Source organism: Syntrophobacter fumaroxidans MPOB (assembly GCF_000014965.1).
Classification (GTDB): domain Bacteria; phylum Desulfobacterota; class Syntrophobacteria; order Syntrophobacterales; family Syntrophobacteraceae; genus Syntrophobacter; species Syntrophobacter fumaroxidans.
The window spans coordinates 4,768,593-4,826,263 of sequence record NC_008554.1 but is presented as its reverse complement, the minus strand read 5'-3'; the positions used below and the strand labels follow the sequence as shown (position 1 = coordinate 4,826,263).

General features: G+C 61.1%; 49 protein-coding genes (2 of these 49 cut by a window edge). 27 read left to right on the top strand and 22 right to left on the bottom strand.

Going from position 1 to position 57,671, the window contains the following annotated elements; genetic code table 11:
- The 3 genes in view from SFUM_RS20465 to SFUM_RS20455 are tightly spaced (at most 18 nt apart) and all read left to right on the top strand, a layout consistent with a single transcriptional unit that may run on beyond the window.
- Positions 1 to 1,096 carry the 3' portion of a DUF885 family protein gene (locus tag SFUM_RS20465; protein WP_011700754.1) on the top strand. Its footprint begins 539 nt before the window's first position, so 1,096 of the gene's 1,635 nt are visible here — the last part of the coding sequence; its start codon lies off the left edge, out of view; its stop codon occupies positions 1,094 to 1,096.
- Between the two features lie 18 nt (positions 1,097 to 1,114).
- Positions 1,115 to 2,506: a hypothetical protein gene (locus tag SFUM_RS20460; protein WP_011700753.1), complete on the top strand. Its 1,392-nt coding sequence runs from the start codon at positions 1,115 to 1,117 to the stop codon at positions 2,504 to 2,506.
- A complete protein-coding gene (locus SFUM_RS20455) occupies positions 2,503 to 3,282 on the top strand; it encodes a class I SAM-dependent methyltransferase (RefSeq protein WP_011700752.1) in 780 nt (259 codons plus the stop codon). Before SFUM_RS20460 ends, SFUM_RS20455 begins: the two co-directional genes overlap by 4 nt.
- 96 nt (positions 3,283 to 3,378) lie before the next feature.
- Here the strand turns inward: SFUM_RS20455 and SFUM_RS20450 are convergent, their stop codons facing one another.
- Complete coding sequence (locus SFUM_RS20450; RefSeq protein ID WP_011700751.1) at positions 3,379 to 3,999, bottom strand: DUF4126 domain-containing protein; 621 nt, start codon at positions 3,997 to 3,999, stop codon at positions 3,379 to 3,381.
- A gap of 702 nt (positions 4,000 to 4,701) precedes the next feature.
- Between SFUM_RS20450 and SFUM_RS20440 the strand changes: the two genes are divergently transcribed.
- Positions 4,702 to 6,162, top strand: coding sequence for a fibronectin type III domain-containing protein (locus tag SFUM_RS20440; protein ID WP_011700749.1), 1,461 nt, complete (start codon positions 4,702 to 4,704; stop codon positions 6,160 to 6,162).
- A 301-nt stretch (positions 6,163 to 6,463) separates the two neighbouring features.
- Here the strand turns inward: SFUM_RS20440 and SFUM_RS20435 are convergent, their stop codons facing one another.
- The 3 genes from SFUM_RS20435 to SFUM_RS23050 all read right to left on the bottom strand — a co-directional run bounded on the left by SFUM_RS20435 (position 6,464) and on the right by SFUM_RS23050 (position 8,759).
- Positions 6,464 to 6,763, bottom strand: a complete 300-nt coding sequence (locus SFUM_RS20435; protein WP_011700748.1) for a PEP-CTERM sorting domain-containing protein — start codon at positions 6,761 to 6,763, stop codon at positions 6,464 to 6,466.
- A gap of 218 nt (positions 6,764 to 6,981) precedes the next feature.
- Positions 6,982 to 7,917: a glucose-1-phosphate thymidylyltransferase RfbA gene (gene rfbA / locus SFUM_RS20430; RefSeq protein ID WP_011700747.1), complete on the bottom strand. Its 936-nt coding sequence runs from the start codon at positions 7,915 to 7,917 to the stop codon at positions 6,982 to 6,984.
- A 554-nt stretch (positions 7,918 to 8,471) separates the two neighbouring features.
- Positions 8,472 to 8,759, bottom strand: a complete 288-nt coding sequence (locus SFUM_RS23050) for a hypothetical protein (protein WP_150109588.1) — start codon at positions 8,757 to 8,759, stop codon at positions 8,472 to 8,474.
- 610 nt (positions 8,760 to 9,369) lie between these two features.
- On the opposite strand from SFUM_RS23050, the gene SFUM_RS24040 reads away from it, so the two are divergent.
- From SFUM_RS24040 to SFUM_RS20380, 7 genes are all read left to right on the top strand, one after another.
- Positions 9,370 to 10,854 (top strand): 4Fe-4S dicluster domain-containing protein, encoded by a 1,485-nt coding sequence (locus tag SFUM_RS24040; RefSeq protein ID WP_083764164.1) that lies wholly within the window; start codon positions 9,370 to 9,372, stop codon positions 10,852 to 10,854.
- A gap of 26 nt (positions 10,855 to 10,880) precedes the next feature.
- Positions 10,881 to 13,931: an FAD-dependent oxidoreductase gene (locus SFUM_RS20405; RefSeq protein WP_150109587.1), complete on the top strand. Its 3,051-nt coding sequence runs from the start codon at positions 10,881 to 10,883 to the stop codon at positions 13,929 to 13,931.
- Between the two features lie 12 nt (positions 13,932 to 13,943).
- Positions 13,944 to 14,375, top strand: coding sequence for a hydrogenase iron-sulfur subunit (locus SFUM_RS23860; RefSeq protein WP_150109586.1), 432 nt, complete (start codon positions 13,944 to 13,946; stop codon positions 14,373 to 14,375).
- 12 nt (positions 14,376 to 14,387) lie between these two features.
- Entirely contained in the window at positions 14,388 to 15,317 is a 930-nt protein-coding gene (locus SFUM_RS20395; protein ID WP_011700739.1) for an NADH-quinone oxidoreductase subunit B family protein, read from the top strand.
- A gap of 12 nt (positions 15,318 to 15,329) precedes the next feature.
- Positions 15,330 to 16,778 carry a Ni/Fe hydrogenase subunit alpha gene (locus SFUM_RS20390; RefSeq protein WP_083764161.1) on the top strand — a complete coding sequence of 483 codons (1,449 nt, stop codon included), beginning with the start codon at positions 15,330 to 15,332 and terminating at the stop codon, positions 16,776 to 16,778.
- Between the two features lie 228 nt (positions 16,779 to 17,006).
- Positions 17,007 to 17,261 carry a hypothetical protein gene (locus SFUM_RS20385; RefSeq protein WP_011700737.1) on the top strand — a complete coding sequence of 85 codons (255 nt, stop codon included), beginning with the start codon at positions 17,007 to 17,009 and terminating at the stop codon, positions 17,259 to 17,261.
- 37 nt (positions 17,262 to 17,298) lie between these two features.
- Positions 17,299 to 17,991: a CBS domain-containing protein gene (locus SFUM_RS20380; protein ID WP_011700736.1), complete on the top strand. Its 693-nt coding sequence runs from the start codon at positions 17,299 to 17,301 to the stop codon at positions 17,989 to 17,991.
- Between the two features lie 412 nt (positions 17,992 to 18,403).
- On the opposite strand, the gene SFUM_RS20375 is transcribed toward SFUM_RS20380, so the two are convergent.
- The 11 genes from SFUM_RS20375 to saoT all read right to left on the bottom strand — a co-directional run bounded on the left by SFUM_RS20375 (position 18,404) and on the right by saoT (position 26,900).
- The gene (locus SFUM_RS20375; RefSeq protein ID WP_011700735.1) at positions 18,404 to 19,069 is read right to left on the bottom strand and encodes an amino acid ABC transporter permease; all 666 of its coding nucleotides are present in this window, start codon (positions 19,067 to 19,069) and stop codon (positions 18,404 to 18,406) included.
- 16 nt (positions 19,070 to 19,085) lie between these two features.
- Positions 19,086 to 19,862 (bottom strand): ABC transporter substrate-binding protein, encoded by a 777-nt coding sequence (locus tag SFUM_RS20370; protein WP_011700734.1) that lies wholly within the window; start codon positions 19,860 to 19,862, stop codon positions 19,086 to 19,088.
- Between the two features lie 20 nt (positions 19,863 to 19,882).
- Positions 19,883 to 20,410, bottom strand: a complete 528-nt coding sequence (locus SFUM_RS20365; protein WP_011700733.1) for a CD3072 family TudS-related putative desulfidase — start codon at positions 20,408 to 20,410, stop codon at positions 19,883 to 19,885.
- Positions 20,411 to 20,628: 218 nt separating this feature from the next.
- Positions 20,629 to 21,285 carry a MerB-like organometallic lyase SaoL gene (saoL, locus tag SFUM_RS20360; RefSeq protein ID WP_238493467.1) on the bottom strand — a complete coding sequence of 219 codons (657 nt, stop codon included), beginning with the start codon at positions 21,283 to 21,285 and terminating at the stop codon, positions 20,629 to 20,631.
- Positions 21,286 to 21,404: 119 nt separating this feature from the next.
- Positions 21,405 to 22,193 (bottom strand): ABC transporter ATP-binding protein SaoA, encoded by a 789-nt coding sequence (saoA, locus tag SFUM_RS20355; protein WP_011700731.1) that lies wholly within the window; start codon positions 22,191 to 22,193, stop codon positions 21,405 to 21,407.
- Positions 22,194 to 22,229: 36 nt separating this feature from the next.
- Complete coding sequence (gene saoP / locus SFUM_RS20345; RefSeq protein ID WP_239591053.1) at positions 22,230 to 23,054, bottom strand: ABC transporter permease subunit SaoP; 825 nt, start codon at positions 23,052 to 23,054, stop codon at positions 22,230 to 22,232.
- Complete coding sequence (gene saoB / locus SFUM_RS20340; protein WP_011700728.1) at positions 23,003 to 23,815, bottom strand: ABC transporter substrate-binding (seleno)protein SaoB; 813 nt, start codon at positions 23,813 to 23,815, stop codon at positions 23,003 to 23,005. The genes saoP and saoB overlap by 52 nt, the downstream gene beginning before the upstream one ends.
- The gene (saoX, locus tag SFUM_RS20335) at positions 23,815 to 24,975 is read right to left on the bottom strand and encodes an ABC transporter substrate-binding subunit SaoX (RefSeq protein ID WP_041441130.1); all 1,161 of its coding nucleotides are present in this window, start codon (positions 24,973 to 24,975) and stop codon (positions 23,815 to 23,817) included. Before saoX ends, saoB begins: the two co-directional genes overlap by 1 nt.
- A gap of 100 nt (positions 24,976 to 25,075) precedes the next feature.
- Entirely contained in the window at positions 25,076 to 25,552 is a 477-nt protein-coding gene (gene saoC, locus SFUM_RS20330; RefSeq protein ID WP_049766440.1) for a Cys-Cys-COOH (seleno)protein SaoC, read from the bottom strand.
- Positions 25,549 to 26,640, bottom strand: a complete 1,092-nt coding sequence (gene saoE / locus SFUM_RS20325; RefSeq protein ID WP_011700725.1) for an efflux transporter SaoE — start codon at positions 26,638 to 26,640, stop codon at positions 25,549 to 25,551. Before saoE ends, saoC begins: the two co-directional genes overlap by 4 nt.
- Positions 26,637 to 26,900 carry a thioredoxin-like (seleno)protein SaoT gene (gene saoT, locus SFUM_RS20320; RefSeq protein WP_011700724.1) on the bottom strand — a complete coding sequence of 88 codons (264 nt, stop codon included), beginning with the start codon at positions 26,898 to 26,900 and terminating at the stop codon, positions 26,637 to 26,639. The genes saoE and saoT overlap by 4 nt, the downstream gene beginning before the upstream one ends.
- A gap of 956 nt (positions 26,901 to 27,856) precedes the next feature.
- On the opposite strand from saoT, the gene SFUM_RS20315 reads away from it, so the two are divergent.
- Both SFUM_RS20315 and SFUM_RS20310 read left to right on the top strand, forming a co-directional pair.
- Complete coding sequence (locus SFUM_RS20315; RefSeq protein WP_011700722.1) at positions 27,857 to 29,815, top strand: monovalent cation:proton antiporter family protein; 1,959 nt, start codon at positions 27,857 to 27,859, stop codon at positions 29,813 to 29,815.
- A 14-nt stretch (positions 29,816 to 29,829) separates the two neighbouring features.
- Positions 29,830 to 30,333 (top strand): DUF3124 domain-containing protein, encoded by a 504-nt coding sequence (locus SFUM_RS20310; protein WP_167321384.1) that lies wholly within the window; start codon positions 29,830 to 29,832, stop codon positions 30,331 to 30,333.
- A 217-nt stretch (positions 30,334 to 30,550) separates the two neighbouring features.
- Here SFUM_RS20310 and SFUM_RS20305 read toward each other — a convergent pair whose 3' ends face one another.
- A complete protein-coding gene (locus tag SFUM_RS20305; RefSeq protein WP_011700720.1) occupies positions 30,551 to 30,958 on the bottom strand; it encodes an HIRAN domain-containing protein in 408 nt (135 codons plus the stop codon).
- A gap of 442 nt (positions 30,959 to 31,400) precedes the next feature.
- Here SFUM_RS20305 and SFUM_RS20295 point away from each other — a divergent pair, with 442 nt between their 5' ends.
- The 10 genes from SFUM_RS20295 (at position 31,401) to SFUM_RS20250 (ending at position 43,602) form a co-directional block, all read left to right on the top strand.
- Positions 31,401 to 32,906 carry a sigma-54 interaction domain-containing protein gene (locus tag SFUM_RS20295; RefSeq protein ID WP_011700718.1) on the top strand — a complete coding sequence of 502 codons (1,506 nt, stop codon included), beginning with the start codon at positions 31,401 to 31,403 and terminating at the stop codon, positions 32,904 to 32,906.
- Between the two features lie 399 nt (positions 32,907 to 33,305).
- On the top strand, positions 33,306 to 34,886 hold the full coding sequence (locus SFUM_RS20290) for an acyl CoA:acetate/3-ketoacid CoA transferase (protein ID WP_011698027.1): 1,581 nt from the start codon (positions 33,306 to 33,308) through the stop codon (positions 34,884 to 34,886).
- Between the two features lie 65 nt (positions 34,887 to 34,951).
- A complete protein-coding gene (locus tag SFUM_RS20285; RefSeq protein ID WP_011700717.1) occupies positions 34,952 to 36,415 on the top strand; it encodes a 4-hydroxyphenylacetate 3-hydroxylase N-terminal domain-containing protein in 1,464 nt (487 codons plus the stop codon).
- A gap of 144 nt (positions 36,416 to 36,559) precedes the next feature.
- A complete protein-coding gene (locus SFUM_RS20280; RefSeq protein ID WP_041441125.1) occupies positions 36,560 to 37,699 on the top strand; it encodes an acyl-CoA dehydrogenase in 1,140 nt (379 codons plus the stop codon).
- A gap of 21 nt (positions 37,700 to 37,720) precedes the next feature.
- Positions 37,721 to 38,494, top strand: a complete 774-nt coding sequence (locus SFUM_RS20275) for an electron transfer flavoprotein subunit beta/FixA family protein (protein WP_011700715.1) — start codon at positions 37,721 to 37,723, stop codon at positions 38,492 to 38,494.
- Between the two features lie 15 nt (positions 38,495 to 38,509).
- A complete protein-coding gene (locus SFUM_RS20270) occupies positions 38,510 to 39,469 on the top strand; it encodes an electron transfer flavoprotein subunit alpha/FixB family protein (RefSeq protein WP_011700714.1) in 960 nt (319 codons plus the stop codon).
- A gap of 10 nt (positions 39,470 to 39,479) precedes the next feature.
- Complete coding sequence (locus SFUM_RS20265; RefSeq protein WP_011700713.1) at positions 39,480 to 40,481, top strand: adenine nucleotide alpha hydrolase family protein; 1,002 nt, start codon at positions 39,480 to 39,482, stop codon at positions 40,479 to 40,481.
- Positions 40,482 to 40,498: 17 nt separating this feature from the next.
- A complete protein-coding gene (locus SFUM_RS20260) occupies positions 40,499 to 41,794 on the top strand; it encodes an FAD-dependent oxidoreductase (protein WP_011700712.1) in 1,296 nt (431 codons plus the stop codon).
- On the top strand, positions 41,791 to 42,078 hold the full coding sequence (locus SFUM_RS20255; protein WP_011700711.1) for a ferredoxin family protein: 288 nt from the start codon (positions 41,791 to 41,793) through the stop codon (positions 42,076 to 42,078). Before SFUM_RS20260 ends, SFUM_RS20255 begins: the two co-directional genes overlap by 4 nt.
- Before the next feature lie 186 nt (positions 42,079 to 42,264).
- Complete coding sequence (locus SFUM_RS20250; protein ID WP_011700710.1) at positions 42,265 to 43,602, top strand: MFS transporter; 1,338 nt, start codon at positions 42,265 to 42,267, stop codon at positions 43,600 to 43,602.
- Between the two features lie 183 nt (positions 43,603 to 43,785).
- Here the strand turns inward: SFUM_RS20250 and SFUM_RS20245 are convergent, their stop codons facing one another.
- Positions 43,786 to 44,553, bottom strand: a complete 768-nt coding sequence (locus tag SFUM_RS20245; protein WP_011700709.1) for a sulfite exporter TauE/SafE family protein — start codon at positions 44,551 to 44,553, stop codon at positions 43,786 to 43,788.
- Positions 44,554 to 45,138: 585 nt separating this feature from the next.
- Between SFUM_RS20245 and SFUM_RS20240 the strand changes: the two genes are divergently transcribed.
- Positions 45,139 to 46,848, top strand: coding sequence for an efflux transporter outer membrane subunit (locus SFUM_RS20240; protein ID WP_011700708.1), 1,710 nt, complete (start codon positions 45,139 to 45,141; stop codon positions 46,846 to 46,848).
- Positions 46,849 to 46,861: 13 nt separating this feature from the next.
- On the opposite strand, the gene SFUM_RS20235 is transcribed toward SFUM_RS20240, so the two are convergent.
- Together SFUM_RS20235 and SFUM_RS20230 are read right to left on the bottom strand one after the other, a co-directional pair.
- Positions 46,862 to 50,020, bottom strand: a complete 3,159-nt coding sequence (locus SFUM_RS20235; RefSeq protein ID WP_011700707.1) for an efflux RND transporter permease subunit — start codon at positions 50,018 to 50,020, stop codon at positions 46,862 to 46,864.
- An 18-nt stretch (positions 50,021 to 50,038) separates the two neighbouring features.
- Positions 50,039 to 51,250, bottom strand: coding sequence for an efflux RND transporter periplasmic adaptor subunit (locus tag SFUM_RS20230; protein WP_167321383.1), 1,212 nt, complete (start codon positions 51,248 to 51,250; stop codon positions 50,039 to 50,041).
- A gap of 772 nt (positions 51,251 to 52,022) precedes the next feature.
- On the opposite strand from SFUM_RS20230, the gene SFUM_RS20225 reads away from it, so the two are divergent.
- Entirely contained in the window at positions 52,023 to 52,757 is a 735-nt protein-coding gene (locus SFUM_RS20225) for an MBL fold metallo-hydrolase (protein WP_011700705.1), read from the top strand.
- A gap of 384 nt (positions 52,758 to 53,141) precedes the next feature.
- On the opposite strand, the gene SFUM_RS23215 is transcribed toward SFUM_RS20225, so the two are convergent.
- Positions 53,142 to 53,312, bottom strand: coding sequence for a hypothetical protein (locus SFUM_RS23215; RefSeq protein WP_153307226.1), 171 nt, complete (start codon positions 53,310 to 53,312; stop codon positions 53,142 to 53,144).
- Positions 53,313 to 53,900: 588 nt separating this feature from the next.
- Here SFUM_RS23215 and SFUM_RS23210 point away from each other — a divergent pair.
- Positions 53,901 to 54,908 carry a hypothetical protein gene (locus SFUM_RS23210; RefSeq protein ID WP_011700704.1) on the top strand — a complete coding sequence of 336 codons (1,008 nt, stop codon included), beginning with the start codon at positions 53,901 to 53,903 and terminating at the stop codon, positions 54,906 to 54,908.
- Positions 54,909 to 55,145: 237 nt separating this feature from the next.
- Positions 55,146 to 55,682: a macro domain-containing protein gene (locus tag SFUM_RS20210; RefSeq protein WP_011700703.1), complete on the top strand. Its 537-nt coding sequence runs from the start codon at positions 55,146 to 55,148 to the stop codon at positions 55,680 to 55,682.
- A 367-nt stretch (positions 55,683 to 56,049) separates the two neighbouring features.
- On the opposite strand, the gene SFUM_RS22190 is transcribed toward SFUM_RS20210, so the two are convergent.
- Both SFUM_RS22190 and SFUM_RS20200 read right to left on the bottom strand, forming a co-directional pair.
- Positions 56,050 to 56,643 carry a protein-tyrosine phosphatase family protein gene (locus tag SFUM_RS22190; RefSeq protein ID WP_011700701.1) on the bottom strand — a complete coding sequence of 198 codons (594 nt, stop codon included), beginning with the start codon at positions 56,641 to 56,643 and terminating at the stop codon, positions 56,050 to 56,052.
- A 52-nt stretch (positions 56,644 to 56,695) separates the two neighbouring features.
- On the bottom strand, positions 56,696 to 57,671 hold the 3' portion of the coding sequence (locus SFUM_RS20200) for a glycerate kinase type-2 family protein (protein ID WP_011700700.1). The gene runs 356 nt beyond the window's last position; 976 of the gene's 1,332 nt are visible here — the last part of the coding sequence; the start codon falls outside the window, past its right edge; its stop codon occupies positions 56,696 to 56,698.

Here is a 57,671-nt window from a genome sequence, read left to right as displayed (position 1 = left end):
CGATACGTATGTGCCCCAGGATTCCGGACGATTCACGGCCGCTTTGGAGAAGACCCGATCCGCCCTGGACGCGTTCGGGACATTTCTTGGCGCGGTCAGGTCCGTTCCGGACCGCGAGTTTGCCTTCCGGAGCCTGGAGGTCACTCTGCGGGACAGATTCCGATCGCATCGGAGCCTGTCCGAAGTGGATGAGATCGCCGTCGAGGAATGGCGCGAGAACCTTTGCCGCCTGGAACGCCTGCAAAGGAAGATCGACCCCGGGAAATCCTGGAGAGAGCTGTATCATGGATACTTGCCGGAAGACGCGGCCGGTCGTGACACCCTGGTGCTCTATGACCGCGAGATGAAAAGGCTGAAGCGTTTTTTCGAATCGCACGGCTTCAGCGAGGTCATGCCGGCGGGGTGGCCGGTGGTCTGTCGGACCCCCACTTACCTGCAATCCGTGCGGGGCTCGGCATCCTTCAGCGCCGCCTTTTCGAGGGACGGGACCGAAGAGGATTACTTCTACATTACGACCCAGGCCTCCGGACAGGGGCGCGACCGATCAGCGGAGCTTCTCAGGAAGCGGTTTCACCGGGAGTATAAATTCCTCGCCGCCCATGAGACCTTCCCGGGGCACTACCTGCTGGATTCCACCCGGAGAATGCTCGACAATCCAGTGCGAAGCCAGATCGAATCGGCACTTTTCTACGAGGGCTGGGCCTATTACGTGGAATCACTCCTGACCGAATACGGGTACGCCGATCATCCCCTGGACCTGCTGGTCGACTGCAAACGGAGACTCTGGAGGGCCGCGCGTTGCCGGATCGACATCGGGCTTCATTCTGGGAGACTGAGTCCCGACGACGCCCTGGGTCTGTTGACAACCGCCGGGTTCGGCATGGAGGAAGCCTGCGGACAAATCAGTCGCTTTCGGCTGAATCCCGGCTATCAACTCTGCTACAGCCTGGGTCGATTCGAGATCATGCGACTCAGAGAGACTTACGCGGGCGGAATGGGGCACGACGGGTTTCACCGACTGATGCTCGAAGGCGGTGAACCGCCGTTTCATGCGATCGAGAAGCGGCTCCGGAATGCGGTGAATGCCACCCCATAGAACGAGGAGGAGTATGGAATGACGGGTTTTGCGGGTTACCATTCGGAATGGAACCTGGGCAGTCCCGGAGGATGGGACTACCAGCGTGTCACCCAGGTCATCGGTAAGGCCGTCTGGCTGCGCCTCAACGAAATATCCCCCGTCGGCGTCGATCTGGATTTCGATCACCCGCTGCTCTATCCCGTGAACGGGTTCGTGGCCATGCTCGTCGCGGCATGCCGCGCCCGCGACGGCGGCGGGCCCGGGCTGGTCGCGGTGGTGGCCGAAGAGGAAACGCTCGATGACGTTACCGAAAACATCAACCTCGCCGAACACCTCAACCGGATCGACGGCATTCACGGAGCGCTGATGTCTCCGCAGCAGCTCGAGCTCAAGAGCGGTCGAGTATGTTGGATGGGCAGACCCGTGTCGATCGCCTTCGTGGATTTCAACACCGACGTTTTGCTGGCCCTCCATCGCAAGCACGACCTCACCCCGCTTCTGCAGGCGGTCCGGGAAGGGCGCGTCATCAATCCCCGTGGTACGGAACCCATCAACGTGAAGAGCATGTTCGAAGTCGTGGGCGGTCCCCACCGCGACCGGTTTCACTCGGAAATCGTGCAACGGACTCCCTGGACCCGCCAGTTTCGTCCGCGCCGCACCGTCGGTCCCCGGGGAGAGGCCATAGACGACCTGGTCGAGTGGACGGCCCGGCACTGGAACGATCTGGTGCTCAAACCCGAACGCGGATACTCCGGCAAGGGCGTGCGGGTCGGCGGGGTAAACCCGAACGCCCGGGAGGCGATTGACCTGGCGTTACGGGAAGGTCATTACATCGTCCAGGAAAAAATCCCGCTCCATTTGTGGGCCGAGGAAATTCCGACGTTGAACGCGGAACGGGGGTGCACGACGCTCGAACGCTATCAGACGGACTTCAGATGCCTTGTGGGCCCATCGGGGCTGATGGGGTTCCTCGGCCGCTACGGAGCGGTCCCGACGAACGTGGGAAGCGGAGGAGGAGTCCAACCGCTGGCCGTGCTCCGCTCGAAGATGAGCGTGCGGGAGGCGGTGAATCGCATCAATGATGCGATCCTGGCCATGGATTGCGGCACCCTCGGCAAGGTCGTCGAGATGCAAGAGCGCATGGCTGTGGAACACCGCTTCACGTACCTGCTTGGACCCATCAAGATCGCTCTGCGCCCGAGGCTGATATCCCCCCGGCAGATCGACGCTCTGACGGAGTACGGACGCGCCCTGTGGTCGGACTGCCTGACACTGGAAAGAATGTGGCTTTCCGGGGAGCTGAGCTCCATGATCCAGATTGAAGAAGAAGAGCTTGAAATCGCTCGCATGCAGCCCTGGCGAGGCTCCGCCGCAATCATCGCCTCGGACGGGCTGTTCGATTTCGGCGCGAGTCCGGAGCCGCCATGACCATCGAAGCCGACCCCGAATGGTGGAAAACGATGTTTGATGAGCTCTATCTCCTCACCGATGCCCGCTCGGTTTGCGATGAGGAGATCACTCGGCGGGAGGTGGATCTCATCTGCCGGTTACTCCCGATCCGCTCGGACCAACGCGTTCTGGACCTGTGCAGCGGCCACGGGCGGCACAGCCTGGAGTTTTGCGCGCGAGGCTTCAGCCGATGCATCCTGGTCGACTACTCCGAATACCTGCTCAGATGCGGCCGGTCGCGCGCACTGGAACGTAATCACTCGATGGGCTTCATCCAGGCCGACGCCAGGAGCACCGGGCTTGCCTCGGCAAGCTTCGACCACGTGCTGATTCTGGGAAACTCCTTCGGATATCTGCGCGATGCCGCGGGAGACGGCGAAATCCTGAAGGAAGCCCACCGTGTGCTCCGTCCCGCCGGCTGGCTGCTGCTCGACCTGGCCGACGGAACAGCCGTCCGGGAAAAACTGAGTCCCGAGGCATGGCACGAGATCGGCCGGGAAATAATCGTCTGTCGCCGGCGGGAAGTGGAAGGCGACACCGTATTCGTCCGTGAAATGGTCCTGAGCAAGGAAAAAGGCCTGCTCAGAGACCGCACCTACGCCATCCGATTCTACGATCCCGCCCAGATTGCAGCGTTGCTGAACCGGACCGGATTCGAAAGCGTCAGGGTCCTCACCGACTTCTCACCGCACCGCACGCCGGGCGACTACGGATTCATGAACCGTCGCATGATCGCTCTGGGGCGGAAGGTCTGAGCGTTTCCCGCGCCGCTCCGTCGTGCTCCGGCCGGCCACGGCCGCGAACCAATATGAGGGGAAAAGGGCGCGGGATCGGACGACGGAACGGCAACGTCACGTGGTGGGAGATTTCTTGCCGAACAGACGTCCGAAGAAAGCGAACACCTTCTTGATGCCCCTCCACAGCTTGGGAAGCATCCAGATGGCGATGAGAATGAAGAGGATCAGGAAACCCAGGAACACCCAGGGATAATGGAGTGCCGTCCAGATTCCGCCGACAACCATCACATCCTCCGTGACGGAGGCTGTCCAGTTGGTGACGGGCTCCGGCGAGGTGTTGATGAGCACTCTGGTACCGGCTTTCGTGGCGTGGGACACGGTGGCCAGACCACCTCCAAGCAGGCCGGCGGCCACCGCCAGCGCCGGGTCGACGGAGCCGACCGCCCCGGCGGCCAGGATCGCCCCGGCGGGAATGCGGATGAAGGTGTGCAGCGTATCCCATCCCGTATCCACACCCGGGACTTTATCAGCAAAAAATTCAACAACATACATTACAGCGGCCGCTACGATGACAATCGGGTTGGCCAGAACCGCAAGCTCCGGAGGAAGAACGATGCTGCCCGTGGCGCCAAGGATTCCAAGCGTGAGAATCGCGGCGTACAGGTTGAGGCCGCTGGCCCAGCCTACGCCCATGGTCAGGGCTAAGGTGTTGACGATCTGGTTGAGTTGGTCCATGGCCTTCCGAAAATGCAAATCCACGTGATCGAATCGATAACTTGCCGTTTATCTGAGGATCTTTGGTTAGCACCCGCCGAGGCACCTGTCAAGGACGATTTGCGACGCCTCAATCTCACGGAGAAATACTTCCGACACTGCCCGGAAGCACACAGAAGCAAGTCAAAGCGCAGGAACTCGATTCGATCCTTCAACCGCGACGTTGATCGCCGAAACGCAAGGAAGCACCGGGTCGCGGGCTCCTCCGCCCCGAATACCCGTGGAAATGAAGAACCCACGGGACATACAGGTTCATCGGGGAGGCCCTGCCCGAGTCTGGAGGGATATGCATGCAGGGGTGTACTGAATTCCCTACACTTTCCCCCCTGAAAAAAACCCGACATCCGCGACAAATCCATCATGCATCGTTTGACTTTCAGGCCTTCCAACGGACGATTTGACAAATGCATTCAGGCACATGACGGGTTGGATGTCCCGCACGGATCGTTTTTTCGTTGATGCGGCATCGATATTGCACCCTTTGGCCGCGGCATTCTCGCAAGACATCGATTTTCTCAAGAGAACGTTGCGGTTCACGGCCGGGGCCGAGTCTTCGGCCATGAACCATTTTCACGATATCGGGACTGTGCGCTATCAGTCTGCGGTGTTGGAAATGCGTTCGTTTGCCCGAATTCGGGTCACAAGAACTTACGGAGGTAGAGCATGACCGAAAGCAGAGCGTCGTTCGTCCGCACAACGAAATTCCGGCGCATCCGCCGTTTGACGACTTTCCTGGTTGCCCTCGCGGCCGTCCTCTCGATCGCCCCCGATGCCTTTCCCGCTTCAGTCACCCTCTCCTGGAATCCCGTGTCGTTCAAGAACCTTCGCGGCTACAGAATCTATTGCGGCACGTCGCACCGCAACTATTCCCGCCGCGTGACGCTGGGCAAGGCGACTTCCGGGACGGTAACGAACCTTGTGAAGGGCAGAACCTATTATTTTGCCGTAACCTCCTATGCCGCCGGGGTGGAGAGCGGATTCTCAAAAGAAGTGGTCTTCCCCCCGAATGAGGCATCGATCCACGATACGCGCCTCCAGACGGGTGATTCCGGGGATGCGTCAGACACCCCGGCATCCGAGGGCGCATTCGAGCTGCAAGTCTTGTCCAGAACCGATCCCCCGGCTCCCGGCGTCAACGATGCGGGAGGCGATTCCGTTGCGGCGCTCGACTCCGGGGGCATGCAACCCCACGAATCGGTTTACCTGGAGGCGGAAGCCGGCGCTCTGGAGGTCCCCCTGGAAACGGGCGTGACCACGTCCGCCACCGGTTTTATCCGGGTGCCCGTCGGGCTTGAGCCCGTTTCGGACCCCCTGCGGGAAGGGGGCACCGCCACCTATGCATTCACGGTGACCGCCGCCGGAGACTATACCTTCTGGGGACGCGAATACTGTCCGTACAGCACCCGCAATTCCTTTTTCGTCTCGGTCGATTCCGGCCCCTTCCTCACCTGGAACACCGCGATCGTCAACGGGTGGCTGTGGGACCAGGTGCGCGACGGGTCCTCCGGTTCCCCGTTGAAACTGCGGCTGGGAGCCGGCGACCATACGCTCAGGATCAAGCAAAAGGAGGACGGCACGCGCTTGGACAAGATCCTGATCACCAGCGCGCCGCAGCCGTTCCCCTCAACGCTCTATTGCGCCGTATCGCGCGGAGTGCCGGGCCGGTGGAGCATCACCGACCCCGACCCGCCCGGGGCGAAGGTCGTGAGCGTGTTTGACGACGAGCGGGGCGGTCCCGTCACGGAATTGTCCGGCTCCGAAACGGCCAACGCGTTTCACCTGGGCGGCCGGGACCTCGACGGTTGGCACAACACCCGTCAGTTCGTCCTGGAGTGGAGCATGAAGTTCTCCGAGGACTACGTGGTTTCGGTGCACGTGCAGACCACGGACGGCTACCGGGAAATCCGGTACAAGCCTCTTATCGGAAACGGTCCGGGAGACGACCGGACAATCGATTGCGGGCTTGGGCCCGGCACCCTGGACGGCGACTGGCACACCTTCGCCCGCCACCTGCAAAAGGACTTGTCCAGGGCACAGCCGGGGGTAAAGATCCTCGAAGTGAATGGATTCTCGGTTCGCGGCAGCGGCAGAATAGATAACGTGAGGCTCGGGGCCGGCCGTTGATGCGCTGCGGGCCGGCGCCCGGCGCCATGGGCATTAACCTGGGAAAAGACTCCGGGGTGAGTCTGTTTTCATGCCTTGTGGTGACGCCGGCGCCATGGGCAACAGGGTTCAAAACGGCAGCATTCGATGGGCGGGCATGAAGTCCGTCCCTTGTAGACGCGACTGGCAGGATCCGCAGGGTGGGCACGGCTCCTCCGTGCCCACAATACGGCGGACGGGGTTTATCCCCGTCCGCCCCTCCTTCCGTTGATCCCTTATTACGCCGATCCCCTTGTTCCGTGAGCTCGAACACCCACCGGTATCAGCCCCTGCCCTTTTTCCTCCACCGGACAAACAACGCCACGCCGGCCACCCCTGCAAGAATCGAGACGATGGTGGCGGGTTCCGGGATCTTGCTCGGTTTGGTGGGGCGCTGGTTCAATCCGCCCGTGCCGGAGTCGGAGATATTGCTCGTGCCGGGGTTCCGGTCCTTGGAGCCGGTTTCGGCTGCGATGGCGGAACTCGTGCCCCATCCGGCCGTCTGCTCCACGACTGGAAACGACAAGGCCGGCGCCAGGGCGACCAGGCAAACAAGACAGATCACTGAAATGCTACGCTTCATCGAGATTCCTCCTGTTATGTGGGAAGGCGGGATTTTCTCCCGGCAAGAACCGGGGCACAGGACGATTCCCCGAGAGTGCCGCCTTCCTGTGAAAATGGCTGACGCTCACCCCGGCGGACGCCGGCAACGACGTGTCCCCGGTTATGGCGGCAAGGGGTTGGCCGGGGGCGGTTCTCAACATGAAACCCCGGATTGGCACGCCCTTCCGGAGCGCATCGTCACAACGCCCGATTCTCCACCATTTGCAGCAGATACCGGCCATAACCGTTCTTGGAAAGAGGCTTTGCAAGACTGCGGACCTGCTCCGGCCCTATGTACCCCATCCTGTAGGCCACCTCTTCGAGGCATGCCACTTTGACGCCTCGGCGGCTTTCGGCGATTTCCACAAACGTGCATGCTTCCGCGAGCGACTCGTGGGTCCCCGCATCCATCCACGTGATCTCGCCCCCCAGCAGCTCGACCTGCAGTTCTCCAAGATGGAGGTATTCTCTGATCACGTCGATGATTTCCAATTCCCCGCGCTCGGAAGGAACGAGCCGCGCCGCGATTTCCACAACCCTGCTGTCGAAAAGATACAGGCCCGTGACGGCAAAATTCGATTTCGGAACGGACGGCTTTTCCTCGATGCCGATGACTTTACCGGAACCGTCGAATTCCACCACGCCGTATCGGTGCGGGTCGTGTACCCAATACCCGAAGACGAGGCCTCCGGTCTTGAGCCGCAGAGCCCGCCGAAGGATTGCCTCCAGGCCGTCCCCGTGGAAAATGTTGTCGCTCAGAATGAGACAGACACGGTCGTTGCCGATGAAATCCCGTCCGAGAACGAACGCATCCGGAATTCCGGCCGGGTGCGGTTGTTCGACATAGGAGAACTTCACTCCCCACTGCCTGCCGTCCTCGAGCAAAGCCTGGAACCGGGGCAGATCCATGGGGGTGGTGATGATGAGGATATCCCGGATCCCCGCCTGCATCAAAACGGACAGCGGGTAGTAGATCATGGGCTTGTCGTAGACCGGCAGCAGCGGTTTGCTCACGGCCCGGGTGGTGGGATAGAGCCGGGTGCCGGCGCCGCCGGCAAGGACGATTCCCTTCCATGTGCCGGGCGACTGCTCGGACTTGGACGAAATCGCAGTGGGATGACCGGGAAGACCCATGTCGCCCTCCTTTTCACCTGAGCTGATGACTATGGGATTACGGGATCGGCATTCGTTTTGTTATGGACAACAGATAGCAAGGAAAGTGCCACAGTGCATCATTGAGGCTGGGCGCGCTTCTATGAACTGACGAATCTACCATTGGTAGATGATTCTCCGGGTTGGACAGGTTCGCAATCGCCCGGCGGAGGGTCGCATCGAGCGGCGGTTGTCCTCTCCACGCGTCGAGAGTGCCCCCGATTGTCCGGATCGTCCCGATGCCGTCCTTGAACCGGGTGCGATCGAGACCGACCCGGGACAACCGCATCCCGATCCGTGCGACACGGGCGTAAATCGACCGTCCGGGAAATCCGCCGACCGAAAGCCCACCGCAAAGACCGAATTGTATTGCTCGTCAGACCTTTTCGTCTCCGCGTCGCGCCGGTGCGCCGCAAAGTTCCGTTGAATGTGCATTTTATGCTTGACTTCCGAAAACCTCGATCTAGAATTGCATTCACAGCACGATTGCACAGTTCGCACATTTGGCACTATCCGATCTCACCACCACAATGCAATTACCTGGAAAGTCGGTTTGAAGACGGCGCAGGGCCGATGCAGCAGGTTTTCTGGGAAAGGAGGGCGGCAGACACTTCGAAGTGCGGGTTTTTCTCACGACAGGCGATGGTTTCATGACGGCGGCCTGTCGGTTTCTTTGAAGTTTCAAGCGGATTGGTTTCACCAGCAGCATCGAGTTCCCTGCATTGTCGGCTGAGTTGCTCATTTTCCACTCCCGATCCATTTTCCTCCCAGTTTATCGCCCGGTGATCCGGCTTCTGCTTCGCAGCTTCTACGGCAGCTTTCATCTGAGGTAGTTTCCGCCGCCTGCCGGCAGGTTCGGATTCCTCCGACCGGTTGGCGGCATCGGTGGATCGTTTCGTTGTCCAGGCCGATCGGGCGGTGTTCCAACGCGGCTCGAGCACCACGGGCGACGTCACTCAAAATCGAGTCAAACGACATGATCCAGGGTCCATTCCCGAAGGAATGCGTGGTCTTGGCGTGCATCAAGCCATTACCGGAAGACGACGGCTTTGGTCCGGCCCTCGCCGCTCGGCTGCATGTCCACCCGGGAAGCCCCGGCGGCACGGTCTGCATCGAGGCGGGTACGGCCGGATTGCGGTTCAATCTCCTTTTGGTAGACGGGAACTGTCGTCGGACGGTTCGGGACATTGCAGTCGACGAAGTCGGAGAGGAACGCGGCAAAATTTCCGGAATCGACTGCTTTCTCCGGGTGAAGCCCATGGTGTTTGCCCGTCGCCGGTTTCGAAACGTGAACATGCTCAAGGCAATCCGCGCCCGGTCGGCACAGATCGTTCACATTCCCCAAACAATCCGGGGGGAAGCGTCGCGACCCCCGATTGCCGCCACCCGCCGCATCTGGCTACGGCTCCCTTGTGCTGCCGAGGGAGGGGTTTCATGATCGAGATTCGTGTGGGAGAATTTGCCGAAAAGCTCGGCGTGCATCGCAACACGGTGCGCAATTGGATCAAGAACGGCACCTTGCGCGCCACGAGCACGGTTGCCAAGAAGTATTTCATCCAGCTTGAAGACCTGCGCCGCTTCTGCCGCTTTCAGTCCATACCGGAAAGCGTTTTCACCCAGTTGGCACAATGGGATGTCGAGTCTTTACCAGTCAAGGAGGAAACCATGAATATAAACACAACGAGTGCCCCCGAATTGAGAACGATCGGGATACGCGACAATCTTCTACGGGCCGATCCCCAATGGGCCGACGTGTGCCTGACCTGCGGCAGCTGCGCCAGTGCCTGTCCCATCTCCGGCGTGGACGGTCTTGACCCGCGCAAAATCGTCCGCATGGTGGTGCTGGGACGCACCAAGGAAGTGGTTGATTCCAACTGGACCTGGAAGTGCACCTTGTGCGGCAAGTGCGAAGAAGCCTGTCCCATGAATGTGGAACTGGTCAAACTCTTTCGCCGGATCCGCGGACTGCGGGAACGCGAGAAGGTACCCGGCCCTCTGCACAAGGGGGTGCTGATGGCGCTGCGCCGCGGCAACAACCTGGGCATACCCAAATCCGAATTCGTCGACCTGCTCGTGGAAGTCGGTGAAGAGCTGGCTGAAGAATGCTGCCCCGGTTTCGCCACTCCCGTCGACGTGCAGGGCGCCAACCTTCTGGTCACCGTCAACTCCAAGGAACCTTTCGGTGAACCGGACGACATGAAGTTCTGGTGGAAGATTTTCCATGCCGCCGGGGAATCCTGGACCATTCCTTCGGAGAATTGGGAAGGGGTCAACTGGGGACTGTTCACCGGTGACGACGAGGCCATGCGGATCATGGTCGGCCGCCTGGTGGACAACATGTACCGTCTGGAGGCGAAAAAACTTGTCCTGCCCGAATGAGGCCACGCCTATTATGCCACCCGGTTCGGGTTGGAGAAATGGTACGCGGAAGACCTCAAGAAATTTGAGATCGTCACCATTTTCGACGTCCTCATGGAGTACCTCAAGTCGGGACGCATCAAGGTCGATCCTGCCCTGCATTCCGAGCTCACCACCTATCACGATCCATGCAACTACGGAAGGAAGTCGCTGAAGGCATTCGGGATCGGCTATTTCGAAGAGCCGCGATGGATCGTGCGGCAGTGCTGCCCGAACTTCACCGAAATGTATCCCAACTTTGAAGGCAACTACTGCTGCGGCGGCGGCGGCGGCGCCTGGGCCCTGCCCTTCCGCGAGGAACGCGTCTTCTATGGTCGTATCAAGCAGCGCCAGATCAGAAACACCAAGGCCAAACTGGTCGTCACATCCTGCCACAACTGCCGGGACCAGATCATGAAGAGCCTGCGCAAGGAATACGACCTTGACGTCGAAGTCAAATACATCTGGGAACTGGTGGCCGACGCCTTGATCCTGGAACCCGAAAAATCTGAAGAGGAGTAACCCTTTTTGCTTCAGGGAGACGCATCATGACCAATCCCATCAATGGATCCGTTCTTGTCGTGGGAGGAGGCATCGCGGGCATGCAAACGGCCCTGGACGCCGCCAACTCCGGCTTTTATGTCCACCTGGTCGAACGCCGGCCCGCCATCGGCGGGGCCATGGCCAAACTGGACAAAACCTTCCCCACCAATGACTGTGCCATGTGAATCATCGCACCGAAACTGGTCGAGGTCGGCCGGCATCTGAACATCGAATTGCACACCCTTTCCGAGGTGATGAGCATCACCGGCGAACCCGGTGACTTCCGCGTGGAACTGCTCCGGCATCCTCGGTTTGTGGACATGGAAAAATGCATTGCCTGCGGGCTCTGCGCCGAAAAGTGCCCGCGTAAGGTGGAAGATCAGTACAACGAAGGTCTCAACAAACGCAAAGCCGCCTACCTGCTCTATCCCCAGGCGGTGCCGCAGAAATACGCCATCGACAAGGATCACTGCATCTATTTCGAAAAAGCCGGAAAATGCCGGGCCTGTGAAAAATTCTGCCCCGCGGGCGCCATCCGGTTCGACGACCGGGAGGAAACCGTAACCCTGCAGGTGGGGTCGGTTGTGCTCGCCCCGGGCTCAGCCACCTTCGACCCCAGCAACATCCGCACCTGGGGCTACGGCATGTACCCCAACGTCATCACGGCCATGGAACTGGAGCGGCTGCTCTCGGCTTCCGGTCCCACCGAAGGTCACCTCGTGCGCCCTTCGGACCACAAAGAGGTACGCCGCATGGCGTTTCTCCAATGCATCGGTTCCCGCGATCTCAACAAGGCCTCCCACGGCTACTGCTCATCGGTCTGCTGCACCTATGCCATCAAGGAAGCCATGATCGCCAAAGACCACGTCAAGGATCTGGACGTGTCCATTTTCTTCATGGACATGCGCACCCACGGCAAGGAGTTCGAGCGCTTCTACGAAAGGGCGAAACAGCAGGGCATCCGTTTCCATCGCTGCCGCGTCCACTCCCTTGAACCCGTCACCGATTCCAACAACGTGTACTTCCGCTACATCGACGATCGAGGCCGGCAAATCGAAGATGAATTCGACATGGTGGTGCTCTCGGTAGGCCTGTGCACCTCGGCCCCCGCCGTCGAGCTGGCTCGGCGCGCCGGGATCGATCTCAACGGCAACCACTTCGTCGACGGTTCTTCCTTCAACCCAGTGGCCACGTCCAGGCCGGGGGTCTTTGCGTGCGGCACCTTCACCGGCCCCAAGGACATCCCCCAAACCGTCATGGAAGCGTCCGCGGCCGCGGCCGAGGCCACTCGCGAACTGGCACCGGCCCGCAACCTCCTGACCCGGGCCAAGACATTTCCCGATGAGCGGAATGTGACCGGTGAGGAGCCGCGCATCGGAGTCTTCATCTGCCATTGCGGCACCAACATCGCCGGGGTGGTGGACGTGGAAAGAGTGGCCGAGTTTGCCTCCACCCTTCCTCACGTGACGCACGTGGAGCGGAATCTATTCAGTTGTTCTCAGGATACCCAGGAGATCATGCGGGAGCGCATCCTGGAAAAAGGGCTCAACCGGATTGTCGTGGCCGCCTGCACTCCGCGCACCCACGAACCTTTGTTCCGCGAAACCCTCAAGGCGGCGGGCTTGAATGAATACCTGTTCGAGATGGCCAATATCCGCAACCAGGATTCCTGGGTGCATGCCCATGACCCCGGCCGCGCCACGGCCAAAGCCATGGACCTGGTGCGTATGGCCGTGGCGAAGGCCGGGCTGCTCACCCCGCTTCCCGACCTGGCCTTCGATGTCAATCGCTCCGCCCTGGTCGTCGGGGGCGGCCTGGCCGGCATGGCGGCAGCCATGGAACTGGCCGATCACGGCTTCCCGGTGCACCTGGTGGAAAAATCGAACGTCCTCGGAGGACAGGCGCGACATCTCTATCACACCTGGAAAGGAGAGCCCCTCGAAGCCGCCATCCAGGAAATGGATGCCAAGGTGAGGAGCCATCCGCTCATCACACTGCATCTCCAGTCCACTGTGACCGGGGCTGAGGGCTTCGTGGGCAATTTTCGCTCCACGGTCGCCAATGGCCGCACCGACACGGTGGTCGAACACGGAGTGTGCGTCCTGGCCACCGGAGGGGAAGCCTACCAGCCCGTCGAATACGGCTACGGCACCCACGACCGGGTGTTTACCGCCATCGAATTCGACAAGCTCTACATGATGGGTGATCGACGGTTCGCCGACGCCAGGACGTTCCTGTTCATCCAGTGCGTGGGTTCTCGCGAAAAGGATCGCATGTACTGCTCCCGGGTGTGCTGCACGCATTCCGTGCAGGCGGCCATCCAGCTCAAGGAAGAACAGCCCGGGCGGGAGGTGTTCATCCTGTACCGCGACCTGAGGACCTACGGGGAACGGGAGGAGCTTTACCGGAAGGCCAGAGCAATGGGGGTCGTGTTCATCAACTATGAACTGCACGAAAAGCCGAAGGTCAAGGCCACGGAACACCGTCAACTGGAAGTGACCGTCTGGGACCATGTGCTCCACGAGCCCCAGCGTATCGCGGCGGACATCGTGGTCCTCGCCACCGCCATCGTTCCGAATCCGGCCAACAACGAACTGGCGAAGCTCTACAAGCTCTCCACCGACGCCGACGGGTTCCTTATGGAGGCGCACGCCAAGCTCAGGCCGGTGGACTTTGCGGCCGACGGCATCTTCATGGCCGGCCTGGCCCACTACCCGAAGCCGATCGATGAGGCCATCGCGCAAGCCAAGGCGGCTGCCAGCCGGGCCGTAACGGTCCTGGCCAACGACCGGATCCGGCTCGAATCCACCAAAGCGCAACCCACGGCGGGCTGCGACGGGTGCGCCCTGTGCCTGGACGTCTGCCCCTACCATGCCATCTCCCTGGCCCAGGAAACGGGGTCCGACGGCCGTCGCTCGGCCCACATCGAGGTGAACGCCGCAAAATGCAAAGGGTGCGGCCTCTGCCAGGCGACCTGCCCCAAGGACGGGGTGGAGGTGGCCGGCTTTTCATTGGAACAAATCGGCGCCCAGGTCAGGGCGATGCTAACGGCTTGAAAGGAGAAACACATGGATCACGAACCCAAGATCATCGGTTTCACCTGCAACTGGTGTACGTATGCGGCCGCCGATCTTGCCGGGGTATCGCGCATGCAGTATCCGCCCAACATTCGGTTGGTGCGCGTCATGTGCTCCGGCATGGTCCATCCCAGGCTGGTCGTGGAGGCGCTGACGCTGGGAGCGGACGGCGTCATGGTCATGGGGTGACACCTGGGCGAATGTCATTACCTGGATGGTAATCACAAAGCTCAAGCGCGTGCCCGGGTCATCACCGAGATGGTGGAAGCCATCGGGTTGGAGCCCGAACGATTTCAACTCGTCTGGTGTTCTTCCGCGGAAGCGGATCGTTTCGTCGATGCGGTTACTCAAATGACCAACAAGCTCGTTGAGCTCGGACCTTCTCCATACGGTCGCCGGGCTCAGCAGGCTGCGGCTTCCTGAGGAGGGCGATTCATGGCGGTGAAAGTTGTGCAAGAATGGCTCAATTCCTGTTCGGGCTGCGAAATATCCATAGTGGACATGGGCGAGCGGCTCCTGGACGTCCTGGCGCTCGTGGAGTTCGTACACAGCCCGGTACTCATGGATCACAAGTACTTCGGCCAGTTGGGCGACGGCAAACACCTGGAGATTCCCGAGGCCGCCGTAGGGATTGTCAGCGGCGGCGTGCGCAACGAGGAACACCTGGAGATCATCCGGCTGATGCGGCAGAAATGCCAGATCATCGTGGCCCTCGGCACCTGCGCCACACACGGTGGAATCCCGGCTCTGTCCAATTCATACAGCAACCAGGAGACCCTCGAGCGCTATTACGGCACCGAATCCACGGACCGGCCGGAGGAGTTCCCCAACCAGGGCGTTCCGACCCTGCTCGATGCCTGCTCCGCTCTCGATGAACAGGTCAAGGTCGACGTCTACCTTCCCGGGTGCCCGCCGCACCCGGACCACGTTTTTGCCGCGCTGGTCGCACTGGTGGAAGGCAAACCGCTCGATCTTCCCGGCAGGAGCGTGTGCGATCACTGTCCCACGGTGCGGGAAGGCAAAGGGCAGGTCAAACAACTCAGGCGATTCCTGCAGCCGCCCTACCAGCAGAGCCCGGACGAGCCTCTGGACAAAATGCGCTGTATTCTCGAACAAGGAATGCTGTGCATGGGACCGGTGACAAGGGCCGGGTGCGGGGGAGACGGCATCACCCCTCGCTGCCTTACGGCCAGGGTTCCCTGCCGCGGATGCTACGGCCCGGTAAAGCAGGACGGCAATCAGCGGCTCGATATGCTGAATGCCCTTGCATCCAACGGCATCGACGTGGGTTCTTTGCCGGAAACCGTTTCCATGTTGAGATTCGCCGGGGCCCATCGGATGCTCCGGCCCGCGCGCAAAGCGTAGGAGGCACAGACCATGGGACAATTGATCAATATTCAACCCGTTACCCGCATCGAAGGGCACGCGTCCATCGCCATTCAGCTGGATGACCGGGGTGAAGTCCAGGACAGCAGGGTTCACTTCATGTCGCTGCGGGGCTTCGAGAAGTTTGTGGAAGGAAAACCCGCGGAGGAGCTCCCGCGCATCGTCAACCGGATCTGCGGGATTTGCCCGTGGCAGCATCACCTGGCTTCCAACAAGGCCGTCGACCGTTGCTTCGGGGTGACGCCGCCCCCCGCCGGCCGAAAGCTCAGGGAGCTCATGCAGGCCATCTCTCACTCCGAAGACAAGATTCTGCATTTCTACTTCCTGGCCGCACCCGACTTCGTCATGGGACCGGACAGCGACTACGGGGTGCGCAACGTCATCGGGGTGGCGAAGGCACATCCGGAACTGGCCGGGCGCGTGGTGCGGATGCGATATGCAACCAAGATGATCCTCGAGAAATTCGCCGGAAAGGCCATTCATCCCCACGCGGGGGTGGTGGGCGGGTTTTCCCGGGTACTCCTGGAGGAAGACCGCCGGGAATTTCTCGGCAAGATGAAAGAAATGCTGGAGTTCGCGCTTTTCACCATCGACTTCGCCAAAACCCAGGTGTTCCCGAAATACCTCGATGCGGTGGCCTCCCTCGGGGTGATCAACACCGGCTTCATCGGCACGGTGGACGACCACGGCGCCCTGAACCTGTACGACGGCAAAATCCGGCTCATGAAACCCGACGGAAGCTTTGTCGATTTCGACCCGCAGGATTACCTCGACTATCTCGGAGAACACGTGGAACCCCATTCCTACGGCAAGTTCCCCTATGCACGCTGCTGGAACGAGGGATTTTCCCTGGATCCGCTGCAGCCAAGAGGAATCTATCGCGCCAACACCCTCGCCCGGATCAACGTGGCCGACAAAATGGCGACTCCGCGCGCTCAGGCCGAGCTGGAGGAGTTCCGTGAAAAGTTCGGCCGGCCGGCTCAGTTCACCTTGCTCCACCACTGGGCGCGCCTGATCGAAGAGGTGTATGCCTGCGAGCACGCCATAGAGCTGCTCGAGGATCCGGAGATCACCGATCCCAACGTGCGCGCCAAAGTCGAACCCAAAGCGGGACGGGGGGTGGGCTGCCTGGAAGCTCCCCGCGGCACGCTCATTCACGACTACACCACCGACTCCGCGGGGATGGTGACCAAAGCCAACATGATCGTCGGCACGACCCACAACCTTGGACCCATCAGCCTGAGCGTCAACCAGGCGGCGCGCACTCTGATTCAGAGAGGGGTGGTCGACGAAACCATCCTGAACAAGATCGAAATGGCGGTGCGCGCCTACGACCCCTGAATTTCCTGTGCCACCCATCGCCTGGATGGCGAGAATGGCGTTACCATTACGATCAGGAAGGCGGACGGCGAGGTTATCCGGAAATGGCCCACACCCTGAGTCATTGAACGGAGGCATGCCACACCGAAGAGTACGAAGGTTACGAGAAGGCTTCTCACCGCGGCTTCCTATTCTTCGCGCCCTTCACGGAAAAGCCGGACCTCGGGTTGCGGCCCCCGTGGCCGCGCCGCATTTCCGCGGTTGGACGATCAGTTGCTATCGTGTTTTCCAGCGTGCCCTGAAACGACTGAAGACGATGACAGGGACACCATAGACAGGGAGGCTGATATGAGCGCCAAGGAACCCAGGGAAAAACGGACCAAAGTCACGGTGGAATCGGCGGACACGGCCTGCGGGGCGGTGCCTCACATGACCGTCGATCAGTTGGCGGCAAGACTGAATGTGAAAAGCAAGGAACTCTACTGCCCTGCCTGCGGCAGAATTCACCTCACCGAGGAAGATGTGAAGAAGGCGGAAGCGAAAAAATACTCCGAGACGGAGCGTTACAGGGAAATCAGCGAAGAAACGAAGGGGAAAGCGTGAGTCGCCGCCCGTCGTCAATTTCTTATAAGGAGCAATAATGCTTGTAAAAGACTGGATAAGCGCAACGCCGATCACCGTCGATGCCGATGCCTCGGTCGGGCAGGCCATCGACTTGCTCAACAATAATCACCTGAGCATGCTGCCGGTCATGCAGGACGGAAAGTTGGTGGGGGCCGTCACCGACCTGAACCTCAAGCCTCTGGCCCTGAGCGGCGGTCTCTCTCTCGGCGGGCTCGACTTGAGCCTGGTTCTGAGACGGATCAGGGTCTCCGATGTAATGTCCCGGGCTCCCGTCACCGTACCGTTGGACTACAGCGTGGAGGAGACCGCCGAAGTCATGCTGTACAACGACGTTCCCGGCGTGGTTGTGATCGATCACAGCAACCAGGTTTTGGGGGTGTTCACCCAGGCCGATACCAATCGCGTGTTGGTGGCGGTGACGGGGCACCGCCGGGGCGGAATCGTCCTCGGCTTCGTACTGGAAGATCGACCAGGCTCCATCAAGGAGTTGACGGACATCCTAAGGGCCCACGGAGGGCGCCTTGCCAGTATCCTCAGTTCCTATGAACGCACGCCCAAGGGTCAGCGGCGGGTCCACATCCGGGTCCGCGGCCTTGATCGAGCGGAGCTTCCGGTGATCCGGGAAGAACTGGGGAAAAAGGCCAGGCTCCTCTACGTGATCGACTTGCGGGAGAACCGCAGAGAGCTTTTTGAGGACGTCAATCTCTGATAAAATTCTAGGTTGAAGATGATTGCATTGGGCGGGAGGGCATAAAGCCCTCCCCTCGCTACGTCAGACCGGCACGTCGGTCCGTAGCAAGGGCGGGGTTTATCCCCCCCGCGTCAACCTCCCACCGGGCAGGTGTTGTGTCATCTTGAACGCACCTCGGTATGAGCTCCCGCGGGGCGGCCTTTCAGCATCGGGTTCTCGGTGCCTCTTCATACCCGCATCGCGCGCTTCAACATAGGACGTCTGCAACCGGGGAAAGAAACCGTCCGAGGCACTCCCGCCGGACCCAGTCCGCACGGTACGCCCTTTCGTCGCGAACCGGGGACGGGTCCAATCCCCCCTTGGCCGCAACCCTCCCGTTTCGCTCACCCCTTCCTGTTGCGGTACTGTAGGCCCAACCCCGCCCCGTGAGTCACGGAATTCGCCCGCTCACCCTGTATTTCCGCTCCAATCGTTTTGAGAGCCGGGCAACAAACCAAGTCATCAGGAAATACAGGACCCCAATGGCCAGGTAGACTTCGAGAGCGCGAAAAGTGCGCGTATAGATGAGCTGGCTGACCCGGGTCAATTCCGTTATGGCAAGAACGGAAACCAGCGACGACTCCTTCAGCAGCGCCGAAAAGGAGCTCACGAGGGGAGGCAGGGCCACCGAGACGGCCTGGGGCAGAATCACGTAGGTCATGCTCTGAAGCCACGAGAATCCGAAAGAGAACGCCGCATCCTGCTGGCCTTTGTCCACGGAAAGCAAAGCCCCTCTGATGATTTCCGAGATATACGCGCCTCCGTTCAGTCCAAGCCCCAGAACGCCCGCGCTGAAACTGTCCAGGGTGAGGCCCATGGTGGGCAGACCGTAATAAATAAAAAAGAGCTGTATCAGGAGCGGCGTTCCCCTGAACAGCTCGACATAAGGTGAAAAAACCGCCCTCATCCGGGGCGATTTCGACCTCAAGATTCCGACCGCGACCCCTATGACCAGCGCAAGCGCAAACGAAAGCAGCGAGACGTATACGGTCACCCGGAGCCCTTCCAGTATCAAGGGCGCGGCATCGTGCAAAATGCCGAATCGGAATTCTTCCATACTTGCGATCCGGCTCTCAATCGACCTTCAGCCATTGATCGAGGATCTTTTGATAGGTCCCTTCAGTCCTGACGGCGCTCAGAGACTGATTGATCCTGGCCGTCAGGGCGTCGGCGCCCCTGGCCGCGACGATCACGATGTCCGCTTCAGCCAACGGCTTCCCCACAACCTTGTACGACGGGTCCGTCTTGATCTGGTTCACCGCATAGGCATAGCCGACGATCACGGCATCGATGCGCTTGTGCTTGAGATCCGTAAAGGCTTCGGGATTGTAGTTGTAACGCTTGATTTCCTTGAAGAGCTCCCTGTTTTTGTCCGCCAGTTGCTCGCTCCCCGATCCAAGCTGCACGCCGACGATTTTCCCTTTGAGCCCATCCCTGTCCCTTATGACCGACTCGTCCTGCCGCACAACGATCACGTCCGGCAGCGTATAATAGACGTCGCTCATGTTGACGTTTTCGTTCCTGGCCTCGGATTTCGACATGCAAGTGATCAGAACGTCGTAGTCGCCCTTTTTCAGCCCCGCGAGGAGGCCCTGCCACTCGGCGTCCACGAATTTTACCTTCACTCCCATTTGCCGGGCGACGGCTTTTCCCAGGTCGACGTCGAATCCCTCGAATTCGGCCGTCTTCTCATTCTTGGATTCAAAAGGAGGGTACTGGGCACAAAATCCGACAATCAGCTCACCCCTCTGTTGAACCTTGCTCCAGGAGTCATCCGCGGCAGCAACGGCGGGCAGCGTCAGCAGAAACAAGCACGTCCACAATCCAACCATCCTCTTCCCGATCCCCATGTTCTTCCTCCCGATTTTGACTAAACGCCACTTGAGGGGATTGCCTCGTCGACGGCAAGAAACCTTGCCCTGATTCCCCTCTTCTCCAAAGCAGCCCTAAAAACCTCCATGAAGACACCGGGGCCGTCGCTCATCCTCAATGCATCGACCTGTTGCGCCACCCCACCCGGGGCCCCGATTTCTCCTCCCGTATATCCCAGGCATGTCCGGTTCACGCCGCAGTTCGGGCTGCCGTCCATTCCCATGATTCCGAGAATCTCGAATCCGGCCTGTGCGAAGGCCTCCATTTGATTGAGCGTGGACTCCAGGAGCCACTCGCAGTGCAACCGAAAATTGGGGTGATCGTATTGCTCCCGGCTCATCCCCCACCGGTTGATGCCAAGGTAGGAAAGCTCGGGGCACGGAAGCTGCAAAAGCCCGACTCCGGCCTCGATGTGGCCTTTTAGAACATCTTCATAAACTCCCGCCGTCCCGGCCAGTGGATACACTTTCGCATTGGCATTGAGAAGGCAGTGGCACACGACAAGAATCCTTCCGCTCCGTTTCACCGATATTCCTTTCCCCCCGCAATGCCCGAAACCCCGCAAACCCCCTTGCCCGAATGTTCCGACGGATCCGCCGAGGGCCCCTCCGGGCCGTCGCCGGAATTTCCCCGCTGTTTTCACGGTGCACCGAAATGAGCCGTACTCAAGCCAGGTAGAGGATTCCCCATATCGGGGCACGAAAACAGATTCACCCGGGAGACTACTTCCCAGGTAAAATTGTATTACTCCTCCATCGTGAAGAGCATTCCCGCAACGATCATCGCTTCCCGGACGTCCAGGCAGAAGACGTCCTCCTCATTGACGCCGCGGTTTGACGTCCATTGGTCGTAGTGTTTCTTCATACAGAAGAAATTCATGATGTTTCAGCAACTTGCCGCCCAGTTCGCGACCTTGTTGAGATCGACGTGGAGAACATGCGCCGACTCGGGACAGAGCCTTGCGATCCGCCGCGTCTCGATATCGACGTGAATCGTCTCACCGCACTCGATACAGCTCGATTCAACCCGGATATCCTGCTTGAAAGTGAAGGCGGCTCCGAGGGCATCGACGGCACACATGGCGCAAAATGACCGACCGTCGCTCAAGCGGACCCTGTGCTGCGTGGGCAGGGCGGAAACCGGGTAAATGAAATTGACGTTTCCATCGGGACCCACGACGATTGCCCGCTTCTCCGCGAGGCTTCGAACCGACGATCTCGAACCGGGGGGCTCCGCGCCCGCGCCGTTGTCGATGTTGTAGGGAATTCCCCGGTCGATGGTATATTCCATCAACCACAACCGGCAGGCGTTCTCATCGGGCGTGAGTCTCGATGCAATGCTCTCGATCATCAACCGCTCGGGCGGGTAGTGCTTGAACCGCATGGTCTCGACTCCCTTCATGCCATCCCCTCCTCCGGCCGCATCGACGTCAGTCTTGAGGCGGCTCCCGGGCCTTCCGACATTCATCGCGGCCTTTCCCCCGGAACGCGCGGAAGGGTCCCTCCGGATTCCGGCCTCGCTCAGAGGGCGGCCAGTTTCCCCCCGGGCATGTCTTCTCCCTCCTGGTGAGACGCCCTCAACAGGTCCGTGAGATGGTCCCGGTATTCGTGGTACAGTTGCCCCCGGCGCCTGCGCGGCCGTTCGAGCCTGATTTTCATGTCCTCGACGATTCTCCCCCCGTGAGCCGACATGACGATCACCCGATCGCTCAGATAGATCGCCTCCTCAACGTCGTGGGTCACCATGAGAACGGTCGTTCGATCCTCGAGCCATATGGACTCGAGTTCCTCCTGAAGCTCCCGACGCATCAGGTAGTCCACGGCACCAAGAGGCTCATCCATCAGGAGGACTCGAGGATTGCACGCAAGTGCCCGTATGACCGCCGTCCGTTGCTTCATGCCGCCGGAGATCTGGTTCGGGAACAGCTTTTCGCACCCCTGCAAATGTGCCAGGTCGAGCAGCTTCCTGAGGCGCGCCTCCTGCTCGTCCCGAGGCAATTTCTGCTGCCGCAGGGGGTAAAGGACGTTTTGCCCGACCGTCATCCAGGGGAAAAGGGCATAATCCTGGAAAACGAACGCACGGTCCGGCCCCGGCTTTGTGACGGGCAATCCGTCGAGCTCCACCTTGCCCTCCGACGCCGGCTGAAAGCCGGCGATGATGCTGAGCAAAGTCGTCTTGCCGCAGCCCGAGGGGCCGAACAGGGTCACGAATTGCCCCTCCCGAACGGTAAAGCTGACGTCCGCGAGGACCGTTCTCTCGCCCCCGTCCGCCATGAAAACCTTGCTCACTTTCTTCACGTCCAGGCGCATGCGCTCAGCACCTCTCCGCCCCCCTCCTCAAACCAGCTACGCGCACTTCCAGCGCGTCAGCATCCCGTTGACAAATGAAAGAAGCCGGTCGATGCCATACCCGACCAGGGCCGCCATGAACATCAGCGCTATCAGCAGGGGGGTCTCCATCCTCGTCTGCGCTTCCACCATGGAGTAGCCGAACCCGGCACTCGTCGCGATGAACTCCGCTCAAATGACGGACATCCACCCGGCGCTCACCGCGAGACGCATCCCGGTCAGGATGTCCGGCATGGCGGCAGGCACCATCACGTCCTTGAAGATGCTCCACGGCCCTGCCCCCATCGTTCGGGCGGCGTTGTAATAGTCGGCGGAAATGGATTGCACCCCCGCTACGGTATTCAGAAGAATGGGGAACACCCCGACCATGGCGATGAGAAACACGGTCGGGCCGTCCCCGAGCCCGAACCAGACGATGGTGAGCGGGACCCAGGCCATGATGGGAACCTGCCGCACTGTGCCGAGCACGGGATCGATGAGTTGCATGGCCGTTTTCGAGTACCCCATGAGGAACCCCAGAGACATCCCCGCGCACAGGGCGATGCCGAAACCGATCGTCACGCGCTGCAGGGTGAGCAGAAGATTCTTGAGCGTGTCCGGGTCATGAACGGCGAAGAAGAAGGCTTTGGCGGTCTTCCAGGGGGGCGGCAGCAACAGGTCGCTCTTGTAGGCGGTCGCAGCCAGTTGCCAGATCAGCACAACCGTCGCGAATGTTATAATGTTGCAGAGAATCTGCTTGCGTCGGGCATGACGTCGCGCGTCTTCCTTTTTCATGCCCCGGCTTTCGGCGGAAAGACGAATCTCACGTTCAATCTCTTCCACTCTTCCACCTCCCGGTCCGTCCACCGAACCGCCTTGTATCCCTCGAGGGCCCGTGCAAGGTTTTCCGCGTCGCCGAGCTCCCTCACCACCCGTTCATATCGTTCCATGAATTGCCGGTGGACCGGGCTCGCCGTGAAATCTTTTCTTGCCACGAGCACATAAGTGACAACGTCGGCTCCGCTTCGCCGGACGGAAATCCTTTCTCCCGAAAGAGCAAATGCCTTCAGGACATCCACGACCACAGCATCGACGACGCCCCGTTCAAAGGCGAAGGGAAGACTCGCCGGGAGCATCGGAACCACGGAGCACCCGCTGGTAAACCATTCCGTGACGAGTCTTTCCTGGTAAAAGCGCCTGTGCGCGATCCCGATTCTTTTCGGCACGGCCCCGGGGCGAATCACGAGGACGTCCGAGTTGAGGACTGCGGGCCCCGCGATCTCGAACATCGAACTCTTTTCCACGAGTCGCCGGGCCGCATCGGGGCACATGAGCGCCACGTCGAGCCTGTTCGTTCCAAAAGCCCATTCCGATGTGCCGGCACAGCAGTCCTTCATAACGTACGGATCGTAATCCGATGCGATCTTCCCTGCCTCGAAGCCGCTTCCGCCCACGATGCAGTGAATGACGAGCCCTGCCGAGTCATCGGGCGCTCCGATCCGAATTCCCGACGGCGTCCGCTCTTCGCTTTCCATGGAAAACAGCCCCACGACGGCCGCCATGACGAACGAAAGAAGAGCGAAAGCAAAAACGCCGCCCTTCATCAAAGCGCGGCCTGGAACGCTTTTCCCTCGACCGCATACGCTTTCTTCTTCCAGTCCGGATAGCTCATGCCCAGGGGAAAAACGGGATCCACCTTTTCCCTGATGAACCGCTCAAAATCCTCCGTTCCCGCCTCCCGCAGATACCTCGTGTCGGTATAATCATTTGTGGCGGCCGCCTGATCGAGGGTCTTCGTTCCCAGATTCCAGGCGACTGCTTCCCGAACATTCTCTTCGTGGATATCCCAGCGCATCGTGCGGTCCTCGGCGACCGTTTTCCTGAAGATGGTCATCAGCGCCACCTCAAGAGGAACGGAATAGTTCCTCGCAAAGATCTCGGCGGTCCTGAGCGGGTGAGTGTAGATGAACTGAATCGCTTTCGAATGTGCAAGAATCATCTTCCTGGCCAGTTCCGGATGCGCTTCCGCGAAATTCCTGTTGACCGAGAGCACGCAGCACGCGCCCCATTTGCCCGAAGGCATCCTGGTGATGGTGAACTCCGGTACGATGCGTCCGCTCCGGTCGTGTTCGGCCATGGACCCCCAAGGATCGCAGGTCGTGTACCCGTCCAGTTTGCCGGTCTTCATGGCAAGGAATTCGTCCTTGTCCGACATGTTGAAAGTCTCATAGTTCTTCCCATCGGGCGGAAGACCGATCTTGCCCGTAAACGTCACCCACTCGGGACTGTTCTTTTCCGGCTCGGTTCCAAGGGCCAGCTTTTTCCCGAGCAGCACCCTGCGATCCTTCTGGTACTGCTCGTAGATGTCGTTGCGAAGGACCAGATAGTAGGACCCGCCCAGGTGGTTCATGGCTCCGATAAAGATCGGGCAGCCCTTCAGGTAGGCGCGAACCGTCCGTTCGAAGCCGATGTAACCCAGGTCCATCTGCCCTGCGGCCATGGCCTCCGGAACCTTGGCGTTGCCGATTACCTCCACCTTGAGGCCCAGTTCGTCGAAAATGCCGGCATCCTTGGCCACCGGGGCCGCCGTCATGTGGTCGCAGTTGTAATAGCCCAGCTTCACCACATAGTCTTTGTCCGCGGCCGGCAAAACCGACTCCCCGGCAGCCTGCGCCGATCCGTTGGAGATTGGAAACCCCATTGTAAAACCGGTAAACGCCATCAACAGAATCAGCACCGATAACCGTTCGTTCGCCTTCTTCATCGCCTCGCCCCCTCCCCAGGCTGGAACAAGCGATGCCGGATGACGGACAGGCAAACCCGTTGTTCCGGATTCGCGGGGTCCTCTATCCGGCATCCAATCCCTAGCAGCAGTCCTCCATGCCTTCGCCGAAGAGGTCCGTCAGCCAGCCCTCCTCGACCCTGAATACCGCAAAACCCATCTTGGCGCCCTTCGCCCCCTGCACGATGAATTCCATCGGGGGCTTCCCGTCGATGTCCCTGAACTGGATCACCTGGTCGGAATACGGTGCGGGGACCTCGTTCGTGTCGACAAAATTGCCGCCGCGATCCAGGACGACCCGCATCATGTTCTTCTCTCTGGCGACGCGGTAAATGACGATGCAATCCCGCCGCCCGTCGTTGTCAAGGTCGGCCTCCGCCCACTTGATGACTTCCCTTTGCGGGTTCCACCGTTTGAAGTGCTCCAGTAACACTCCGGACACAGGCGTTTGGGCTTTTTCGGCCCCTTTCTCTCCTTTCGGCCTTTCTCCACAGGCGGCCGCGACCAGGCACGCCAGGACGAAGCACATGCAGGTCCCGCAGCCTTTCCACCACTTCATCGGGAGCATTCCGCGCCGGTGAGGAGTTGCCGGATTCGAGGCAGACACGCATGGACAGCAAGAGCCAGAATGATCCCCGAACAGAGGTATTCCAGCGGTTTTGGAGCGGCCACGATGAGCCTCTTCGCCATGCCGACCGTTCCCGTGGCGTGATCGCTCCCGAAAAAGGGCACAAAGTCCCTCAACAGCAGCACGTTGGTCAGGTAGCCGATCAGCATGGAAGCGGCGACCATTGTCAGGGTGTAGATGGCCACCGCGCGTTTGCCGATCGTCCTGTAAATGCTGATGAGCTCGGGAAGATTGGTCGCTGCGCCCGTCATGAGGAAAGTGACGGCAATCCCCGGCGCGGCGCCGCTCGCCACCAATGCGGCCACAAAAGGGATGTGCCCGACGGCGCACACGTACATGACGGCCCCCAGGACCGCGATACCGAGAAGGGAGATCATGCCGGGGTTTCCGAGGTATTCCTGGATCGTGGTTCTGGGAATGACGGCGATGATCACGCCCGCCAGGAAGACTCCCATTACAATGTACCTGCTCACCATGACCCCAAGTTCCATGAAACCCCAATGAAGGCCGGAAATGAATTTGCGGCCCACCCCAATGCCGTCGCCGTGCTCCATCGCCGGCACGTTTACGAACTCCTCGATACCGGGCGCCCGCAGTTCGGGGCCGGCAAAACGGTTCCCCGCCATGCCCACGATCATCGGGACGACAAAGCCGCTTACGAGATAGATCGTGGCGATCTGAGGCCCCAAAAGTCCGTAGGCCAGGAGTACCGCCGCAGGATTGATGATGGGGGTGGCCGTCATGAAAGCCAGCGTGGGGCCGAGCCACGCGCCGGAATAGTAGAGGCCGAGTCCCAGCGGAATGACCCCGCAACTGCAAATGGGGAGCAACATTCCTGAAACCGTACCCCGCATGATGGAGGAAAGCCTCCCGTTTCCCAGCATTCTCTGGAGCTTCTCCGGTCGCAGAAAACTGTGCAGAGTGCCCGCAAGGGCAAAACTCAACACCAGCCAGACCGATGCGCCGTTGAGGATATCGAAAAACGCCGTGAAGACCCTGTTGAGGAGCCCGGCGATCAATCCCCGCTCCTCGCCAGTGCGTCCGTGACGGCTTTTTCAATGATCTCCCGCGAGAGGGTGTCCAGGCGTTTCTCACCGTTTATGATCATGGTCCCTCTCGTGACGGGCCCATATTTCTTCAGGTAATCGAAGTCCTTGCCGGCGATGTAGATCTTGACCTCGACCTTGTCTCCATGCCCCGATGCCACCGACCGGATGATCCGCCCATACTCTTCGCAGCAGGAGCATGTGTTGATGAATTCCACCTTTACTTTGGACACGCCCGCCCTCCTTTTCTCGGTGTATGCAGCGTTCGAAAGGCAGGAATTTCAAACACCGCCTTCGTTGTCTTTCGAGCCGGCGCCCGCGCATCACCGGTTGCCCCGAAGACCGTGGTCGGGCTGCCTGCCCCGACCGCAACCCCGCAGATCGTACAGCCGGCAACCACATCAGCGGGCCCAGGCTTCCAGTCCGCGAACAGGCTTCGCCTCACGGAATCCCCGACGCAACGCGCTTTGGGAATTCAAAAGCCGGGCTGTTCCGCGGCCCCAAGCCTCCGAACTTCCGCGGCAGGCGATCCGACAGTCGGCTGAAGCCGCCGGATGAAAGCGGCACCGGCTTCCGGTCGCACGCATCCGTACACCTCGAATCAGCCTCTATATGACTCCTATCGATTTGTCCAATCGGAATTGTCGATGGAAAGACATTCTTGTGCCCCCAAGGATCGATACGGCCGTCTCGGGGCCTGGGTGCCCGACGGCGCCTGCACCAGGTGGAATGCCAATGGGTAACTGGATCGGCCGGGATGGGCGGCCCATTTGAAGAAGCCTTGCCCGCGAGTCCCTTTTGCACCGGTCGCCGCGTGGTCGTATCAACAGGTCGCGAGCGTCGGGAACTCGCTCTCGAAGCTCATCCGTCGTTTTCCCCGAAAGGCCCGCGGCGGGGCAGAAGGTCTGTTGCGGGAAGGCAATGAGAAATCGCTGAAATTTTTGAGGTTATCATGTGCGGATGCATCTCCACCAGTCGCATCCCATCCCGGAAGGTCGCCTCTGCGGCGGGCTGCAAGGCACGCCGGGGCATGGCCAAAAGCATCCTTCCCCGCCCATCGACTCAAATTGCAGCATTGCGGGCTGCATTGCGGGCCTGACCCCTTCTCAAAAAAATGATATAGTGTCGCTTCACTTCCGTAGACGCCGGTGCGATGGACTTTTGCAGCTATCGAGGAGCACAGCGCGGCATGGGCATAGCCTCCGACATCGTCATCATCGTGGTCGCGGCCCTGATCGGGGGCATCGTGGCAAACAAGCTGAAGGTGCCCCTGATGCTGGGCTACATTGTCGCGGGAATCGCGGTCGGCCCTCATACCGGGGGAGTTACCGTATCCGAAATCCACGACATCGAATTGCTGGCGGAGATCGGCGTGGCGCTTCTGCTTTTTGCGCTCGGCCTGGAATTTTCGCTCACCAAGCTGAAACCCGTGCGCACCGTCGCGCTTGTCGGCACACCCATCCAAATGCTGCTCACCATCGGGTGCGGCTTCGTCATCGGTCAACAACTGCTCGGCTGGGACACGATCTCTTCGCTCTGGCTGGGCGGTCTGATCTCCCTGTCCAGCACCATGGTGATCCTGAAAACACTGATGAACCAAGGGTGGCTCGGTACCCTTTCAAGTCGCGTGATGATCGGCATGCTCATTGTCCAGGATCTGGCCGTCGTGCCCCTGATGATTCTCCTTCCTCAGCTGAACAATGCGGAAAGCGGCCTGCCGATTCTCGGACTTGCCGCAATGAAGGCGATCGTCTTCCTGGCTGCAATGGTCCTGCTTGGCACGAGGCTGCTTCCCCGGCTGCTGACGTACGTCGCTCAATGGAACTCGCGCGAACTGTTCCTCCTGACCATCACGGCGATGGGGCTCGGCATCGGCTACGCCACCTACCTGGTCGGTCTTTCGTTCGCCTTCGGCGCCTTCGCTGCCGGGATGGTCCTGAGCGAGTCGGATTACGGGCACCAGGCGCTGAGCGATATCATCCCCCTGAGGGACGTGTTCGCGCTCCTCTTCTTCACGTCTGTGGGGATGCTTCTGGACCCTCAGTTTCTTCTCGACCGCTGGGACACGGTCCTGACGCTCGTGCTCCTGGTTTCCGTGTGCAAGGGCGTCATTTTCGCCGGATTGGCGCGAATCTTCGGATACGGCAACGTCGTTCCCCTGGCCGTGGGACTCGGACTTTTCCAGATCGGCGAGTTTTCCTTCGTGCTGGCCCGGGTGGGGCTCGCCGACCGTGCCCTGTCAACGGAAATGTATTCCCTGGTGCTCAGCACGGCCATCATCAGCATGATGCTGACCCCGCTCGTTTCGAGCCTCACCGCTCCGCTGTATTCGCTTCGCAAACGATGGTTCAAACGCGAACCGCTCCAAACCATCAATCTGCCGGAGACCGGCCTGCACGATCATGTGGTGATCGCCGGAGCGGGAAGAATCGGCCGCCATGTCGCGGGGGTGCTGCATCATTTGAAACTGTCCTTCGTGCTCGTGGAACTGGATTATCGGCAGGTCCAGCAAGTCAGGGAAGCCGGGTTCCCGGTGGTCTACGGCGACGCCGGCCAGGAAGCGGTCCTGGAAGCCGCCGGCATCGAGGGGGCCCGCCTGCTCCTGATCACCATTCCCGCCATCGTGTCGGCGCAGGCCATCGTCGATCAAACCCGTCGCCTCAACCCTCGCCTGGGTATCGTGGCCCGCTCGGAAGGGCTGGAACAGATGAAGGCGCTTCATGAAAAAGGGGTCTACGAGGTGGTACAACCCGAATTCGAAGCCGGCCTGGAAATCACCCGGCAAGCCCTGATCAGCCTCAATGTTCCGGCCACGGACATCCTGCGCTACACCGACGCGGTTCGCCGTGAGCTCTACGCTCCCATTTGTCGAAACCAGGAATGCGAAACCGTGGCACTGCTTCGGGACGCCAGGCGCCTGCTCGAAATGAACTGGATGACCCTGGGTCCGGAAAGCCCTTTGAACGATCGAACCATCGGGGAATTGAACATCCGGACAAACACCGGCGTCTCCATCGTTGGGGTCATGCGCGGCGGGACCCTGCACCCCAACCCCGGCCCCGACTTCCGTTTCGCCCGGGGCGATATGATCGCCGTCCTCGGAGAACCCGAGCAGTTCAACGCCCTTCAGGAATTCCACACAGCATGAAAGGAGAACTCGTCATGCCATCAACCCTTGTGAAAACAAACAAGAGCACCGTATTCTCACTCTATGTGGTGCCCCTGATCGCACTGATCATTGCACTCGCACAACCCGCCTCGGCTGAAGTGAAACTGCTGCGCGGCCAGACCGTCTATGTCCCCGCCTACTCTCACATTTACCACGGGGACCGGGAGGTCCCGTTCTATCTCACGGTAACCCTCAGCGTCCGAAACACCGATCCCGAACATCCCATTTCCATCACCGCGGTCGAGTATCATGACAACGACGGGAAGTTGCTCACCAATTATCTGAAAGCAGCGGTCAAGCTGGCGCCCATGGGCTCGATCCACTATATCGTAAAAGAATCGGACAGGAGTGGAGGGGCCGGCGCCAACTTCATCGTTCGATGGCGTTCGGAATCGAAGGTCACGGAACCCCTCATCGAATCGGTGATGATCAGCACCGCGACCCAGCAGGGAATATCCTTCACATCCCGCGGGCAGGCCGTCAGGGATGAACCCTGAGGCAATCCCGTCCCGCCTGGCGGGTAAGGAGGTGCGGGTCGTGCTCGACATTGCACGAATCCTTCCTCCCTCCCGCCGGGTGCGCTGCAAGGATCGGAAGCCAACCTTCACCGCCCGTCCTCGAGGCGGCGGTGTGCCGGCCCCCCTCTTCCCCGCAACGGCCCTCCCGGCTCCCTTAACCAGAGTTTCCGCCGAGGCACGGAGTCGACCCTCCGTTTCAAATCAGCTGATATACCCTGACCCCCGGCCATTCCCGGAATCCTGCCCCGGAATCGAGAAAGCACAGCTCCGCCCGGAGGTCGATGTCCTGATCGGCCAGTGAAGCGACGATACTGTTGTCGGCCCGCGGCAGATAGCCCAGCTTGAGGCCGCTCCGGGTGTAGACCTCGACGGCCTTCTCATCGTAGGCGTTCTCAGGCTCCCGCCTGAGGATCACATCATCTCCGACTCGCAGCGAACGTGCCACCTCCGGCTTCACGCCCTCGTAGTACCGGAACCCCGCGATGTGAACGTCGATGAGGTGGACCCTCCGGTCTTCCGGCCTGTTCGGACCGTCGCGGTCCGTAATCAGCGGCAGCACCACACCCGTCCCAAGCGCGCACAGAAAACTCCGTCTTCCCATCATGTCGCGTTCTCCTTGAAAGAGGCTTGTGCGATCCCTTTTTCCACTCCCCGGGAAGCCGATGCCTCGGAATCGGACATCCCCCCGCCCCCCCTGTTCCGCCTGTTCCGCCTGTTCGACGCCCCGGGCCCCGAGGGAAAACACCAGGGGGCCGCGCGTTCGATCCCATCATAAGGCACGCTTGGGCCCTCAGGCCTTCCACCGGTATTTTTTTCCCCCTGCGCGCCGTGTGCCCCCCTCTCCGGTCTCATGCCGCCCTGGTGTTTCCACACCCTTCGCCCGAATTTCAGAACCTCCATGATTTCAGCATTCAACCGGTCAATACGGCACTTGATTTGCATCCGCATTATCCGCGCAACGGGTCGGTTCATCCCCAACCGGTGGTCGACGGGAGTCGTCGGTCACCGGAAAGGGGCAGGCGCTTTCTCATCGGGAGGACCCTACCATGCTTGTCAAGCGCGGCGCCGGCATTTCCGGCAGCCAAAAACCTGAAAGGCCCGAGAACAAGTGTTCCTCGTGCGAATTGGAGGATGTCCTCGAAGCCTCTCACGACGGCCTGTTCATCACGGACGGCGACGGCAATGTGTTGATGGTCAACAGCGCATGGGAGCGGATCTGCGGCATCCACCGGGGTTTTGTCATCGGCAAGACCGCCCAGGACATGGTGGGCGAAAAATTCTACACCGAATCCGCCGCCATGACGGCCATCAAGGCCGGAAAGAAAATCACGATCATGCTCGAGATGACCCGGGGAGAGAAAATCGGTCAGAAAATCATGGCCACCGGGATTCCCATCTGGGGAACGGACGGGAGAATCCGCCGCGTGGTCGTCAACGTTCGCGACATCACGGAAATCATCTACCTTAAGGATCTCCTGGAGAAAACCCGCCAATTGAACGAGATCTACGCCGCGGAGCTCGAGCAGATGCGCCTGCAACAGATCACCAGGGATTGCGACGTCGTCGCCAGGAGCCCGGAAACGAAGCGGGTCCTGGAAATGGCCGCACAGGTGGCCAAGGTGGATTCCACCGTGCTGATCACCGGGGAGTCCGGATGCGGCAAGGAGGTAGTCGCCAATGCGATTCACCGGCTCAGCGAGCGCAACGAAGGTCCGCTCATCAAGATCAACTGCGGCGCCATTCCCGAAAACCTGCTGGAATCGGAACTGTTCGGATACGAGGCGGGAGCATTCACTGGAGCCAAGAAACAGGGCAAGCCGGGCATGTTCGAACTGGCGGAAAAAGGGACCCTTTTCCTCGACGAAGTGGGCGACCTGTCCGTCAATCTCCAGGTGAAGCTGCTGCGGGTTTTGCAGGATCACGAGGTCGTCCGGGTGGGCGGTATCAAGTCCATTCCGGTCGACTCCCGCATCGTGGCGGCAACCAACCGCAACCTGCGCGAAATGGTCTCGTCCGGGGCCTTCCGCGAAGATCTCTACTACCGGTTGAACGTGGTTTCCATCGAGATCCCGCCCCTGCGCGAGCGCAGGGAAGACATCCCGCTGCTCGTCCAGTATTTTCTGGAAAGAATCAACAAACGCTACCAGTTCAACAAGCGCTTCTCCCCGGCGGTGGTGGACCGGTTTCTCTCCTATTCCTGGCCGGGAAACATCCGCGAGCTGGAAAACGTTATCGAACGCATGCTGGTGATGACCGAAGACGAGGAAATCCATTCCCGCCATCTGCCGGCCTGCATGCAGGGTCCCATGCCGCCCGACGCGGGCCGCCTGGTTCTGCCGCACGACGTTTCACTGCAGCGGGCCGTCGAGCAAATCGAGAGACAGCTGCTCGAAGAGGCGCTCAGAAAATACGGCAGCACACGTAAAGCCGCCGTGGCCCTGGATATCGACCAGTCCACCGTCGTGCGCAAGATGAAAAAATACCGGATCCCGTCTCCACTCGAGACGCAATCCTCTCCCGGCCTGTTCGACGACCCACGGCTGAAGGTTTGAGAGCGACAAGTCGCCCTCCTCTTCAATGAGTGCTCATCTCTGAATGTTTCATTCCCTCCCCTGCCGCCAGGGAACCCCGCCTCTTGAGATCGATGCAGTCCGGCATCAGCGAGTCGATCCTACATCGAATCTTCTAACTTTTTGATATCACATCATCAATTACAACAGAGCCGCTCTCCGTCGTCTTGATTCGATGTGAAGGCGCATCGCCCGGAGAACCGGTGCCGCTCCTATTGAAACGTGAAGGCTTCTCCTGTTTTTACTGAGAAACCATACCCTTAGTGCTATAGGCACCGAGGTTGGCACGCGCCTTGCCTTTGATGAATGTCGCCAGAGGACGCTGCCTGGCTTGGCGCCAACATGAGGGAACGGGGAACGAAAGGGAGAGGAGGTCGACAGATGGCGAAGTTCATGTCTGCCGAGGAGGCGGTCAAACTGATCAAGAGTGGGGATACGGTCGCCATATCGGGATTTGTGGGGATGGGTCATCCGGAGGAGCTATCGCTGGCGATGGAGAAGCGGTTTCTTGAGACCGGAGAGCCGAGGGACCTGATATTGACGCACGGTGCCAGCCAGAACGACGGCAAGTCCAACTGGGGGTTGAACCGGTGGGGCAAGGAGGGGCTGATCCGAAAGGTGATCTCGGGGCACTGGGGGCTTCAGCCGGACATCATCCGTCTGGCGGTGGAGGAGAAGATCGAGGCGTACAACATTCCGCAGGGGACGATCATGCACCTCTACCACGCCATCGCTTCGAAGAAGCCCGGGGTATTGACGCACGTGGGATTGAAGACGTTCGTGGATCCGCGGGAGCGTTGCGGGCGGTTGAATTCGATCAGCAAGGACACGTACGTGGAGCTGATGGAAATCGGGGGCAAAGAGTACCTGTTCTACAAGGCGTTTCCGGTGAACGTGGCCATCGTGCGTGGGACCAGCGCGGATGAGAACGGCAACGTCTCCATCGAGCACGAGGCGATCTCGCTGGAGTTTCTGGCCCTGGCGCTGGCGGCCAAGGGGAGCGGGGGGATCGTGATCGTGCAGGTGGAGCGGCTGGTGCAGGCGGGAACGATCCATCCGATGATGGTCAAGCTGCCCAAGGTGCTGGTGGACGTGGTGGTGGTGGCCAAGCCGGAGAACCACTGGCAGATTCCCATGGCCGAGCAGTACAACCCGAGTCTTTGCGGGGAGACGCGGGTGCCGCTGAGCGCCGTGACGCCTCTGCCCATGAGCGAGCGCAAGGTGGTGTGCCGGCGGTGCGCCATGGAGCTGGTGCCCGATGCGGTGGTGAACCTTGGGATCGGGATGCCGCCTGGAGTGGGGGTGGTGTCTGCCGAGGAGGGGATCAGCGGGAGCCTGACCATGACCGTTGAGCCCGGAGTCATCGGGGGCGTGCCGCTGGGTGGGTTGTATTTCGGCACGGCGGTGAACCCGGAGGCGATCATCGACCATCCCAACATGTTCGACTTCTACGACGGGGGCGGGCTGGACCTGGCCGTTCTGGGAATGGCGGAGATGGACCGGTTCGGCAACGTGAACGTGAGCAAGTTCGGGCCGCGCATCGCGGGATCGGGGGGATTCATCAACATCACGCAGAGCACTCCCCGGGTGGTGTTTTGCGGGACGCTCACGGCCAACGGGCTCAAGGTGGAGGTGGGCAACGGCAGGCTCAAGATCGTCACCGAAGGCAAGGTCAGGAAGCTGGTGGACAAGGTCGAGCACATCACGTTCAGCGGGGAGTACGGGCGCAGCAGCGGTCAGAAGATTCTCTACGTGACGGAGCGCGCGGTTTTCGCGCTGAGGCCCGAAGGGGTGACGCTCATCGAAATCGCGCCCGGAGTGGACCTGGACAAGGACATCCTGGCGCAGATGGAGTTCAAGCCCCTGATCGCCCCGGATCTCAAGCAGATGGACGCGCGCATATTCGATGAGAAGACGCCCATGGGCATCAAGGCGGAGATACTGGGCAAAAACGGCGGCTGATACCGAAGCGGAAGTTGGCGGGGTGGAAGTCGGAGCACACAACGCACGGACAAGGAGTAAAGCAAATGGGACTGAAGACCAGAGCCGATTACCTGAAGTCACTGAAGGGGATGCGCCCCAACATTTACAAGTTCGGGGAGCTGATCGAGGACGTGACCGCGCATGCGGCCACGCGCAGGACAGTGGAAAGCCACGCCCGGGGATTCGACGCCTCTCATGACCCCAAGTACGCGCAGGATTTCTCGACGGTGTCGAGCTTCACGGGGGAGAAGATCCACCGGTGGAACTCCATGATGGAGACCCTTGAGGACATCATGGGCAATTCCAAGCTCAAGCGCTGGATGTACCGGTTCACGGGCTCGTGCAACGGGGGCTTGTGCGTGGGGTGGAACGCCCAGAACGTGATGTGGAACGTGACGGCGCTCATCGACAAGGAATGCGGGACGCACTACCAGGAGCGGCTCAAGAAGTGGATTCTGGGCGCCCAGGAGAAGGGGCTGGTGGTGGCGGGGGCACTGACGGACGCCAAGGGGGACCGCTCGCTTCGGCCCTCGCAGCAGGCCGACCCGGACAGCAACGTGCACGTCAAGGAAGTGCGCAAGGACGGGATCGTGATCAGCGGCACCAAGGCGATGATTTGCGGCGTGGCGGCATCCAACGAGATTTTCATTCTGCCCGGCAGCGGGTACCGGGATGAGGACAAGGACTACGCGGTGGTGGTGGTGGTGCCCCGGGACATCGAAGGGCTGACCATCGTGGAGACGCGCCGGCCCAGCGACACGCGGGAAATGGAAGACGGGTTCGACATTCCGGAGATGGGGATCACCCAGGCGTTTCTTTTCTTCCAGGACTGCTTCGTGCCCAACGAGCGGGTATTCATGTGCCAGGAAGCCAAGTTTGCCGGGAAGGTTATCGAGTACTTCACGGCCAACTACCGGGCCTGCATCGGGGCCTGCGTGGCCGGGCAGGGGGACGTGATGATCGGGGCGGGGGCGTTGATGGCCCGCACCAACGGTCTGGCGGCGGCAACCTTCAGCGCCAAGATGGTGGAAATGGCCGTGAACAACGAAACGACGTATTGCATGGGCATCGGCGCCATGGCCCTGGGCAAGAAGGGACCTGGAGGAATGTGGGTGGCGGATTCGCTCACGGCTCACACCAACAAGGTGCACGTGGCGACGCTCCCCTACGAGACCAAGCGACTGTGCCAGGACATCGGAGGCGGGGTGGTGGAAACCGGATGTTTTCCATCCTCCAAAGATTTCAACGACCCCAAGTACGGTCACCTGGTGCGCAAGGCGCTGCAGGCCAGCGCGAAGTTCAGCGCGGAGACGAGGGCGCGGGCGGCCCGGCTCTCGGAATGGCTGACCCTGGGGGCGGGAGTGCCGGGCTGCATGCACGGCGGAGGCTCGCCCGACGGGGCGAAGCTGGTGGTCAGGGCCTTCACGCCGGTCAATGAATTCGCCGACTACGCGCGCAAAATCGCGGGCATCACCGAGGAAGTGCCCGAACCCGAAAAGAAGAAATAGCGGGATCGGCCGGAAAAGAACCGAAGGGATTGTACCACTCGGGCGGGGCGCAGTGCAGCGCCGCCCCGCCCGCAGTCCTCAATGTCCGGGTTGAAGGGTTGTCCCGTCAACGTTTCGGAATCCAATTACCGAGGGGAGCGGATCATGCATTTCAAACTGACGGAAGAACAGGAACTGGTGAGGGCCGGAGTCCGGGAGTTTTGTCAAAAGTACGTGGAGCCCATCGCCGAGGAAGTGGACATGGAGCCGCGTTTTCCGATGGAAAACATCAAGCGCCTGGCCGAGCAGGACTGGTGCGGCATTCCCTACCCGACGCAGTACGGGGGGGCGGGGGCCGACTACCTGACCTACACGATTGTGGTCGAAGAGCTATCGCGGGCGTGCGCGGCAACGGGATTCACTCTCGAATGCCAGACCTCTCTGGCGAGCTTTCCCCTGTTCAAGTTCGGGACCGAGGAGCAGAAGCAAAAGTGGCTGACCCCGCTGTGCAAGGGGCAGATTCTGGGCTCGTTTGCGCTGACCGAACCGGGGGCGGGCACGGATGTGGCCGCGGGGAGCACGACCGCGGTGCTCGACGGAGACTCCTATGTGTTGAACGGCACGAAGATGTTCATTTCCAACGCACCGGTGGCGGGGGTGTTCATCATTTTTGCGAGCACGGACAAGTCCAAGGGGCCCAAGGGTCTGAGCGCGTTCATTGTGCCGGCGGACACGTCGGGGATCAAGCCCGGGGAGCACTTGAACAAGATGGGGATCCGCGGGGCGCTGACCTCCGAGGTGGTCTTGAAAAACTGTCGTATTCCGAAGGGGAACCTGCTGGGAGGAGAAGGCCAGGGGTTCAAGATCGCCATGATGACCCTGGACGGCGGGCGCATCGGGATCGCGGCGCAGGCGTTGGGGATCGCTCAGGCGGCCCTGGATGAGTCCATTCACTATTCCAAGGAGCGGGTCCAGTTCGGAAAGCCCATCAGCTCCTTCCAGGCCATCCAGTGGATGCTGGCCGACATGGCCACGGAGGTCGAGGCCTCGCGGTTTCTGACCTACCACGCCGCCTGGTGTTACGACCAGGGGCTGCCCTACAGCAAGGAGGCGGCCATGGCCAAGCTGCACGCGGCGGAGACGGCGGCGCGGCAGACCAACCGGGCGATCCAGATCCACGGGGGCATCGGGTTCATCAAGGGTCACAAGGTGGAGCGGCTGTACCGCGACGCCAAGATCACCGAGATCTACGAGGGCACCTCGGAGGTCATGCGCATGGTGATCTCGGGCAGTATTCTGCGCTGATGGAAACGGGAAGGGCAAGCCATGCTCAAGGTTATCGCGTGCTTCAAATGGGTAATCGACGAGGCGGACATCCGGGTGGACGCCCCCAACCGCAAGCTGCTCCTGGAACGCGCGGCTTTTAAGATCAGCCCCTACGACCGCAACGCGGTGGAGGAGGCGATGCGCCTGCAGGAACAGCACGGAGCGAGCGTGACGGCCGTGACGGTGGCTCCGGCCTCGGCAAAGAACTGCCTCAAGGACGTTCTTTCCCGGGGTCCGGACCGGGCCGTTTTCGTCAACGATCCATCTTTTGCCGACCTGGAACCGGCCCGGACGACCGGATTGCTGGCCGCAGCCATCGGATCGTTTGTCGAGTTCGACCTGATCCTGTGCGGGGAAGGCTCAAGCGATCTGTACGCACAGCAAGTGGGGCCCGCCCTCGCCGAGAAGCTTGGCATCGCGTGCGCAACCTACGTGAACAAGCTCACGTACGTGGAGGGGGAGAACAGGGTAATCGCCGAACGCAAGCTCGAGGAGGGCATCGAGGTGGTGTCCGTCCCGCTGCCCGGGCTGATCACGGTTTTGCCGGACATCAACACGCCGCGCATTCCGAGCCTGAAACAGGTCCTGGGAGCGGCCAAAAAGCCGGTGGAACAGCTCACGCCGGAGCGGCTGGGAGGCATGCCGGCCGAACGGTTGAAGACCATGGGGGTGGTCGCGGCCACGATGGAACGCAAGCGCCTGAGATTCGGGGCGGGAGCCGAGGAGATTCGCTCGGTGGTCGACGCTCTCTTGAAGGAAGGCGCGATCGGTTGAAGGAGTGGTGAGAAAATGGCAGGAATCTGGGTTTTCGCCGAAGGAGCCGAGCACACCCTGGAGCTTTTGTGCGCGGGGAGGAAGGTGGCCGAACAGCTGGGCGTGCATCCGGTCGCGTTTGCCCCGGACGAGGAGCTTGCGCGGCGCTACCTGGCGCACGGCGCGCGGGAGGTGTTCGTGCTGCCGGGGCTCGCCCCGGACCAGGGACTGGAAGCCTATGTCCCCGTTCTGGCGCAGGCGGCCGCACAAGAGGAACCGGACGTGATCCTGATCGGGGCCACGCAGCGGGGCAAGGAAATGGCCGCGCGGCTTTCGGCGCGGCTCGATACGGGGCTGTGCAGCAACTGCGCGGGGTTCGAGGTGGACGCGGGGAGCGGGCGCCTGGTCATGGAACGGCTGATGTACGGAGGCGCGGGGGTGCAGAAGGTGGTTTGCACCACGCGCCCGCAAATGGCCACGATTGCGGCGCGGGCGTTCGAGCCGGCCCCGGCCGGCGAGGACGACGCAAAAGGAACCATCCGCTCGCTGGCCGCAGCGCCCTCCTCGCCCGTCAAGGTGCTCCATCGCACGCCCGCGGCGCGAGGGAGCGTGGACGTCACGGAGGCCAAGATCGTGGTCTGCGTGGGCCGCGGGATCGAGAAGAAGGAGGATGTGAAGCTTGCCCGCGACCTTGCGGACGCCCTCGGGGGCGAGCTCGCCTGTTCGCGGCCCGTCGCCGAGGAGTTGCGCTGGCTGCCCGAGGAGGTCTACCTGGGCATCTCGGGCAAAAAGATCAAACCGCAGCTCTACGTGGGAGTGGGTGTGTCCGGCCAGATCCAGCACGTGACCGGAATCCGGGACAGCAGGGTGATCCTTGCCATCAACAAGGATGAAAACGCGCCCATCTTCGAGGCCGCCGATTACGGCATCGTGGGGGACCTCTACCAGGTCGTCCCGATCCTCATCGACGAGCTCAAGAAAACCCTGAAACACTGAGGCGGGCACCATGCGCTATCCGATCGAAGGCAGATTTGCGGCGATCATTGTGGGCCCGGGAGCTCCGGGAATCACGGCCGCCTTCTTCCTGGCCAAGGAGGGCTGCCAGGTCGTCTTTGTCGATAAGGGGGCGGTTTCGAACGGCAATGTGCTCGGCGGCCGGGCAAGCGAATGGCCCGGGTGGCGGTCTCCGCCCGAGCGGGGTCCACACACGGCCGGGAACCGGCCCGTTTCCGAGCGTCACATCACCCTGGTGAGCGGCAGGCGCAGCGTTTGCGTGAGCTGTCCCGACATTGTCCGGGTGACGTCCCCTTACTATTTCAGGGCGGACAGTACGCGCACCGAAGACCGCCAGGTGTTCGTGGTTGGAGGTACGCCGCGCGGCCGGAAGCTCATCACCCACATCGCGGCTCACCTCGACGTGTCGTTCCAGGGAGACTGCGAGAGTTTTCAATTCGATGGGAGCCTCGCATTTTCGCTTCTGCAACACCTGCTCTTCGGAGGGGGTGAAGTGCGCAGGATCATCTGCACCGCACCGCCACGGATTGCAGGCGTCGCCCTTAACGGCGCGGTGTGCCGGCCCTTCACCCGGGACCGGACCGACCCTGCGACGCAATTCGCTTCATTTTCCCGTCCTGTGTGTGACGGTGCGCGAGATACGGCGACGGCCGGAAACCTGCTCCGCCGCAAAAAAACCGGAACACTTCGGAAAGCACGGCAGGCCGGTGATGCCGAAGGATTCAAATCGATGGTCGGCGCCCTTTCACAATCGATCAAGGATTCGCGGGGCTGTGCGCCCTCAACGTCGATCAGGCCGGACCTTCTCATCGCCGTGGGCGTGTCCCGCCGGCCGTGCGCTCCGAATCGAGACGATGATGGATGCGTCCTTTCCGGCATGCAGGGCTTCGGAGCGGCTTCGGAGGGGATTGAAACCGAGTATGGGATCATCGGAGATCTTTTCGGCGTCTTTGCCTTGCTGATCTCCGAGCTCGGAGGGAACTCGAGAAACTAGAAAGTAAGGTGCCGAAAATGGCAGAAGACAAAACCACCGCAATAGTGGTCGGGGCCGGTCCCGCCGGCAGTACGGCCGCATACCTTTTGGCCCGTGAGGGGCACGAGGTGATCCTGGTGGAGCGGGGAACCGCTCCGGGCTGCAAGAACATGTACGGCGGGCGCATGTACAGTCACGCGTTGAACCGGATCATTCCGGAATTCTGGACAGAGGCTCCGGTGGAGCGCTGCGTTGAGCGCGAGCTCATCACGTTCCTCGACGGCGAGCGTTCGGTATCGGTCGCCTGTCGGGATTCGGAGTGGGCCGGTCCCGGCTGTCATTCCTTCACGCTGCTGCGGGCCGAATTCGACGCATGGCTCGCCGCGAAGGCGGAGGAGGCGGGAGCGCTTCTGGCGTGCGGAATCCGGGTCGACGACCTGGTGTTTGAAAACGGCCGGGTCGTGGGCATCCGGGCCGGGGAAGATGAAATGATGGCCGACGTGGTGATCGCGGCAGACGGGGTCAATTCGGTCCTGGCCCGGAAGGCGGGCCTTGCCGGGCCTTTTTCGGCGCGCCAGGTGGCCACGGGGGTCAAGCAGATCATCGAGCTGCCCGCGCAGACCATCAACGAGCGCTTCCAGGTCGACGACTTCCACGGCGCGGCGCAACTGTTCGTGGGGGACTGTTCCGGGGGAGTCCAGGGAGGCGGTTTTCTCTACACCAACAAGAACAGCATTTCCCTGGGGCTGGTCTTCAACGTCGCGGAGCTTAGTCGCTGCCGGATGAAGCCGGCGGAGGCCCTCGAGGACTTCAAGAGCAGCCCGCACATCGCCCCTTTGATCGAAGGGGGGCGGGAAGCCGAGTATTCGGCGCACCTGGTGCCCGAGGCGGGGCTGGGGATGATGCCCGAGTTGTTCGGCGACGGGATATTGGTTGCCGGGGATGCCGCGGGCTTCGTGCTCAACCTTGGTTATACAGTGCGGGGCATGGACTTTGCCGTCGCCTCGGGGGAGGCGGCCGCGCGGGCGGTGATGGAGGCGAAGGCGCATAACGATTTTTCCCGCAACGGTCTTTGCCGCTACCGGGAGTTGCTGCGGGAAAGCTTCGTCCTCAGGGACCTGGAAGCCTACCGGAGTGCGCCGGAGATTTTGGAAAACAAACGTATGTTCAACCAATACCCGAAACTTGTCACGGGCCTTGCGAGCGAGTTGTTCACGGTGGACGGCAAGCCGCCGGCACGGCTTGCCCGGAAAATTTACGACCGGATCCGGGCGAGCGGAATCGGCCTGGGGCAACTGGCCCTCGACGGCTGGAAAGGAGCGAGAGGCCTGTGAAACGCTTGAGCATCGAACAGTTGCTGGGAATGAACAAGTTCGTGGTGGATGACGAGGAGGCGCACATCAAGGTGAACCGGGAGGTTTGCGCGTCATGCCCGGACAAGCCTTGCACCTGGGCATGTCCGGCCGGGCTCTACAGCGTCAAGGACGGCGCGCTGAGCTTCGATTACGCCGGGTGCCTGGAGTGCGGCACGTGCCGCGTGGCCTGCCCCAACGCCGGCTCCGCCATCGACTGGAACTATCCGCGCGGAGGTTTCGGAGTCCACTTCCGCTATGGATGACGGCCGGCCGTGCCGGCAGGTTCGAACCGGGAAATCCGGGAGCAAACAAGCAGGAGCCCTTTGACGGATCCCGGGGTGGAGGTCCGATCCAATGGAGCCCTTTGGTGACAATTCGTCTTCGCATCCGAGGTCTCTCCGACTTCGGAACGTTCCAAGCGACAATCTCATTCTACGGAGGGTATGCCAGTGAGTCAATTCGCAGCCGAAATCGGCACCACGCAAACGCAAATCCACGAGTTGGCGAAAAGAATGCTTCGCTACCGTTGGATTTGCTACGGGATGTTGTTGCTCACCTACATTTTTGTCTACTTCGATCGCGTCGCGCCGGCCGTTGTGGCCCCCGAATTGATGAAGGAATTCGGGCTGACCGCGACGAGCCTCGGTATTCTGTCTTCCATGTACTTTTATCCCTACGCGGCGATGCAAATCCCTTCGGGGATACTTTCGGACTATCTCGGTCCCCGGTTTTCGGTGGGCACGTTTTTCATCATCGCAGCCGTCGGAACCGCCTTGTTCGGGTTGGCTCAGAGCTTCGGCGTGATCGTATTCGGCCGTTTCCTGATGGGCGTCGGAGTGGCCGTGGTGTGGATCCCCTGCATGAGAATCCTCGCCAACTGGTTTCGCCCCAACGAATTTTCGACCCTGACGGGCATGATGCTCACCTGGGGCAACGCCGGGGCCGTCCTGGCGTCCGCTCCCCTGGCCTTCCTTGTGGGCCTCGTGGGCTGGCGCTACTCGTTCTTCTGGCTTGGCGCCTTCATGGTCATCCTGGCAATATTGAATTTCGTCATCCTGAGGAACAAACCCGCCGATAAGGGCTATCCCACCGTTTCGGACATCGATGGCGTTCAATACTACCAGCAGGCGGGAGTCAAGGTGTCTTTCAAGGAAAACCTGGGCAAGCTCTTCAAAATGAGGAACTACTGGCTCATCGCCGTATACGCGTTCATGATCTACGGCACGGTGATGGGCTTCCAGGGGCTCTGGTGCATCCCCTACCTGCAGCAGATCTACGGCATGCCCAAGCAGACCGCCGCCAATGTGCTCATGTTCTGGCCCATCGGCATGGCGCTGGGCTGCCTGACCGCCGGCTGGGTGTCCGACCGGGTACTGAAGTCGCGACGAAAGACCTCCCTTTACGGCATCGTCATCTATGCGCTCACCTGGCTGCCGGTCATCATCTGGCCGGATTCGCTCCCCGTCAATTGGTTCTACGCCATCCTGTTCATCATGGGCTTTTTCTGTGGTGCATACGTGCCCAATTATGCGCACATTGCTGAAGGACAACCGCACAGTTTCATCGCCACGGCCAACGGGATGGTCAACATCTGGTACTTCGTCGGCGGAGCCTTGTTCCAGGCGGTCATGGGCCTGGTGCTGGACGGGTACGGGAAGGTCGGGGACAAATTCCCCGTGGAAGCCTACCGGATGTCTTTCGTCCTCTGCCTGATCGCACTGGTTCTTGGCGCGATTGCCATGTACTTCACCACCGACACGAAAGTGGTGACGAAAGACGACGCATGACGTCAAGGCAAGGCCTCAATTGGCCTTTGCGGCATGCTTGAAGAGGAGGGCGGCGCGGAACCGGCGCCGCCCTCCTCTTTTCATTCCGATGCTTCCTTGCTCACATTCCGCGATCTTGCGCGGGGATCGGTATCGGCAGGGCGATTCCCACCGGAACGCCTCCTGCCGCCGGCCGTTTCTCCGTCACAAAGGAAAGTACTTGTACACCAGGTGAACCCCGATGAGTGTGAGCATGAAGATGAAAATCTCTTTGAGCAGGCGCTCATCGATGCCTTTTGCCAGCCTGGGGCCGATTTGACCTCCGATGATCACGCCCGGTATTCCCCAGAGGGCAACGGCCCAGTCCGGTTTCGCACCCATGAAATAGTGAGTCCACACGCCGAGAAAACATTCCCCGCAGGTGAGCACGATGCACGTGGCGACGGCATTGCTCATCCTGAGGCCCATCTTGTTCCGCATCACGGGAATGAGCCACTCGGCGATGTTGAGCGTCAGCATGCCGCTGGCGACGGCCATGACGACCGCAATCCATGAATGCCCGGCCGCCCGTTTGAGCTCCACACGCTCCACTCCCGTCTCCGAAAACTTCTCGTTGGAAGAAGCGAACAACAGGGCCGTCGCCAGGGATATCGCGCCAATGATGACTTCGATATTGGAAGGAACGACGCGGTGGGCAAAAAAAGCGCCGACGATGACTCCCGGAATGGCGATGCTCATCATGAGCAGGGCGAGCCGGTTGTCGGTTTTCTTCTGGAGCGTGTAGGCAACGCTTCCCGACCCCGTGCCGGCGGTCTGGATCAGCAAGGATGTGATGATTGCGGTATCCGTGGGCAAGTGCAGCACGATCAGCAGGAAAGGCATCCACAGGATCCCGCCTCCGAAGCCCACCACCATGACGATGGTGGCTATGCACATCCCGGCGGGAAACGCCGCCCAGGCCTGACCGATCATATTGCTTTTCCGGCACCTTCAAAGTCAGCGTCAAAGTGGTGGACCAGACCGGGGATTGCAGCGTCAATGCGAACGAGCGCCCGGCACCGTGAAGCATTGTACGCCACAAATACCCCCGGGCATGCCTGCTGTCAACCTGGAATGACTCCGACCCGCCGACGCTTTGCCGCAGTGTTTGCACGGCCCTGCCACGAGACAACCCCGGTTGGTCTCGAACCGGTATTGTCCGCTCCCGTGTCGACATCTCCCGGACCCTGCCGCCGTGTCCGGCCCACCGAAAACCCTCGGCATCTTCCTCCCGGCGCGGCGACCATGAACGCCGTAAATCCGCGGCTTTCTCCCGTGGCCGGCCTCCATCACCGGGCGGCGGGCGCTCCGGCGGCAAAGCCACAAGAAGCTTGCCACCCGGCGCGGACAAATTGTATCCTGGATGGGCGATGCCCGGTCGTCTCAAGGCGGTTCGAGCGCGAGCGGGTCCGGCTCGGACATTCGCGGGAACAGGGGGCATTTCCGCCGCGGGTTCCGACACGAGAAGCGATACGCGCCACACAACCGACCCGGCTTCACTCATCCCGAGGAGGGTTCATGCGGTCAACCTCCGCACTTTCCGCCCGAACGACGGCCGAATGCCGTCGCCAGACCATCATCCGCCCTTTCTGCCGGCTCGGTCACCCGTGGCTTTCGAGCGCGATGCGGTGTGTGTCCGCGCTCATGCTCCTGGCGGCGACACTGGGAGCCGCGGGTTGCACGGCAGTGGGTCCCGATTTCGCCAAACCATCGGCGCCGGTAGCTGCAAACTGGAGCGAAAAGGACAACTCGAAGGTCAAAACCGAGTCGGGAGACTACAGCCAGTGGTGGACCGTCTTCGAAGACGAGGTCCTGAACAACCTGATCCGGATCGCCTATGAGAACAACCCGGATCTTCAGGTTGCGGGGCTGCGCATTCTCGAGGCGCGCGCTCAGCTGGGCATCGCGCTGGGAAACCAGTTCCCTCAGAAGCAGCAGGGCAACGCCGCGTATACATACACCCGGAACAGTGAAAACGCCGCCAATACTGCCGGCGGCGGTGACCTGAGATACGGGGCTTACAATTACGGAATCGACGCGTCGTGGGAAATCGATTTCTGGGGCAAATACAAGCGCGGCATCGAATCCGCTGACGCCAGCCTGACGGCGTCCGTGGCTGATTACGACAGTGCCCTCGTCTCCTTGGCCGGCAACGTGGCGTCCACCTATGTCCAGATCCGCACCTACGAGGAACGGCTCAAGGTGGCGCGTGAGAACGTCGAGATCCAGAAGGAGTCGCTTCGGCTCACCGAAGTCAGGTACCGCAACGGAGCCGTGACCGAGCTGGACGTGCAGCAGGCCAGAACCCTTCTTTATGACACTCAGGCCCAGATCCCCTCTCTGGAGATAAGCCTCCAGCAGTCCAGGAACAGTCTTGCCGTCCTGCTGGGGATGCCTCCGGGCGACCTGGCCGGGCTGCTCGGCGACAAACCCGGGACCATCCCGACTCCGCCGGCCGAGGTTGTCCTCGGGATCCCCGCGGAGCTCCTGCGCCGCCGGCCCGATATCCGTAGCGCCGAGCTCCAGGCCGCCGCGCAATGCGCTCAGATCGGCGTTGCCAAAGCCGAGCTCTTTCCCCGTATTTCCCTGCTGGGGTCGTTCGGGTTTCTTGCTAGCGATTCACGCCTGACCAGAACCGGCGGGAGCGGTTTCACAGATCTCTTCACCTGGAGCAGCTACACCATGACCACCGGTCCCACCATCGAATGGCCGATCCTGAACTACGGCCGCATCACGAACAACGTGCGGGTCCAGGATGCGCGCTTCGAGCAACTGATGGTCACCTACCGGAACACGGTGCTCGGTGCGGCAAAAGAAGTGGAAGACGCCCTGGTGGGTTTTCTGCGCTCCCAGGATAAGACCGCTCTTTTGGAGGAAAGTGTGAAAGCGGCCAAACGGGCGGTGGATCTCGCCATGTTGCAGTACCGGGAGGGTGCGGTCGACTTCACCACCGTGCTCAATTCGCAGCAGTCACTCGTCCAGGAACAGGACAGCCTCACCCAGAGCCGGGGCGCGGTGCCCACGAACCTGGTGGCGCTCTACAAGGGACTCGGCGGCGGGTGGGAGCTCAGAGCGGGAAAGGACTTCGTCCCGGCGGAGACGGTGCGGGTGATGAGAGAAAGGACCAACTGGGGCGATCTGCTCCCGGTGAAGGGGGGACTTCCAGCCGATCTCGAGCCCCCTCCTCCATCCAACGTCAGGGAATTGCCCCGGCCGCCTGATTGGTAGAAAAAGAGACCCCCTATTCCGGAGGTGTGCCGGAATCGGCGGAAACCGGCTTCTTCTTGAACCCGGCGAGGGATTCGCTCAACCGCTGCCACACCACATAAAAGACCGGCACGAACAGGACGGCGAGAAAAGTCGAAGCAAGCATGCCTCCGAACACCGCCGTACCCAGCGCCCGCCGGCTGGCTGCGCTGGCGCCCTCCGCCCGCACCAGCGGGTAGATGCCCATGATGAACGCAAACGAGGTCATCAGGATCGGCCGGAACCTCATCCGGGCCGCCTGGACCGCGGCGTCCAGGAGATCCTTGCCGTCCGCTCTCAGTTCCCGCGCAAACTCCACGATGAGAATCGCGTTTTTGGACGCCAGGGCGATCAGGAGAACGATGCCGATTTGAGTGTATATGTTGTTGTCCGTGGCGGTGAGCGCCAAGGCAATGACCGTGCCCAGCAGGGCCAGGGGCACCACGAGGATGACCGCCGCGGGATTCGTCCAGCTTTCGTACTGGGCCGCCAGCACCAGGTAGACCAGCAGGATCGCCAGGCCGAAGATCATGAACGCCTCGCCCCCGACTTTCTTCTCCTGGTAGGACATCCCGGTCCAGTCGAAGCTCATCGAGGGGGGCAGCTTGTTGGCCGCCATCTGTTCCATGAGCTTCAAGGCCTGCCCCGAGCTGTATCCGGGCGCGGCCTCACCGTTGACGGCAGCGGACGGATAGAGGTTGTATCGATTGATGACCAGGGGGCCGAGGCTTTCCTCCACGTCCACCATCGTGCCCAGGGGGACCATGTTGCCGTTGTCGCTCCGAACCTCCAGTTGGGCCACGTCCTCGGACCTGGCGCGAAATCGCCGATCGGCCTGGACCCGGACCTGGTAGGTACGTCCGAACTTGTTGAAATCATTAACGTATGCCGAACCGAGAGAGGCCTGCAGCGTGCCGAACACTCTGCTCAAAGGGATGTTCAGGGCCTTTACCTTGACGCGGTCGACATCGACATAGAGCTGCGGGATGCCGGAGCGGTAGGTCGTATTGAGCGCCTGCAGGCCGGGCTGGGCTTCGCCGTCCACGACCATCTCCTGGGCAATGGCCTGGAGCTGCTCGCCCCCCGTGCCGCCGCGGTCCTGAAGCTGCATCTGGAAACCGCCCGCAACCCCGAGTCCCTGGATGGACGGCGGAACGAAAACGAAAGCGATGCCCTCCTCGATGGTCGCGAACTGCCGTCGCAGGTGGCCGAGAATGGCCTCCTGGGAGAGGCTCGGGTCCTTGCGTTCCTTCCAGTCCTTGAAAATGATCCAGAATGCCGCCGCATTGGAAGCCCCGGTGCCGTCCAGCACCGAGTAGCCGCCGACGGTCAGATAGTCGACCACTCCGGGAGTCTTCGCGATCATGTCGTTCATCTTTGCCACAACTTCCCGGGTACGCTCCTGCGAAGCCGCATCGGGGAGCAGCACACTGGCAATCGCGTATCCCTGGTCTTCCGTCGGCAGAAAACCGGTGGGCAGGGCCAGGAATCCCCACGTGGCGCTTCCGATCAGCACGGCGAAAAGGATCAGCATGGCAACGGTGTGCCGCACCATCCAGGCTATCATAATGGAGTATACATGTTCGCAGCGGCTGTAGACGGCGTTGAAACCGCGGAAGAACAAGTTGCGGTGCTCCGGGTTCTTGCGCAGCCACAGCGCACACTGGGCGGGCTTCAGGGTCACGGCGTTGATGGCGCTGATCACGGCGGTGGCCGCGATGGTGAGGGCGAACTGCCGATAGAGCTGCCCGGTGATGCCCCCGAGAAAGGCCGTGGGGAGGAAGACCGCCATCAGAACGAGCGTGATGCCGATCACCGGACCGATGATTTCATCCATGGCTTTGATCGTCGCCTCCCGTGGAGGCAGCCCCCGTTCGATGTGATGAGCGGCGTTCTCCACGATGACGATGGCGTCGTCCACGACGATGCCTATGGCGAGGATCAAACCGAAGAGAGTGAGGATGTTGACGGTGAAACCCAGTGCCGCCATGGCGGCGAAGGCTCCGATGATGGTGACGGGCACGGTGGTTGCGGGCACCAGCACCGCCCGCCAGTCCTGGAGGAACACGAGGATCACGATCAGTACCAGGATGCCCGCTTCGATCAGCGTTTTGTAGACTTCGTGTATGGATGCGGTCACGAACCGGGTCGTATCGAAAGGGATGTCATACGTCACCCCGGCCGGAAACGACTTGCTCAACTCCGCCATCTTCTTGCTGACCTTTGTCGAGACATCGAGCGCGTTGGCACCCGGGAGCTGGTAGATGCCGATGCCGGCCGCGGGTTTTCCGTGCATCTGGAAATACTGATCGTAAACCTGCCCCCCGAGCTCGACCCGGGCCACGTCTTTCACCCGGGTGATGCGCGCGCCCACCTGGCTGTCGGCAGTGGTCTTGACGATGATGTTCTGGAACTGCTCGACGTCGCTCAGCCGCCCCAGGGTGGTGACGGTGTACTGGAAGTTCTGTCCCGCCGGGGCCGGGGGTTGCCCGATCTGGCCGGCAGCGACCTGGACGTTCTGCTCCTGAATCGCGTCGACCACATCCTGCGTGGTGAGGCTCCGGCTCTTGAGCTTTTCGGGATCGAGCCAAACGCGCATGCTGTAGCTGGCGCTGCCCATCACCGAAACATTCCCGACGCCCTCGATGCGGCTGAGTTCGTCCCGTACGTTCAAGGTGGCGTAGTTGCTCAGGAAGAGATCGTCGTGGCTGCCGTCGGGGCTGCTGAGCGCGATGAACTGGATGAAGGAGGTGGATTGCTTCTGGACGTTCACCCCCTGGCGCTTGACGTCGTCCGGGAGAGTCGGTTCGGCAATCGCCACACGGTTCTGGACCAGCACCTGGGCCATATCGAGGTTGGTCCCGACCTCGAAGGTCACCGTGAGCGAGTAGGACCCGTCATTGGCCGAGTTCGAGGACATGTAGAGCATGTGCTCGACGCCGTTCACCTGCTGCTCGATGGGCGCCGCGACCGTATCCGCCACCACTTCGGCGCTCGCCCCCGGATAGACGGTCGACACGAGGACCGTGGGCGGCGTGATCTGGGGATACTGCTCAACAGGCAGCAGCAGCAGCGTCACAAGACCGAAAATGATGGTCACGATCGCGATGACGTTGGCAAAAATCGGCCGGTCGATGAAGAATCGGGACAGCATGGGCGGGTTTGCTCCAAATCACGGTTTGGCCGACGGACTCGCGGCTGTGTTCGGGGCGCTGCCGGACGGAGTGCCGGCCGCCGCGTCGCGCGCAACGGAATCGACGCGCGTCGGCTTGACCTTGGCCCCTGGGCGGGCCCGCTGAATGCCGTTGACGACGATCCACTCATCGCCGTTGAGACCTTCCTCTATGACGCGCATGCCGTCCGTCACGCTACCCGGAACGATCCGCCTCATTTCGACGATATCCTCCGAGTTCACAACCAGCACGAACTGACCGCCCTGGTCGGACCCGATGGCGCGCTCGCTCACCAGCAGCGCGCCGGGTCGGACCCCGGCCGGCACGCGCAGCCGCACGAACAGGCCGGGCAGAATGGCCGGAGGATTCGGATTCGAAAAGACGCTGCGCATGAGCATGGTCCCGGTGCTCTGATCCACGCCGAGGTCCGCGTAGTCCAGCCTTCCCTCGTGCGGATACCCGTTCTCGTTGGCCAGCGCCATGTGGATGACCGTGTCCTGAACGGCATATTCCCGGCCCTTGCGCGCCAGCCGCATCAGCCTCAGGAGCTGCCGTTCGTTGAGCGTAAAGTAGGCATAGATGGGGTCGTACTGCTTGATGGTCGTAAGGAGAGTGAACTCCCCCGCCCCCACCAGGTTGCCGATGTCCACCTGGTTCCGGCCGATGCGTCCGCTGAGCGGAGCGTAAATCGAGCAATAACCCAGGTTGATTTTGGCATCCTCGAGGCTCGCTTCCGCGGCCGCGACATTGGCTTTGGCGGAATCCCGGGCCGCCTTGGCGTTGACCAGTTCCTTCTCGGAGGTGGCATTCTCCTTGAAAAGCCTCTGATTGCGAAGATGCTCGACTTCGGCCTTCTCCGCCTGGGCCTTCTTGTCGGCCAGATCGGCCACGGCCTTGTCCACCGCGGCTTGGTAGGACCTGGGATCAATGATGTAGAGCAGATCGTTCTTCTTGACGAAAGCGCCTTCCCTGAAGGTGGCGGTCTGCAGGAAGCCTTGGACCCGGGCGCGAATATCGACGGTAGCGACCGCCTGGGTCGTCCCGGTGAACTCAAGGTAGTCGGTCACCTCTTTTTTCAAAGGCTGACTCACGGTGACGGCCGGCGGCGGAGGCGCGACATACTGGTTCTGTCGCTCGCAGCCGGACATTACTCCCGCCAGAAGCAGGGCCGCCAGGACCAGTGCGGGCTTATTCAGGACTGGAGAAAACAATGTCGTATCCTTTCCGCGGACGGCGGCTTCCGGGTTGCGACCGTGAGGGAGCGGACCGACCGGCGCACTCCGGCGCGTCATGTCGCTCCGATTGGCTCGAAAGACCGGCTGCCGGCTGATTCGGACGATCGTGACACCGCAACGGGACGCCCACCAATGCCCGTGCGTTGTGTTTGTTTCACTCAAAACCCGACCCACATCGAGGCCACGCGGTATCGTGCCCCCTGACTGCCCGCTCTCACCCTTTCGGCCTGTGGAGCGAAACCTGCGAATTTATACAACACCCGCCGAGCAAAACACAAAAACTTTCAGACTCGGACAGCACTCAACGCAATGCGGCAACACCGGAATCGCGCCGCAACCCATGCGCCCGTCACCGTGGCGAAAGGCTCCTGGTCGCACGAGATGGACGCTTGATGACGAGAGTCATCCGATGTTAAAAGACTTCATCGGGGAGGTTTCGCCCGGTCCGACGGCCGCTCGAACGCCCGGCGCGGGGTCGATCTCGCGCAAGGCCCTCGCCCAAGCGGCACCGAGCCTCTCGGCGTCATCGGCCTGCATATCGCTTGTCAAGCTTTTTGCCGATGCACGACTCGACCGGACACCCGCCTCTTCTTATGTTTGCAGACAGGCGCCGCCGAAAGCGAGTGGCGAGTGCCCCCAAAACAAAGACGGAAAGGCTTGGGCAGGCCGCGTCATGTCGTGAATCCATGTCGACATCGGCCGGGCCGGCCAAGCCCGTTTCGATCCGACAAGCCTAAGGAGATTGTCTATGACAAAGGCGCTGACTCTGGTGTTGTTCCTCGTTGTGGCGGTCTTTCCCGATGCGGGCGCGCAGCAGGTGGAATCGGACAGATTCGAGACCGCCGCGGGTCCGCTGTCCGTTCAGTTTCTCGGGCACGGCAGCCTTGCCTTCCAATTTGCCGACAAGGTCATCTATGTCGACCCCTACAGCGAAGTCGCCGAGTATTCCAAGCTGCCCAAAGCCGACATCGTTTTCATCACGCACGAACATAAGGACCACTTCGATCCGAAGGCGCTGGGGCACATCGTTACGGACAAAACTCTGGTCGTGTTGACCGAAACCTGCGGTCGGCAGTACCAGGAAGGCCTGGTGATGCACAATGGGGATCTGAAGACCATTCAGGGCATCACGGTGGAGGCGGTCCCGGCCTATAACATCGTGCACTTGAGGCCGTCCGGCTTCCCTTATCACGCAAAAAGCTTCGGCAACGGCTATGTGTTCACCTTCGGCGAAAAGAGGGTTTACGTGGCCGGCGACACGGAAAACATTCCGGAAATGAAAGACCTGAAGAATATCGACATCGCCTTTCTGCCGATGAACCTGCCCTATACCATGACGCCCGAGATGGTCGCCGACGCCGCCCGGATCATCAGGCCCCGGATTCTTTATCCCTATCATTACGGTGAGACCGACGTCACGCAGTTGATCGGTTTGCTCAAGGATGAAAAGAGCATCGAGGTGCGCATCCGGAATCTGAAGTGACTCTCGTCGGGGATCGGACAGAAGCCTCGTATGATAAGACGGGGCACCGGAACGCCGAAGAGCCCGGAACAACCCGGCCTCGAAGCACAAGGCGCAACTCATCGATGAAGCTCAAACTCCGATTCTGCGTATCGCAACCCCCGCCACCAGGCGCAATGAGGACCTGAAATACCTTCCGGTCCGCCATACCGCATGGTGCAGGGTTTTCAGGGGCTCGGGTCGTGACGCCGCGGACAATGGCCGCCGGCTCCATCCCCTGCGTCGAATCGACGGGGTTGCCGCTCGGCGCAATCATCCCCTCAGGTCCTCGTTTTCGCGCAACCCAGCGGCGACGGAATCAACGCGAGGACCGGAAGTCCACGCAGGATCATTTCTTTCATCCCATCAATCATGGCTCGGACGATGATAAGGCGGATAGGGGCTCGGCAGATCTCCCGCCGCAAAGTCGTATCCTCCCTGAGAAGCCGGAGACGGCTGGTAGACCTGCACTCCCGAACAGGCGGCGATCGCGGCGACCACCGCGGCAACAACAAGCATTCGAACGACCGTCTTCATAAATTCATTCCCTCCCCCGTTTTATTGAATGACACACAATCCAGCATCCAGGCCTCAAGAGAATTTTTCAAGCAAAATCTGAACGGCATGCAACCGACGGATTCCCCGCACATGAAATCTTCCGGAATCTATCGGCTTTCCGCGCGATGTTATTGAGATATTTATGTAGACTCTTTTGCATCCTCGGTCGTCATCATGATTGAAAGGACAAGAACGGGTGTAACGGCAACCGACTTTGAACCGAAGGAGGCTTGGAAAAAACGCGGGTTGGGGAAAGCCGGGTGCGGAGCGTGGCGCCGCCCCGTTGAAAAACCGCCGGGAAACGATCCATGTCCTTCTTGTGCGGCAGTCCTCGTGAAAGCTCGGCGGCATTATTCGCAGATACGGCATCCGGGGCGCCTGGAGGTCGGGGACATGGGTCAGCGCGGCATCGACAGGCGGGAAAGGCAGGGTGGGGAATGATTCTTTGCAGGACCGTCCGATGCCGGTGCTGCTCCGGATACTTCGGGGATACCTTGACAGGTATGGTAAAGTGTGTACTTTCAAATTGTTAGTCTCAACAATGACTGTTGGGGGGAGGTGATAGAAATGAGGTCTTGGAAGCTCGCATCCCTTTCATTGCTATCTGCCGCGCTCCTGCTGATTGTATCCACACCTTCTTTCAGCTACGCTCAAGGGCGGGGAGGCGGCCACGGCGGCGGCGGACATTCTTTCGGTGGAGGACGCGCCGGTGGCGGAGGACATTCTTTCGGTGGAGGACGCGGAGGAGGAGGACATTCCTTCAGCGGCTCCCGCCAGGGATTCAGGGGCAATGCCGGTTCCCAGTTCAGGGGCAATACCGGTTCCCAGTACAGGAGTTACGGCGGTCAGCGTTCGTACAACCGAGGCCAGGCCTGGAACAATCGCGGGCAGGCCGGGAACAGTCGCGGACAGGGATGGAACAACCGCGACTCCGCGCGGAACAGCCGAGGCCAGGCCTGGAACAATCGCGGGCAGACCGGGAACAGCCGCGGACAGGCATGGAACAACCGCAACGCGCCCCGAAACAGCCGAGGCCAGGCCTGGAACAATCGCGGGCAGACCGGGAACAGCCGCGGGAATGCATGGAACAACCGTGACGCCGCCCGAAACAACCGAGGGCAAGCCTGGAACAATCGCGGGCAGACCGGGAACAGCCGCGGGAATGCATGGAACAACCGCGCACAGGCCGGGAACAGTCGCGGGAATGCATGGAACAACCGCGCGCAGGCCGGGAACAGCCGCTATCCGAGGTGGAACCACGCGAATGCGGCGTATTATAACCAGCGCCACGGGAGATGGGACCACAACCATTGGTCCAACCACTGGGGCGGATGGGGATACGACTATTACGGACACTGGCGTTGGGGCTGGGGTTCATGGTACGGCAGACCATACTGGCCATACTGGTGGAACTACTGGCCGTACGGATTCGGTTTCGGATATTACTGGCCGTATGCCTACTCCTCAGACTACTACGGGTACTACGACGGCGGATATTACGGTTCCTACGATCCCTACTGCGTGCTGCCGTTCCTCGGATTTTTCCCGTGGTTTTCGTTCTCGATCGTGATCTGAGAGGAAAACTCGGCCGCCTCGGAGGCTATACGGCCTCCGGGGCGCACACACATCTTGCGAAAGCGGATCGTTACGACCTTTCCCGAGGAGGTCGAAGCATCGCGTCTTCGATCTCCTTTCTTCCCGCCTTTCTCTCCATTGAACATTTCACCGAGTTCGAATACATTGATCCCTTCGGAAACCGTGTCCGATGCGGGCACTCATGAGACCATCCGCTGACACCAGCCAAGGAACGGCATGATGCCGCAGCTCAGACTGATCCGTGGTATGGACCGAAACCGGACGACGTTCGGCGGCATCGTGATTGCGGCGGAGCCGTACCGGAGGCCTCCGTTCCAGGTGGATGCCGTGGTGGCCGAAGAGGATTCCTACATGGTGCTCAGTGCCGGACCGCAATTTCACGAAACGGCGGACCACCCCGTTCGGATCCTGACGGCGGCATTTACCGCGCGCCCGGTGCAGCCCGGCAGCGTGATGGTGAAACACGGTTTCCCGGCAATGATTTATGCAATCGTTCACGACCTGGATCGTGAACCGACGTGGAAGGAGGAATGGGTTTCCGCCGCGTTTCAGGCCATAGTGCGCGAAGCCGCCGGGCATGGTTTCCAGTCCGTTGCGCTGCCACTGCTCGGTACGGTGCACGGCACCCTGCTGCCTCGCCGTTCGGCCTTGCTCCTGCGCCGGGTTTTGGAGAAAAACCCGCCCGAGACGCTGAAGCGGTTGTGGCTCATCGTACCCGACTACAACGCCTGCGAGTTTCTCGATGTGTTCTGATCCGCTCGTCGACCGGCGGCCCGGATGTCGGGGCCGGTGCTCGATCGGCGCAACCCGAGCGTGAGAAGGTCCGGCACGATGTGGCTATATGAGACGGATGTCGGCATTTTTTGGATCCGGTTCAGTCCTCGAGGTCGAGGACGATTCCTCCTTGGAATCGACGATGAGGAACTCGGCGCATATCTATCGCCCGAGGCCGCCGTCGACGACGTCTACCTGCAAAAAAGCGGGTGGCCGGAGTGGGACCTGCATCCTCAATCACGCAAGCCTGAAGACCTCTCCCATTGGACCAGACGGGACTGCCGCGCATGAAGCGGGGGACAGACCGCCGACCGGAATGCCCGGCACCTCGACGTCGTTTGAGGTCTCATCCGGCAGCCCGTGTGGTATCCTGCCAGGTCAGAACGATCTTCCTCTGCGTCTCGGCTTCCGGCGAGGGATGCTCGCTTTCCAGGTGTCCGCGCAGACGGGCGATTTCCTCCAAGGCTTCTCTTCCGCTCAAACCGTTGCGCACGAGGTAGCAGCCCACGATCACCCCTGTGCGACCCCGCCCGGCCCAGCAATGCAGGAAAACCGGCTTTCCCTCCGCCAGAGCCCCGTCGATCGCATCGAGCACGGTCCGGATGGCGCCTTCTTCCGGCGCGAGGTGGTCCACCGGGATTTTTCGCCGCGTGACGGCCGTGCCGGCGGCCCGGGCCACCCGGGTGAGCGCATCCCCGTAATCCGGGAAAGGGTTTCCGTCGCGATCCACTTCCTTGCCGTCCATGAGGTCGATCACGCAGCGAATGCCGCTCTCGATCAATACCCCCAGATCCCGCGCCGTGTCGCCGGGGTCGTGCCGTATCGGACATCGTCCGGCCAGCAACCTACCGGGCAACACCCAGTAGCTTCCCCTCAGCGGCGGCACGACCTCCTCGGTTGCTCCGGGCGAGCCGGCGGCAGGTTCCCTGCGATCGCTCATAACGCCTCTTTCCTTATTCGATCCGCTCCGTAAGGTCATCCGCTCCACCCGCTCACTCCCGATCCACGATCAGGCAGAAGAGGTCCATGACGTTGGTTCGCGTGGGGCCGGTTTTGAACAGTTGGTCGATCGGCGCAAAAAAATTGTATGAATCATTACGGGCGAGGAATTCACGGGGGATGAGGCCGAGCCGCAGGGCGCGGCTGCAGGTGTGCCCATCCGCAAACGCGCCGGCGGCGTCGGTTGGCCCATCGGTGCCGTCGGTGCCGGCGGCGAGCAGCGCCAACCGGTCCAGCCCGTCCACGGCGATGGCGAAAGCCAACGCCAGTTCCTGGCTGCGGCCTCCCTTGCCCGGGCCTCGAACGGTGACGGTGGGCTCCCCCCCCGAAAGAATACACGCCGGAGCGGCAACCGGATGCCCCGCCTCGATCACTTCTCTTCCGACAGCCGCGAAAACCTTCGCCACTTCCCTGGCTTCGCCCCGGATGCCGGAGGAAAGGACCAGCGTATGGAAGCCGAGGGCACGTGCCCTGTCGGCGGCGGCGTTCAGCGCGGCCCGGTTGTTCCCGACGACCAGGTTCAGCAGCCCGGCGAACAGGGGATCGCCCGGTTTGGGTGTTTCCTCCAGTCTGCCTGCGGCCCCGTCGTTCAGGCGCCCGAGAACGTTCGTGGAGATCTTGCCCGTGAGGCCGTATCGTTCGATGATTTCGAGGGCGTCCGCGAAGGTGCTGACATCCGGTGCGGTGGGACCCGAGGCGATCACATCCGGCCGGTCGCCGATCACATCCGAGAGCAGGAGGGAAACCACCGTCGCCGGATGAGCCGCCTTGGCGAGGCCTCCCCCTTTGCTTCGCGACAGATGCTTCCTGACGGCGTTGATCTCATCGATGGATGCACCGCATTCCAGCAACAGCCGAGTGATCTCCTTTTTCTCCTCGAGGGAGACGGCCGGACATGGCGCGGGAAGCAGAGCGGAACCTCCGCCGGAAAAGACCCCGACGACCAGATCGTGCTCCGAGCATTCCCCG

Coding starts and splice junctions, on each gene's coding strand:
- SFUM_RS20280 (WP_041441125.1), top strand. CDS start 36,560: ATGCATTTCAAACTGACGGAAGAACAGGAACTGGTGAGGGCCGGAGTC.
- SFUM_RS20295 (WP_011700718.1), top strand. CDS start 31,401: ATGCTTGTCAAGCGCGGCGCCGGCATTTCCGGCAGCCAAAAACCTGAA.
- SFUM_RS22190 (WP_011700701.1), bottom strand. CDS start 56,643: ATGAGCGATCGCAGGGAACCTGCCGCCGGCTCGCCCGGAGCAACCGAG.
- SFUM_RS20455 (WP_011700752.1), top strand. CDS start 2,503: ATGACCATCGAAGCCGACCCCGAATGGTGGAAAACGATGTTTGATGAG.
- saoC (WP_049766440.1), bottom strand. CDS start 25,552: ATGAAGTGGTGGAAAGGCTGCGGGACCTGCATGTGCTTCGTCCTGGCG.
- SFUM_RS20460 (WP_011700753.1), top strand. CDS start 1,115: ATGACGGGTTTTGCGGGTTACCATTCGGAATGGAACCTGGGCAGTCCC.
- SFUM_RS23215 (WP_153307226.1), bottom strand. CDS start 53,312: ATGAAGACGGTCGTTCGAATGCTTGTTGTTGCCGCGGTGGTCGCCGCG.
- SFUM_RS20310 (WP_167321384.1), top strand. CDS start 29,830: ATGCCATCAACCCTTGTGAAAACAAACAAGAGCACCGTATTCTCACTC.
- SFUM_RS20375 (WP_011700735.1), bottom strand. CDS start 19,069: ATGGAAGAATTCCGATTCGGCATTTTGCACGATGCCGCGCCCTTGATA.
- SFUM_RS20240 (WP_011700708.1), top strand. CDS start 45,139: ATGCGGTCAACCTCCGCACTTTCCGCCCGAACGACGGCCGAATGCCGT.
- SFUM_RS20235 (WP_011700707.1), bottom strand. CDS start 50,020: ATGCTGTCCCGATTCTTCATCGACCGGCCGATTTTTGCCAACGTCATC.
- SFUM_RS20380 (WP_011700736.1), top strand. CDS start 17,299: ATGCTTGTAAAAGACTGGATAAGCGCAACGCCGATCACCGTCGATGCC.
- SFUM_RS20450 (WP_011700751.1), bottom strand. CDS start 3,999: ATGGACCAACTCAACCAGATCGTCAACACCTTAGCCCTGACCATGGGC.
- SFUM_RS20305 (WP_011700720.1), bottom strand. CDS start 30,958: ATGATGGGAAGACGGAGTTTTCTGTGCGCGCTTGGGACGGGTGTGGTG.
- SFUM_RS20290 (WP_011698027.1), top strand. CDS start 33,306: ATGGCGAAGTTCATGTCTGCCGAGGAGGCGGTCAAACTGATCAAGAGT.
- SFUM_RS23210 (WP_011700704.1), top strand. CDS start 53,901: ATGAGGTCTTGGAAGCTCGCATCCCTTTCATTGCTATCTGCCGCGCTC.
- SFUM_RS20315 (WP_011700722.1), top strand. CDS start 27,857: ATGGGCATAGCCTCCGACATCGTCATCATCGTGGTCGCGGCCCTGATC.
- SFUM_RS20285 (WP_011700717.1), top strand. CDS start 34,952: ATGGGACTGAAGACCAGAGCCGATTACCTGAAGTCACTGAAGGGGATG.
- SFUM_RS20435 (WP_011700748.1), bottom strand. CDS start 6,763: ATGAAGCGTAGCATTTCAGTGATCTGTCTTGTTTGCCTGGTCGCCCTG.
- saoB (WP_011700728.1), bottom strand. CDS start 23,815: ATGAAGGGCGGCGTTTTTGCTTTCGCTCTTCTTTCGTTCGTCATGGCG.
- SFUM_RS20210 (WP_011700703.1), top strand. CDS start 55,146: ATGATGCCGCAGCTCAGACTGATCCGTGGTATGGACCGAAACCGGACG.
- SFUM_RS20260 (WP_011700712.1), top strand. CDS start 40,499: ATGGCAGAAGACAAAACCACCGCAATAGTGGTCGGGGCCGGTCCCGCC.
- SFUM_RS20395 (WP_011700739.1), top strand. CDS start 14,388: ATGGCGGTGAAAGTTGTGCAAGAATGGCTCAATTCCTGTTCGGGCTGC.
- SFUM_RS20270 (WP_011700714.1), top strand. CDS start 38,510: ATGGCAGGAATCTGGGTTTTCGCCGAAGGAGCCGAGCACACCCTGGAG.
- SFUM_RS20370 (WP_011700734.1), bottom strand. CDS start 19,862: ATGGGGATCGGGAAGAGGATGGTTGGATTGTGGACGTGCTTGTTTCTG.
- rfbA (WP_011700747.1), bottom strand. CDS start 7,917: ATGGGTCTTCCCGGTCATCCCACTGCGATTTCGTCCAAGTCCGAGCAG.
- SFUM_RS20245 (WP_011700709.1), bottom strand. CDS start 44,553: ATGATCGGTCAGGCCTGGGCGGCGTTTCCCGCCGGGATGTGCATAGCC.
- saoA (WP_011700731.1), bottom strand. CDS start 22,193: ATGCGCCTGGACGTGAAGAAAGTGAGCAAGGTTTTCATGGCGGACGGG.
- SFUM_RS20265 (WP_011700713.1), top strand. CDS start 39,480: ATGCGCTATCCGATCGAAGGCAGATTTGCGGCGATCATTGTGGGCCCG.
- SFUM_RS20440 (WP_011700749.1), top strand. CDS start 4,702: ATGACCGAAAGCAGAGCGTCGTTCGTCCGCACAACGAAATTCCGGCGC.
- saoX (WP_041441130.1), bottom strand. CDS start 24,975: ATGAAGAAGGCGAACGAACGGTTATCGGTGCTGATTCTGTTGATGGCG.
- SFUM_RS20225 (WP_011700705.1), top strand. CDS start 52,023: ATGACAAAGGCGCTGACTCTGGTGTTGTTCCTCGTTGTGGCGGTCTTT.
- SFUM_RS23050 (WP_150109588.1), bottom strand. CDS start 8,759: ATGAAAGCTGCCGTAGAAGCTGCGAAGCAGAAGCCGGATCACCGGGCG.
- SFUM_RS20275 (WP_011700715.1), top strand. CDS start 37,721: ATGCTCAAGGTTATCGCGTGCTTCAAATGGGTAATCGACGAGGCGGAC.
- SFUM_RS20385 (WP_011700737.1), top strand. CDS start 17,007: ATGAGCGCCAAGGAACCCAGGGAAAAACGGACCAAAGTCACGGTGGAA.